The organism is Castellaniella sp. (assembly GCF_041677825.1).
GTDB lineage: Bacteria > Pseudomonadota > Gammaproteobacteria > Burkholderiales > Burkholderiaceae_B > Castellaniella.
On the sequence record NZ_JBAYPG010000027.1, the window covers coordinates 1 to 52,992 of the forward strand.

The 52,992-nt window shown below is 64.4% G+C and carries 44 protein-coding genes, 3 tRNA genes, 1 other RNA gene and 2 pseudogenes; 18 read left to right on the plus strand and 32 right to left on the minus strand.

Going from position 1 to position 52,992, the window contains the following annotated elements:
* Nucleotides 1-395 precede the first annotated feature (395 nt).
* Nucleotides 396-3,041 carry a DNA mismatch repair protein MutS gene (mutS, locus tag WCY17_RS11335; RefSeq protein ID WP_372702303.1) on the plus strand — a complete coding sequence of 882 codons (2,646 nt, stop codon included), beginning with the start codon at nucleotides 396-398 and terminating at the stop codon, nucleotides 3,039-3,041.
* Here mutS and bamC read toward each other — a convergent pair.
* The 4 genes from bamC to WCY17_RS11355 form a co-directional block, all read right to left on the minus strand.
* Nucleotides 3,031-4,158: an outer membrane protein assembly factor BamC gene (bamC, locus tag WCY17_RS11340; protein WP_372702304.1), complete on the minus strand. Its 1,128-nt coding sequence runs from the start codon at nucleotides 4,156-4,158 to the stop codon at nucleotides 3,031-3,033. The genes mutS and bamC overlap by 11 nt on opposite strands.
* Entirely contained in the window at nucleotides 4,155-5,060 is a 906-nt protein-coding gene (gene dapA, locus WCY17_RS11345; RefSeq protein ID WP_372702305.1) for a 4-hydroxy-tetrahydrodipicolinate synthase, read from the minus strand. The genes bamC and dapA overlap by 4 nt, the downstream gene beginning before the upstream one ends.
* A gap of 76 nt (nucleotides 5,061-5,136) precedes the next feature.
* Nucleotides 5,137-5,790, minus strand: a complete 654-nt coding sequence (locus WCY17_RS11350) for a site-2 protease family protein (protein ID WP_372702306.1) — start codon at nucleotides 5,788-5,790, stop codon at nucleotides 5,137-5,139.
* Between the two features lie 3 nt (nucleotides 5,791-5,793).
* Nucleotides 5,794-6,420 (minus strand): L-threonylcarbamoyladenylate synthase, encoded by a 627-nt coding sequence (locus WCY17_RS11355; protein WP_372702307.1) that lies wholly within the window; start codon nucleotides 6,418-6,420, stop codon nucleotides 5,794-5,796.
* Between the two features lie 288 nt (nucleotides 6,421-6,708).
* Between WCY17_RS11355 and WCY17_RS11360 the strand changes: the two genes are divergently transcribed.
* From WCY17_RS11360 to cls, 4 genes are all read left to right on the plus strand, one after another.
* Nucleotides 6,709-6,784 (plus strand) — tRNA-His (locus WCY17_RS11360).
* 108 nt (nucleotides 6,785-6,892) lie between these two features.
* Nucleotides 6,893-7,315, plus strand: a complete 423-nt coding sequence (locus WCY17_RS11365; protein ID WP_372702308.1) for a multidrug/biocide efflux PACE transporter — start codon at nucleotides 6,893-6,895, stop codon at nucleotides 7,313-7,315.
* The gene (locus tag WCY17_RS11370) at nucleotides 7,312-7,551 is read left to right on the plus strand and encodes a hypothetical protein (RefSeq protein ID WP_372702309.1); all 240 of its coding nucleotides are present in this window, start codon (nucleotides 7,312-7,314) and stop codon (nucleotides 7,549-7,551) included. The genes WCY17_RS11365 and WCY17_RS11370 overlap by 4 nt, the downstream gene beginning before the upstream one ends.
* 20 nt (nucleotides 7,552-7,571) lie before the next feature.
* Nucleotides 7,572-9,029, plus strand: a complete 1,458-nt coding sequence (gene cls / locus WCY17_RS11375; protein ID WP_372702310.1) for a cardiolipin synthase — start codon at nucleotides 7,572-7,574, stop codon at nucleotides 9,027-9,029.
* 184 nt (nucleotides 9,030-9,213) lie between these two features.
* On the opposite strand, the gene WCY17_RS11380 is transcribed toward cls, so the two are convergent.
* A tRNA-Arg gene (locus tag WCY17_RS11380) sits at nucleotides 9,214-9,290 on the minus strand.
* 183 nt (nucleotides 9,291-9,473) lie between these two features.
* Here WCY17_RS11380 and WCY17_RS11385 point away from each other — a divergent pair.
* Both WCY17_RS11385 and WCY17_RS11390 read left to right on the plus strand, forming a co-directional pair.
* Nucleotides 9,474-9,550: transfer RNA gene (locus WCY17_RS11385), tRNA-Pro, on the plus strand.
* A 30-nt stretch (nucleotides 9,551-9,580) separates the two neighbouring features.
* Complete coding sequence (locus tag WCY17_RS11390) at nucleotides 9,581-9,991, plus strand: DoxX family protein (RefSeq protein WP_372702311.1); 411 nt, start codon at nucleotides 9,581-9,583, stop codon at nucleotides 9,989-9,991.
* On the opposite strand, the gene WCY17_RS11395 is transcribed toward WCY17_RS11390, so the two are convergent.
* The 8 genes from WCY17_RS11395 to ppk1 form a co-directional block, all read right to left on the minus strand.
* Complete coding sequence (locus WCY17_RS11395; RefSeq protein ID WP_372702312.1) at nucleotides 9,982-11,364, minus strand: sensor histidine kinase; 1,383 nt, start codon at nucleotides 11,362-11,364, stop codon at nucleotides 9,982-9,984. The genes WCY17_RS11390 and WCY17_RS11395 overlap by 10 nt on opposite strands.
* A 17-nt stretch (nucleotides 11,365-11,381) precedes the next feature.
* Nucleotides 11,382-12,059, minus strand: coding sequence for a response regulator (locus WCY17_RS11400; protein ID WP_372702313.1), 678 nt, complete (start codon nucleotides 12,057-12,059; stop codon nucleotides 11,382-11,384).
* Nucleotides 12,059-12,433 (minus strand): PepSY domain-containing protein, encoded by a 375-nt coding sequence (locus tag WCY17_RS11405; protein ID WP_372702314.1) that lies wholly within the window; start codon nucleotides 12,431-12,433, stop codon nucleotides 12,059-12,061. The genes WCY17_RS11400 and WCY17_RS11405 overlap by 1 nt, the downstream gene beginning before the upstream one ends.
* A 152-nt stretch (nucleotides 12,434-12,585) precedes the next feature.
* Nucleotides 12,586-13,368: a phosphate ABC transporter ATP-binding protein PstB gene (gene pstB / locus WCY17_RS11410; RefSeq protein WP_372702315.1), complete on the minus strand. Its 783-nt coding sequence runs from the start codon at nucleotides 13,366-13,368 to the stop codon at nucleotides 12,586-12,588.
* Nucleotides 13,369-13,385: 17 nt separating this feature from the next.
* A complete protein-coding gene (pstA, locus tag WCY17_RS11415; protein WP_372702316.1) occupies nucleotides 13,386-14,246 on the minus strand; it encodes a phosphate ABC transporter permease PstA in 861 nt (286 codons plus the stop codon).
* A gap of 1 nt (nucleotide 14,247) precedes the next feature.
* On the minus strand, nucleotides 14,248-15,186 hold the full coding sequence (pstC, locus tag WCY17_RS11420; protein ID WP_372702317.1) for a phosphate ABC transporter permease subunit PstC: 939 nt from the start codon (nucleotides 15,184-15,186) through the stop codon (nucleotides 14,248-14,250).
* Nucleotides 15,183-16,190, minus strand: coding sequence for a phosphate ABC transporter substrate-binding protein PstS (gene pstS, locus WCY17_RS11425; RefSeq protein WP_372702318.1), 1,008 nt, complete (start codon nucleotides 16,188-16,190; stop codon nucleotides 15,183-15,185). The genes pstC and pstS overlap by 4 nt, the downstream gene beginning before the upstream one ends.
* Nucleotides 16,191-16,398: 208 nt before the next feature.
* Nucleotides 16,399-18,390, minus strand: coding sequence for a polyphosphate kinase 1 (gene ppk1 / locus WCY17_RS11430; protein ID WP_372702343.1), 1,992 nt, complete (start codon nucleotides 18,388-18,390; stop codon nucleotides 16,399-16,401).
* Nucleotides 18,391-18,539: 149 nt separating this feature from the next.
* On the opposite strand from ppk1, the gene WCY17_RS11435 reads away from it, so the two are divergent.
* Entirely contained in the window at nucleotides 18,540-20,054 is a 1,515-nt protein-coding gene (locus tag WCY17_RS11435; protein WP_372702319.1) for an exopolyphosphatase, read from the plus strand.
* On the opposite strand, the gene WCY17_RS11440 is transcribed toward WCY17_RS11435, so the two are convergent.
* The 5 genes from WCY17_RS11440 to WCY17_RS11460 all read right to left on the minus strand — a co-directional run bounded on the left by WCY17_RS11440 (nucleotide 20,036) and on the right by WCY17_RS11460 (nucleotide 25,678).
* Entirely contained in the window at nucleotides 20,036-20,785 is a 750-nt protein-coding gene (locus WCY17_RS11440; RefSeq protein WP_372702320.1) for a GNAT family N-acetyltransferase, read from the minus strand. The genes WCY17_RS11435 and WCY17_RS11440 overlap by 19 nt on opposite strands.
* Nucleotides 20,786-20,792: 7 nt before the next feature.
* Nucleotides 20,793-22,142, minus strand: coding sequence for a phosphoglucosamine mutase (gene glmM / locus WCY17_RS11445; protein ID WP_372702321.1), 1,350 nt, complete (start codon nucleotides 22,140-22,142; stop codon nucleotides 20,793-20,795).
* On the minus strand, nucleotides 22,139-22,918 hold the full coding sequence (folP, locus tag WCY17_RS11450) for a dihydropteroate synthase (protein WP_372702344.1): 780 nt from the start codon (nucleotides 22,916-22,918) through the stop codon (nucleotides 22,139-22,141). Before folP ends, glmM begins: the two co-directional genes overlap by 4 nt.
* A 74-nt stretch (nucleotides 22,919-22,992) precedes the next feature.
* Nucleotides 22,993-24,900: an ATP-dependent zinc metalloprotease FtsH gene (gene ftsH, locus WCY17_RS11455; RefSeq protein WP_372702322.1), complete on the minus strand. Its 1,908-nt coding sequence runs from the start codon at nucleotides 24,898-24,900 to the stop codon at nucleotides 22,993-22,995.
* Between the two features lie 121 nt (nucleotides 24,901-25,021).
* The gene (locus tag WCY17_RS11460; protein ID WP_372702323.1) at nucleotides 25,022-25,678 is read right to left on the minus strand and encodes an RlmE family RNA methyltransferase; all 657 of its coding nucleotides are present in this window, start codon (nucleotides 25,676-25,678) and stop codon (nucleotides 25,022-25,024) included.
* A gap of 17 nt (nucleotides 25,679-25,695) precedes the next feature.
* Between WCY17_RS11460 and WCY17_RS11465 the strand changes: the two genes are divergently transcribed.
* Nucleotides 25,696-26,226, plus strand: coding sequence for a YhbY family RNA-binding protein (locus WCY17_RS11465; protein ID WP_372702324.1), 531 nt, complete (start codon nucleotides 25,696-25,698; stop codon nucleotides 26,224-26,226).
* Here WCY17_RS11465 and greA read toward each other — a convergent pair.
* The 4 genes from greA to carA form a co-directional block, all read right to left on the minus strand.
* Nucleotides 26,213-26,689 (minus strand): transcription elongation factor GreA, encoded by a 477-nt coding sequence (greA, locus tag WCY17_RS11470; RefSeq protein ID WP_372702325.1) that lies wholly within the window; start codon nucleotides 26,687-26,689, stop codon nucleotides 26,213-26,215. The two genes, WCY17_RS11465 and greA, sit on opposite strands and share 14 nt — an antisense overlap.
* 122 nt (nucleotides 26,690-26,811) lie before the next feature.
* Nucleotides 26,812-28,122 carry a solute carrier family 23 protein gene (locus WCY17_RS11475; protein ID WP_372702326.1) on the minus strand — a complete coding sequence of 437 codons (1,311 nt, stop codon included), beginning with the start codon at nucleotides 28,120-28,122 and terminating at the stop codon, nucleotides 26,812-26,814.
* Between the two features lie 187 nt (nucleotides 28,123-28,309).
* Nucleotides 28,310-31,540 (minus strand): carbamoyl-phosphate synthase large subunit, encoded by a 3,231-nt coding sequence (carB, locus tag WCY17_RS11480; protein WP_372702327.1) that lies wholly within the window; start codon nucleotides 31,538-31,540, stop codon nucleotides 28,310-28,312.
* 64 nt (nucleotides 31,541-31,604) lie between these two features.
* Nucleotides 31,605-32,780 (minus strand): glutamine-hydrolyzing carbamoyl-phosphate synthase small subunit, encoded by a 1,176-nt coding sequence (gene carA, locus WCY17_RS11485; protein WP_372702328.1) that lies wholly within the window; start codon nucleotides 32,778-32,780, stop codon nucleotides 31,605-31,607.
* Nucleotides 32,781-32,912: 132 nt separating this feature from the next.
* Here carA and tal point away from each other — a divergent pair, with 132 nt between their 5' ends.
* Entirely contained in the window at nucleotides 32,913-33,878 is a 966-nt protein-coding gene (gene tal / locus WCY17_RS11490; RefSeq protein ID WP_372702329.1) for a transaldolase, read from the plus strand.
* A 59-nt stretch (nucleotides 33,879-33,937) separates the two neighbouring features.
* On the opposite strand, the gene recR is transcribed toward tal, so the two are convergent.
* From recR to imuA, 6 genes are all read right to left on the minus strand, one after another.
* On the minus strand, nucleotides 33,938-34,546 hold the full coding sequence (recR, locus tag WCY17_RS11495; RefSeq protein WP_372702330.1) for a recombination mediator RecR: 609 nt from the start codon (nucleotides 34,544-34,546) through the stop codon (nucleotides 33,938-33,940).
* Nucleotides 34,546-34,872, minus strand: coding sequence for a YbaB/EbfC family nucleoid-associated protein (locus WCY17_RS11500; RefSeq protein ID WP_372702331.1), 327 nt, complete (start codon nucleotides 34,870-34,872; stop codon nucleotides 34,546-34,548). Before WCY17_RS11500 ends, recR begins: the two co-directional genes overlap by 1 nt.
* Before the next feature lie 42 nt (nucleotides 34,873-34,914).
* On the minus strand, nucleotides 34,915-37,050 hold the full coding sequence (gene dnaX, locus WCY17_RS11505; protein ID WP_372702332.1) for a DNA polymerase III subunit gamma/tau: 2,136 nt from the start codon (nucleotides 37,048-37,050) through the stop codon (nucleotides 34,915-34,917).
* A gap of 25 nt (nucleotides 37,051-37,075) precedes the next feature.
* An RNA gene (gene ffs, locus WCY17_RS11510) (signal recognition particle sRNA small type) lies at nucleotides 37,076-37,173 on the minus strand.
* A 53-nt stretch (nucleotides 37,174-37,226) separates the two neighbouring features.
* Nucleotides 37,227-40,376 (minus strand): error-prone DNA polymerase, encoded by a 3,150-nt coding sequence (locus tag WCY17_RS11515; protein WP_372702333.1) that lies wholly within the window; start codon nucleotides 40,374-40,376, stop codon nucleotides 37,227-37,229.
* A gap of 7 nt (nucleotides 40,377-40,383) precedes the next feature.
* Entirely contained in the window at nucleotides 40,384-42,387 is a 2,004-nt protein-coding gene (gene imuA, locus WCY17_RS11520) for a translesion DNA synthesis-associated protein ImuA (protein ID WP_372702334.1), read from the minus strand.
* Between the two features lie 134 nt (nucleotides 42,388-42,521).
* Between imuA and WCY17_RS11525 the strand changes: the two genes are divergently transcribed.
* The 5 genes from WCY17_RS11525 (at nucleotide 42,522) to WCY17_RS11545 (ending at nucleotide 50,220) form a co-directional block, all read left to right on the plus strand.
* Nucleotides 42,522-43,997, plus strand: a complete 1,476-nt coding sequence (locus WCY17_RS11525) for a DUF3375 domain-containing protein (RefSeq protein ID WP_372702335.1) — start codon at nucleotides 42,522-42,524, stop codon at nucleotides 43,995-43,997.
* Nucleotides 43,998-44,022: 25 nt separating this feature from the next.
* Nucleotides 44,023-44,829 (plus strand): DUF4194 domain-containing protein, encoded by an 807-nt coding sequence (locus WCY17_RS11530; RefSeq protein ID WP_372702336.1) that lies wholly within the window; start codon nucleotides 44,023-44,025, stop codon nucleotides 44,827-44,829.
* Complete coding sequence (locus WCY17_RS11535) at nucleotides 44,822-48,202, plus strand: ATP-binding protein (RefSeq protein ID WP_372702337.1); 3,381 nt, start codon at nucleotides 44,822-44,824, stop codon at nucleotides 48,200-48,202. Before WCY17_RS11530 ends, WCY17_RS11535 begins: the two co-directional genes overlap by 8 nt.
* Nucleotides 48,199-49,404 (plus strand): Wadjet anti-phage system protein JetD domain-containing protein, encoded by a 1,206-nt coding sequence (locus WCY17_RS11540; RefSeq protein WP_372702338.1) that lies wholly within the window; start codon nucleotides 48,199-48,201, stop codon nucleotides 49,402-49,404. Before WCY17_RS11535 ends, WCY17_RS11540 begins: the two co-directional genes overlap by 4 nt.
* An 81-nt stretch (nucleotides 49,405-49,485) precedes the next feature.
* Nucleotides 49,486-50,220, plus strand: a complete 735-nt coding sequence (locus WCY17_RS11545; protein ID WP_372702339.1) for a methyltransferase domain-containing protein — start codon at nucleotides 49,486-49,488, stop codon at nucleotides 50,218-50,220.
* Nucleotides 50,221-50,299: 79 nt separating this feature from the next.
* Here WCY17_RS11545 and WCY17_RS11550 read toward each other — a convergent pair.
* Both WCY17_RS11550 and WCY17_RS11555 read right to left on the minus strand, forming a co-directional pair.
* Nucleotides 50,300-50,398: pseudogene (locus tag WCY17_RS11550) on the minus strand (PIN domain nuclease); the annotation flags it as partial.
* The gene (locus tag WCY17_RS11555) at nucleotides 50,398-50,592 is read right to left on the minus strand and encodes an AbrB/MazE/SpoVT family DNA-binding domain-containing protein (RefSeq protein ID WP_372702345.1); all 195 of its coding nucleotides are present in this window, start codon (nucleotides 50,590-50,592) and stop codon (nucleotides 50,398-50,400) included. The pseudogene WCY17_RS11550 and the gene WCY17_RS11555, both read right to left, overlap by 1 nt.
* 3 nt (nucleotides 50,593-50,595) lie before the next feature.
* Between WCY17_RS11555 and WCY17_RS11560 the strand changes: the two genes are divergently transcribed.
* Nucleotides 50,596-51,465 carry a Fic family protein gene (locus WCY17_RS11560; protein ID WP_372702340.1) on the plus strand — a complete coding sequence of 290 codons (870 nt, stop codon included), beginning with the start codon at nucleotides 50,596-50,598 and terminating at the stop codon, nucleotides 51,463-51,465.
* Nucleotides 51,466-51,544: 79 nt separating this feature from the next.
* On the opposite strand, the gene WCY17_RS11565 is transcribed toward WCY17_RS11560, so the two are convergent.
* Nucleotides 51,545-51,859, minus strand: coding sequence for a hypothetical protein (locus WCY17_RS11565; protein ID WP_372702341.1), 315 nt, complete (start codon nucleotides 51,857-51,859; stop codon nucleotides 51,545-51,547).
* A complete protein-coding gene (locus tag WCY17_RS11570; protein ID WP_372702342.1) occupies nucleotides 51,859-52,269 on the minus strand; it encodes a helix-turn-helix domain-containing protein in 411 nt (136 codons plus the stop codon). The genes WCY17_RS11565 and WCY17_RS11570 overlap by 1 nt, the downstream gene beginning before the upstream one ends.
* A 125-nt stretch (nucleotides 52,270-52,394) precedes the next feature.
* On the opposite strand from WCY17_RS11570, the pseudogene WCY17_RS11575 reads away from it, so the two are divergent.
* Nucleotides 52,395-52,547: pseudogene (locus WCY17_RS11575) on the plus strand (IS21 family transposase); the annotation flags it as partial.
* 183 nt (nucleotides 52,548-52,730) lie between these two features.
* On the plus strand, nucleotides 52,731-52,992 hold a 262-nt coding region (locus WCY17_RS11580; protein WP_372702346.1), incomplete at its 3' end, for a hypothetical protein.

Here is a 52,992-nt window from a genome sequence, read left to right on the forward strand (position 1 = left end):
CGTCGCGATGCTCTTGCACTAGCCGCACCGCACGTTCACGAACTTCAGGGGAAAAAGATGATTGATTTGCCATAACTCCATTCTCTCAAAGTTTGGAGCCTCCTCAAAACCCGGGCGGATTCAATTTTGGGATCGCACCGGATTTTGCGTCTGAGCCAAGCGTCTGAAGCAGGGACACATCATCTCCAACTGGGCCCAGGCCAACACCCATCAGACGGACTGGAGCAGATTGAAGATCACGCCGGAAACATAACTGAAGACGAAGCTCTCCACCTGTGAGTCACAGCGCAATCTTTTTCGTCCGGATTGCGCAGTCATTACAATGACGGCACCATCCCGGCTTCACTCGACCTGCGACACTGATGACCCAGCCCGATCTCTCCAGCCACACTCCCATGATGCAGCAATACCTGCAATTGAAGGCACAGGCGGGCGAGCACCTGCTGCTGTACCGCATGGGCGATTTCTACGAGATGTTCTACTCCGATGCCGAACGCGGTGCGCGGGCGCTCGGCCTGACGCTGACGCAGCGCGGCCAGTCCAGGGGGGCGCCCATCCCCATGGCAGGCATACCCTTTCACGCGCTTGAAGGGTATCTGGCGCGCCTGGTGGGCCAGGGCATTTCAGTGGCCATCTGCGAACAGATCGGTGACCCCGCCCAGAGCAAGGGGCCGGTGGAGCGCAAGATCGTGCGTCTGGTGACGCCCGGTACCCTCACGGACGACGCCCTGCTGCCGGCCGCCGAAGACCGCAACATCGCTGCCGTGGTCCAGGCCCGCCAGGGGGGGCGCGAGCAGATCGGGCTGGCCTGGATGAATCTGGCCAATGGCCAGTTCCGCGCCTGCCAATGCGCCCCGGCCCTGCTCGAAGCCGAGCTGGCGCGCCTGGCGCCTGCCGAGCTGGTCTGTGCCGAAGGCAGCGCCGCCCCTGCAACCCAGGCAGCCATCACCCACGTGCCCGACTGGCATTTCGAACGGCACGGCGCGCGGGACACCTTGCTGCAGCACTTCGCAGTCACCGACACCGGCGCCTTCGGCCTCGATGACCAGCCGCTGGCCCTGCGTGCCGCTGGGGCACTGCTGCGTTACGTGCAGACCACACAGCGCCAGGCGCTGGCCCATGTACAGGGTCTGGCACAGGATGGCACGAGCGACTATGTCGTGCTGGACCCCATCACCCGACATAATCTTGAGCTCACCGAACCCTTGGGGCACGGTGCCGGGCCCACGCTTTTCAGTACCCTGAATCACGCCCAGAGCCCCATGGGCAGCCGCCAGTTGCGACGCTGGATTCAGGCGCCGCTGCGTCACAATCCGCAGGCGCAGGCCCGCCAGGATGCCATCACGCAACTGCGCAATGGTACCGCGCGCGGTGGTCTGGACCGGTTGCGCGAGGCCTTGCGCGGCCTCCCGGATCTCGAACGGCTATCGACCCGGCTGTCCATGCAGACCATACGCCCCCGCGAATTGGCCAGCCTGCGCGATGCGCTTGCGGCATTGCCCGGGCTCACGGCCCGATCGCAGGATGACTTTGCCGATCCTGCACTCTGGAGCGACGGCGCACCAGCCACCGATGGCCTGCTGGCCAGCTGCCTGGCCGACATTCCGGTGGATCCGGCCCTGCAGGCCATGCTGATACAGGCACTGGCTGAAGAGCCGGCGGTGATGGTACGCGAAGGCGGCGTGATCGCCGCGAGCCACGATGCTGAACTGGACGAGTTGCGTCAGCTGGCCAGCGACAGCGGCGCCTTTCTCCTGCAGGTCGAGGCGCGCGAGCGGGAACGTACAGGGATCGCGAACCTCAAGGTCGAATACAACCGTGTGCATGGCTTTTTCATCGAGGTCAGCCGCGGCCAGGCCGACAAGGTGCCGGACGATTACCGACGGCGTCAGACGCTCAAGAATGTCGAACGCTACATCACGCCCGAGCTCAAGACCTGGGAAGACAAGGTATTGTCAGCGCGCGAGCGCAGCCTGGCGCGTGAAAAGCTGCTGTACGAGCAACTGGTGGCGCAGGCGGCGGAATACGCCATGGCGGTGGCGCGCAGCGCCGCTGCCCTGGCCTGCCTGGATGCCCTTGCAGCACTAGCATGGCATGCCCAGCAGCACGGCTGGACCGCCCCGGTACTGGTCGAGGACAGCGGGTTCGACATCCGCTCAGGCCGGCACCCCGTCGTCGAACGCAGCATAGAAACCTATACCCCCAACGACTGCCTGCTGAACGCCACGCAACGCCTGCTGCTCATCACCGGGCCCAATATGGGTGGCAAATCCACCTACATGCGCCAGGTGGCCCTGATCGCCCTGCTGGCCCGGATGGGCAGCCACGTGCCGGCAGACCAGGCACGCATCGGACCCATCGACCGGATCTTCACGCGCATCGGCGCTGCGGATGATCTGGCGGGTGGACGCTCGACGTTCATGATGGAAATGATGGAAGCCAGCGTGATTCTGGGGGCTGCAACACCACGCAGCCTGGTGCTCATGGATGAGATCGGGCGCGGCACCTCGACCTACGATGGGCTTGCGCTGGCCTGGGCCATCGCCCGCCGGCTCCTGGGCCACAACCGCGCCCTGACGCTGTTTGCCACCCATTACTTCGAGCTGACCCAGCTGCCCAATGAAGATCCGGCCGCAGTGAACATACACCTGGCTGCTGCAGACTCAAGCCAGGGCGTGGTGTTTCTGCATCAGGTGCGGTCAGGGCCCGCCAGCCAGAGCTATGGCCTGCACGTGGCGCAGCGCGCCGGCATCCCTGCGCCTGTCATACGCCAGGCCCGCAAACTGTTGGCCGAACTGGAATCCCGCAACCGGATGCCGGCGCAGCTGAACCTGTTTGATGCGCCCTCCGATCCGGTCGATGACGCCGCCACGGACGACCTCGCCATGCCCATCGAAGCGGACCCTGCCGAAGACACGCCCGCGGCGTACGACCAGCACGCGCTGCACGAGGCGCTGCAGGCGCTGGACCCGGACAGCCTGAGCCCGCGAGAGGCTCTGGCTGCCCTGTACCAGCTGCGCGAACAATTTCTCAGCGCGTAGTCTTCAGGTTGTCGGCCAGTACGGCCAGAATGCGCTTGGCCGTGTCATCGGTGAGTGTCTGGCCGGCTTCATCCAGCACCGTGATCACGCTGGACCCGCCCTGGTCGGCCAGGTGGATGCGCAAGCGCAGGGGCTCTGCCGTGTTGCGCGAACCAAACAGGCGCCCGAACATGGTCTGCTGCTCGATTTCTTCGCCCGTATCGGTATCCAGATAGCGGATGTAGTAATCACCCGCAGACCGGTTGCGGTCTTCGACCGTGAAGCGCGCCGAATCGATGGCCACCCCGACGCGCCGCCAGGCCCGATCGAAGGGCTCATCGAGCATCAGGGCGGTCCGATCGGCGCTGATCTGCGCGGCACCCCCCTGCACCGTGCTCTCGCTGGCCGCGCGCACTTGTTCGGCCGCCTGCGTCTGTTCAGCCCCCAGATAGACCATGAGGCGGGCCAGCATGGCCGCGTTCAGGCCCGGGTCTTCCTTGGCGAACACCCACTTGAAGGCGGTGCCATCTGCCGTGGGGGTTTCTTCCATGTGCTGATGGCTGATATAGATCTCGGTGCGCGAACCATCGCGCTCGAGCCGGGTCGTGAAACGATCGCGCTCGCCGCTGTCGAAGACCTGGTCGAGCACCTTGCCCAGCGCGCTGCGCAGCCAGCCTTCGGGGATCTTGGCCCGATTCTCGGCCCAGTCGGTTTCGATCAGGCCGGCTTCGGGATTCTGCGTGTGAATGGTAAAGCCCTGCTCATTCCAGAATTCGATGATCTGCGGAAAGAGGATATGCGGCGATTCGTCGACCGAAAGCCAGCGCAGCGTGCCATCACGCAGAACCTGCATGCCGGCATTGCGAGGCAGGACGCGATCGGCCGGATCCAGACTCTGGCTGTGCTGGCGTGCCGCGTAGTCGCTCAGGCGGGCCACCCCTTCGGGGGCCACATAACGGGTGTTCTTGTTGGCTTGGGTGAGATCGGGCGGAATGGAGAGCGGATCACCCGACACCGCGCTTTTGTACTCCACGGACTCGGTGGTACCGGTGAGTTCCTCGAGTGAGGAACATGCGGCAAGCGACAGGACACTGAGCATGATCAGTGCCGGACGGGCAAAGGGCATGGAGATAGTCATGAAAGGCAACCGGCTTCGGACAGGGCGTCGCGCACAGTGGCGCGCAGGGAGTCGGACAATGGGGTGAGCGGCAAGCGATAGCCCAGGCGGATCAGGCCCATTTCGGCCAGCGCCCACTTCACCGGGATCGGATTGGCCTCGAGAAACAGTACATGATTGAGCGTGCACAGGCTGGCATTGAGGCGCTGCACTTCGGGTACGTTGCCCGCGAGTGCCGCCATGCAGAGTTCGTGCATGAGGCGCGGTGCCACATTGGCCGTCACCGAGATGTTGCCCTGCCCCCCCAGCAGGATCAGCGCCGCAGCAGTGGCGTCATCGCCACTGAGCACATGGAACCCTTCTGGCACCGCGGCAATCAGCCGACCCACGCGGGCAATGTTGCCGCTGGCCTCTTTCACGCCGATGATGCCGGGCACCTGCGCCAGGCGCAGAATGGTTTCGTTGGACAGATCGGCCACCGTGCGCCCGGGTACGTTATACAGAATGCTGGGCAGTTCCGATGATTCTGCGATGGCCCGGAAATGCTGATAGAGGCCTTCTTGTGTGGGGCGATTGTAATAGGGCACTACCGTGAGGCCTGCTGCCGCACCGGCTGCACAGGCGTGCCGTTGCAGTTCGATGGCTTCGGCCGTGGAGTTGCCCCCGGTACCGGCAATGATGGGCACCCGCCCATCGGCATGGCGCACGGCCAGTTCGATGAGTTCAGCCTGCTCTTGCACGGTGACCGTGGGCGATTCACCCGACGTGCCCACCACGCAGACGGCGTCGGTGCCTTGTTGCACATGCCAGTCGATCAGCCCGCGAAAGGCCTCGAGATCGAGCTGACCATCAGGATGCATGGGAGTGACGAGCGCCACCATGCTGCCCCGAAAGACGGGAAAATTGGAATCCGAGCCGGCCATGATGCGCTGTGCCTCCTGGGTACCGGGGTGCCCCGATGAGATAAAACCACAAGTTTACCGGATTCATGCCGGTGTTTTACATGAACCCGCCGACGAACCATTCGCCCAGGCGCAACAGGGGCATCATCAGGGGCCACAACCACCCGAGCAGCATGAGACCGATGAGGATGGGCAGGCCATAGGGTTCTATCTTCCCGTACTGCCAGGCCAGACGCCGGGGCAAGAGGCTGTACACGATGCGCCCGCCATCCAGAGGAGGCAACGGCAGCAGGTTGAGGGCCATCAGGATCAGGTTGATCTGTACCCCCGCCTGGGCCATGAGGGCCCAGAAATCATGCCCGCTGCGAACCAGGCCGGTTTCGATCCCGGCGCGCAGGAACAGCACCCAGAATATGGCCATGAACAGATTGGACGCCGGCCCGGCCAGCGCAACCCACAGCATGTCCTGCTTGGGGCGGCGCAGCCGGCCAAAATCCACCGGTACGGGCTTGGCCCAGCCGAACAGCAACCCGCCGCCCATCATCCGGGTCACGAACAGCAGCACCAGTGGCACCAGGATGGTGCCCACCGGATCGATGTGCTTCAGTGGATTGAGGGTGATGCGTCCGGCCAGCGCTGCGGTAGGGTCACCGAAATATCGCGCCACGTAGCCGTGCGCGGCCTCGTGCAGGGTGATCGCAAACAGCACAGGCAAGGCGTAGACCGCCAATGTCTGGATGAGCTGATCCATGCCTTATGACAGACCCAGGGCAGCCGGATCACCACGCCCGCGCCGCATCACCTGCGGGGCCGGGCCCGTGAGATCGATGACGGTCGTGGATTCGAACGGGCAGGCACCGCCATCGATGATGGCATCGAGCTCATGCGCATAGCGTTCGATGATGTCCTGGGCATCGTTCAGGGGCAGATCGTCGCCCACGGGAATCAGCGTGGTGGACAGCAACGGCGAGCCCGCCGCATCGATCAGGGCGCGCGCGACGCGATGATCGGGCACACGGATGCCGATCGTCTTGCGCGAGGGATGCGAGACACGCCGCGGAACGACCCGCGTGGCTTCGAGAATGAATGTATAGGGACCCGGTGTAGCCGACTTGAGCAGGCGGTACTGGGCATTTTCGACGCGCGCGAAATGGCTGATCTCGGCCAGATCGCGGCACAGCAGCGTCAGGTGGTGGCGTTCATCGAGACCGCGCAGGCGCCGCAGGCGCTGGGCAGCGTCTTTGTCGTCCAGCCGGGCCACCACCGCATAGCTGGAATCAGTGGGCACGGCGACCAGCCCCCCTTCGGCAAGCAGTTCACCGGCCTGCTGCAACAGGCGGGATTGAGGATTGTCCGGATGCACAACGAATATTTGAGCCATGTACGTATCCCTGAAAGCATGGGGCGGCACCCTGAAATGATGACAAGTCGGCCCCAGCGACACATTAACATGACGCAAACCGCAGCCACAATCCGTCAGACCAGGCCACGAACCTCTCCTGGCGACCGACGGCCGGCCGCCCCGGTATGCCGGACTCGACTGATGTCGGAATCCCGGCGCCTCGCGCGGACGCATTCGGCCTCGGGCCGGGCGCGTACCAGCAGAATTGGACGCGGCATATGGCTGCAAAAGAAATTGAAGCATGGTAGAATCGCCCTTCTTTCGGTGGTGACCGTAGCTCAGTTGGTAGAGTCCCGGATTGTGATTCCGGTTGTCGTGGGTTCGAGTCCCATCGGTCACCCCAGCATTTCCAGGGCAAGGCCCCCTTTCCGGGACGACCCGGTCTGCGATCCACCGACGGGTGACGGCACCCTGCCCTGCGCGCGCGCCAAGCCGCGCGCACCAGAACACCATGCAGATCCATCAGCGTTCGGGCGCGGAACGCCTGTTCCATGCGCTGGCCTTCGAAATCCTGGCCATCGGCCTGTCGGCCCCTCTTGCAGCCTGGATCACCGGGCACAGCATTTTCAGCATGGGCGTGCTCACCGCAGTCATCGCCACCATCGCCGTGCTCTGGAACATACTGTACAACTGGCTGTTCGACCATGCCCAGGCGCGCTGGCGCTTCGATCGCGACACCAGGGTGCGCATCCTGCACAGTTGCGGTTTTGAAGGCGGCCTGATCCTGATTGCCATCCCTTTCGTCGCCTGGTGGCTGGGCATCTCGGTCTGGCAGGCACTGGTGCTCGACATCGGTCTTGTGCTCTTCTACCTGCCCTATGGCTTTCTTTTCAATCTGGGCTATGACAAAATCCGTGCGAGGATGATGTCATGACCGAGGCCACCCCCCGTTTCGCTTCCCAGTGTCCCGACTGGTCTCTGGCGCCTGCCGGTTTCAACTGGTGCGCGCAGGATGCCGACGGGCGCTGGTTCTGGTACCGCACCGAGCCCGTTCCCGGTATCGGCGGCGGGGTGTGGCGCGCCAATTCGCGCAACCAGCAAATGGCGGGCCAGGGCCGCCCGAACCCCGACTGGCTGGACACGCTCGTGCAGCGTCCGGTCCAAGGCTGAGCCCATGCCTGAGTTCAGCCATGGTTGATCTGCTCTGGACGTTTTTGCAGCAGTACTGGCCCCACCTGATCGCGCTGCTGTCGCTGATTTTCGGCGTGGTCGGCTCGGTGCATGCCGCCATGCACAAGGACGATGTGCGGGCGGCCATCGCCTGGGTGGGCGTGATCCTGCTCTCCCCCCTGTTTGGCGCACTGCTGTATGCGGCGGCAGGCATCAACCGCATCCGCCATGATCAGATCTCGGGGCAGCGCAGCCGGCTGATCAAGGACTACGTACACCATGCCCGACCCTTGTTTGGCGATGTCGGCCCGATCTCGGCACCCCAGTTTTCCGCCCTGCGCATCCTGTGCGACAAGGTCAGCCGCTTCCCGCTGCACGATGGCAACCACATCACGCTGCTCGACAGCGGCGACGAGGCCTACCCCGCAATGCTCGCAGCCATCGAGCAGGCGCATCATTGCATTGCGCTGCAAAGCTATATCTTCGACCATGATCGCATCGGCCTGCAGTTTGCAGAGGCATTGCGCCGCGCCCACGAAAGAGGTGTACAGGTTCGCGTACTGATCGATGCCATCGGTTCGAAATATTCGCATCCGCCCATCATCGATCTGCTGCGCCGCGATGGCATCCCGGCCGAACTCTTCATCACCAGCCTGCTGGGTCTGCGCACGGCCTACGCCAACATGCGCAGCCACCGCAAGGTCCTGTTCATCGATGGCCACCTGGGTTTCATGGGCGGCATGAATATCCGTGAAAGCTTCATGAAGTCCCTGGTGGGGCCCCACGCATCGCAAGACACGCATTTTCGCATCGAAGGCCCGCTGGCCGCACAGCTGTTTGCCGCCTTCGCCAATGACTGGGAATTCTCCACGCGCGAGCGCCTGCGCATCGAAGACTGGTGCCGCATCGTGCCCCTGGCCCCCGAGCCTCAGGTGCCGGCCCGCTGCGTGCGCTCGAGCCCGGATCGCTTCATCGCCGCCACGCACAACGTACTGCTTGGCGCGCTATCAGTCGCCCGGCACCACGTACGCATCCAGTCACCCTATTTCCTGCCCGACCAGACCCTGATGGGCGCACTGAACACGGCTGCACGCCGTGGGGTGACCGTGGATATCGTCATCCCGGGCCACAACAACCTGCGCCTGATCAACTGGGCCATGATGGCGCAGCTGGATCAGGTCATCGAGGGCGGCTGCCGCGTGTGGCGTTGCCTGGCGCCCTTCAACCATTCGAAGCTGCTCACCGTCGACGACGCCTGGTCGTACGTCGGCTCGTCCAACCTCGACCCACGCAGCCTGCGCCTGAACTTCGAACTCGACATGGAAATCTACGACCGTGCGATGGCCCAACAACTGGCGGCCCGCATCGATGCGCAGATTGCGCAATCCGAGCGCGTCACCGTCGAGGCCCTGCACGCCCAGCCGTACTGGGCCCGGCTGCGCAACCGGGTCATCTGGTTGGCCAGCCCTTATCTTTGATTCGTGCCCGGCCCTTGAATCATGCCTGGCCCTTGAATCATGCCTGGCCCTTGGACCGTGCCTGGCTTTGAACCTGAAACAGGCCAGACGCCCGAATCACGGGGCCCGCGCATCACACCCCATGCGGGCGCAACCATGGGGCCTGCCGGCAGCTGCCCGAAAAGCCCTGACGAAGGCCCTGAAATGGCCCGCCCTGCAGGACTCGAACCTGCGACCTGCCGCTTAGAAGGCGGCTGCTCTATCCAGCTGAGCCAAGGGCGGACGGCCGGCATGCCGCAACATGCCCGGCCCGCGCATTTTAACCTGATCTGTCCGGATGCCTGCTGCCGCTGTGCCTGCTGCCGCTGTGCCTGCCGCCACTGTGCCCGGGCCGCCTTGATTTGGCGCAGCGCTCTTCGATGCAGAGAAAACCCTGTGCTTCGTGGTAGAATTTGCGACTTGCATCGGGGCGTAGCGCAGCCTGGTAGCGCATCTGCTTTGGGAGCAGAGGGTCGTAGGTTCGAATCCTATCGCCCCGACCACCATTCGGGTCACCGTCATAGGAACCTTTCATGTCTTGTTCAACTTGCGACGACCTGGGCAAACTCGTCCTGCGCCTGAGTCTGGGCATCTTTCTGCTGCTGCATGGCGTGGCCAAGCTGGGCGCAGACCTCACCTGGCTGGGCAATACCCTGGCGGCCAAGGGTCTGCCCGGGTTCTTCGCCTACGGCGTTTATCTGGGCGAAGTCGTGGCCCCGGTTCTGATCATTCTCGGCCTTTTCACCCGCGTGGGCGCCGCCATCGCGATCATCAACATGCTGTTCGTGATCGGTCTGGTGCACGCCGCCGACCTCTTCACCCTGGGCCAGTCAGGGGGCCATGCGCTCGAGTTGCAAGGGCTGTTCCTGTTCGGCAGCGTGGCCATCCTCTTGCTGGGGGCCGGCACCTATAGTGTGGGCGGGCGCAACGGGCGCTACAACTGAGCCGGCGCGGCCTCGGGTGCCGGGCCGCCGCCCGGCAACTCGAGGATCACGCAGGCACCGCCCAGCCGCTCGCTGCGCTCGAAGCGCACCGCGCCACCGTACAATTCGGCCAGATCCCGCACGATCCCCAGGCCCAGCCCTGATCCAGGGGTTTTTTCATCGGCCCTGAGGCCACGCTCGAACACCCGTTCAAACTGACTCGGCGCAAGCCCGGGGCCATCGTCCTCCACCCGGATGTCCAGGCCATGGGCACCCGGACAGGCCGTCACCTGTACGCTGTGCCGGGCCCATTTGCCCGCATTGTCCAGAAGATTGCCCAGCATTTCCTGGAAATCCTGCGCTTCACCGCGAAATGCCAGGCCATCAGGCACCCCGCTGAGATCGTATGTCAGGCCACGCTCGGCATGAACCCGTTCCATTACCCGCACCAAGCCCTGCAGCAAGGGCCGAACCGGGCTGCGCGCCCCAGGCTGCTGCACGGCGGCCGCGGCGCGCGCACGCTTCAGGTGGTAATCCACCTGGCGCCGGGCCCGTTCGACCTGCTCAGTCACGAGATGGGGCAGATCGGCGTCCTGTACGGCGGCCGCATTGGCCATGACCGTCAGGGGCGTCTTCAGGGCATGCGCCAGATTGCCGGCCTGCATGCGGGCGCGCTCGAGCCCCTGGGCATTCTGCGCCAGTACCTGATTCAGATCATCGACCAGAGGCTGGACCTCCGATGGGAAGGCCCCATCGACATGCGCGGCCTGCCCCGAGCGCAAGGCCGTCAGGCGTGCACGCAACAGCCTCAGGGGATGCAGGCCGAACCAGACCTGCATCCACACGGCGGCCATCAAACCCAGCAGCAGGATACCCAGCGCCAGGGCCAGTTCGCGGTTGAACCGGGCCACGGGTTCCGCCCACAGGGCCTGGTCGGCAGCCGCCGAAAGCACCACCTCGCTGCGCGGGCCCTCGGCCGGGTATACCTTGCGCGCCCGCATCTGCAAGGGCTCATCGTATCCCGACAGCGACGTCGTGGTCTGCAGATCCCGACCCGGCTGCAGTTCGGGCCGTTCATCAGCCAGACGCGTATCCCACAACGAACGCGAGCGCAGCAACTGCGCCCGCAAACCCGCCTGGGCCGGTGCGGAAACCTGCCAGTACAGCCCTGAAAACGGGTTGTCGAAGCGTGGGTCGGCGGGCCGGGTCACCAGAGACACGGTACCGTCTGCACCCACTTGCATGGCGGCCGTCAGGTGATCGAGATAAATACCCAGTTCTGTTTGCAGCTGCGCCCGGATGTGCTGGCGAAACAGGGTCTGGATTCCCCAGCCTGCGGCCGCCACGCTCAGCACCACCCAGATGAGAGAGCCCGCAAGCAAACGCCAGCGCAAGGACGGATGGCCGGCACTCACCTTGCAGCAGCCGTGCCCGGACACGCCAGGCGATAGCCCAGACCCCGCACGGTCTGGATGAGATCGGCCGGGATCTTGCGACGCAATCGGGCGATGAAGACTTCGATGGTGTTCGAATCACGGTCGAAGTCCTGGGCATAGATGTGCTCGGTGAGTTCTGTGCGTGACACCGTTTCATCGCGATGCATGAGCAGATAGGCCAGAACCCGGTATTCATGGCTGGTCAGTTCGAGCGGCGCATCATCCAGCCAGATGCGCGCCTGGCGCGTATCCAGGCGCAACGGCCCACAGCAGATATCGGCCGAGGCATGCCCCGCTGCCCGGCGCAACAGCGCGCGCACACGGGCCAGCAATTCTTCGGCATGGAACGGCTTGGCAAGGTAGTCGTCCGCGCCGGCATCGATGCCCACCACCTTGTCATGCCAGTTGTCGCGCGCCGTCAGTATCAGCACCGGCATCGACTGGCCCGCCTGACGCCAATTGCGCAGCACGGTCAGGCCATCGCGCCCGGGCAGCCCCAGATCGAGCACGACGAGATCATAGGGCTCATTCAGGCCCTGATACTCGGCCTCGAGGCCATCCTGTGCCCCATCGACCACGTAGCCGGCACCAGTCAGGGCATCCCTGAGCTGGGCAGCCAACAGGGGCTCGTCTTCGACCAGGAGCAGCCTCATCAGTCTTTTCCCCGGTCTTTGCGGGCGCTCTTGCGGGACACCTTGACCACTTTGCCCGTGCGCGCATCGGCCTTGAGCTTGATCAGTTGCCCATCCTCTTGAAGGATCTTGAATTCATAGATCCAGCGCGTGTCGCAATCGCGGCCTTTCTTGCGCTCATGCCTGCAGTGGTCGTCTTCTTCGAATTCGACCTTCAGTACCTGGCCTGGGTAGGCCCGCTGCACGCTGGCCAGAACCTGCTGCAGCGGCAGCACTTCGCCCATGGCCTGCAGCTGCTCGGCCCGGTCACGATCATGGTCGCCGGCACGCGTACTGGCTGCGTACAGCCCGACAGGGCTTGCCAGGGCTGCGATCAGGATATGTCTGCGATTCATCTCGGTGTCCTTCGGGATTCTGGATATCGCCACGATACGCGTACTGTCCTGAACGGCAGATGAATGGCGCGCGCCCGAACGACCAGCCAGAGCACCCGGCCAGCTCGGCCACCGGGCTGATGGACGATGAATGACGCACGTCCGCCGAATGACTAGCCAAAGCGCCCGGTGATGTAGTCTTCGGTCTCTTTGCGCCGCGGCTTGACGAAGATCTGGTCGGTGGGGCCATATTCCATGAGCTCGCCCAGGTACATGTATGCAGTGTAATCCGAGCAGCGGGCCGCCTGCTGCATGTTGTGCGTCACGATGACCACGGTGTAATCCCACTTCAGCTCGGCGATCAATTCCTCGACCTTGGCCGTGGAGATGGGATCCAGGGCCGAACAGGGTTCGTCGAGCAGGATGACTTCGGGTTTGATGGCCACCCCGCGCGCGATGCACAGACGCTGCTGCTGGCCGCCCGACAGGCCATTGCCATTCTGGCCGAGCTTGTCCTTGACCTCGTTCCACAACGCCGCCTTGGTCAGGGCCCACTCGACCCGTTCATCCATCTCGCCCTTGCTCAGGCGCTCGAACAGACGCACCCCGAATGCGATGTTGTCGTAGATGCTCATGGGAAATGGAGTGGGCTTCTGGAACACCATGCCCACCTTGGCGCGTATCAAAGAGATGTCGCGCTTCGAATTGAGCAGGTCTTCGCCATCGAGTGCGATCGTGCCTTCGGCCCGCTGCCCCGGGTAGAGCTCGAACATGCGGTTGAACGTGCGCAACAGCGTGGATTTCCCGCAGCCCGAGGGGCCGATGAAGGCGGTGACCTTGTGCTCGAAGATATCCATGTTGATATCGTGCAGCGCATGGAAGTTGCCGTAATAGAAGTTCAGGTTGCGCACCGCCAGCTTGGTGCGCTCGTCGGGCAGGGGCGATAGAGGTGTCATGGCTTGGGCTGCGGGCATCATTTGCGAAACAGGCTGCGGGCGGCAATATTGATGGCCAGCACCAGCAGGGTGATCAGGGCGGCTCCGGCCCAGGCAAGATGGTTCCAGTCTTCGAACGGGCTGGCGGCATACTGGAAGATCACCACCGGCAGATTGGCCATGGGCGCGTTCATGTTCATGGACAGAAACTGGTTGTTGAGCGCGGTGAACAGCAGAGGCGCCGTTTCACCGGCAATGCGGGCAACGGCCAGCAGGACGCCAGTGATGATGCCCGAGCGCGCCGCCCGATAGGAAATGAACAGCACGATGCGCCACTGGGGGCAACCGAGTGCGGCTGCCGCCTCGCGCAAGCTATTGGGCACCAGACCGAGCATGTTGTCGGTGGCCCGCACCACCACTGGAATGACCAGAATGGCCAGCGCGAACGCACCGGCCCAGCCGGAATAATGTCCAACTTGCGCAACATACACCGCGTAGATGAACAGGCCGATCACGATCGAAGGGGCCGACAGCAGAACATCATTCAGGAACCGGGTCACCGGCGCCAACCAGCCACGCTGGCCATATTCGGCGAGATAGGTGCCCGCGAGAATGCCGATCGGGGTGCCGATCAGCGTTCCCACGCCGGAAATCAGCACGCTGCCGACGATGGCGTTCAGAAGACCGCCTGCTTCACCCGGAGGCGGCGTACTCTCGAGCAGCAAGGCGGGTGACAGCGCGGCGCCCCCCTTGATCAGCAGGGTCACGATGATCCAGGCCAGCCAGAACAGGCCCGAACCCAGCGCCAGACCCGAGAGGCCGAGCATGACCCGGTTGATGAGGCGTCGTCGCCGATAGAGCGGATTGCCCGACAGGGCGGAAGCAGGTGTGGCAGCCATGTCAGCGTGTCCCTTCCTTGCGCGCCAGGCGCAGCAGCATGAGCTTGGACAACGCCAGCACCACGGTCGTGATCAGAAAGAGGATCAGCCCCAGTTCGAGCAGGGCCGACTTCTGCAGACCACCCGCCTCGTTGAATTCATTGGCCAATGCCGACGCAATCGAATTGGAGGGTGAAAAAATCGAGGACGGCAACCGGAACGCATTGCCGATCACGAACGTGACCGCCATGGTTTCACCCAACGCCCGCCCCAGACCCAGCATGATGCCACCGATGACGCCCTGCCGGGTGTAGGGCAACATCACCTTCCAGACCACCTCCCAGGTGGTGCTGCCCAGCCCATAGGCCGACTCCTTGAGCATCGCCGGCACCTGTTCGAAGACATCACGCATCACCGCCGCGATGAACGGCACGATCATGATGGACAGGATCAGGCCCGCCGTGAACAGCCCGATGCCCATGGGAGGCCCGGCAAACAGGTGCTCGAGCACCGGCACCCCGGCGAACAGGTTGACGATGGCGGGCTGGATATGCGCCTGGAAAATCGGCACGAAAACGAACAGACCCCACATGCCATAGATGATGGACGGGATGGCGGCCAGCATCTCGATGGCAATGCCCAAAGGACGCCGCATCCACATCGGGGCCAGCTCGGTCAGGAACCAGGCGATGCCAAAGGATACCGGCACGGCAATCAACAGGGCGAGAAAAGAACTGATCAAGGTACCGGCGACCGTCACCAGTGCGCCGAAATCCTGTTGCACGGGATCCCATTCGCCCCCCCACAGGAACGCGGGCCCAAAAGCCGTGATTGAGTCCCAGCTGCCATGCACCAGTGAACCCAGTATGCCCAGCAGCAGAACGAAAACCAGAAAGGCAAACAGGCGTGTCAGCTGCCTGAACCCGGCATCGGCCCACTGCTGGTGGTGAACACGTTTCATGAAGCCCCCCAGAGCGCCCGGATGCGCTCGACGAGCGGCTCGGGCAATGGCACGTAATCGAGGCTGCGCGCCATGCCGGCCCCCTGGCTGAAGGCCCAGTCGAAAAATGCAAAGACCTGCTGGTTGTGTTCCGACCGGTTCGGGTGCCTGCGCACCAGGATGAAACTGGCCGAGGTAATGGGCCAGGCCTGCGCGCCCGGCTGATTGTCCAGCATCAGCGCCATGCCCGGCGTCTGGTCGTCGCTGGCGGCCAGCGCCGCCGCCGCAAAGGTGTCCTGGGAGGGCTGCACGAAGTGCCCTGCCCGGTTTTCCAGTTGCGTCCACGACAGGCCATTCTGATGGGCATACGCAAACTCGACATAACCGATGGAATTGCGGATCTGGCGCACGTAGGCCGCCACCCCCTCATTGCCCTTGCCGCCGTGGCCAGTGGGCCACTTGATCGCCTTGCCCCGCCCCACCCCCGCAGCCCAGAGCGGCGAGACCTGGGACAGGTAATGCGTCCAGACATAGGTGGTGCCCGAGCCATCCGCACGATGCACGACAACGATGTCGCGCGCCGGCAGCGCGAGCCCCGGGTTCAGCGCAGCAATGGCCGGATCATCCCAGCGCTCGATCCGCCCCAGGAAAATATCCGCCAGAACCGGCCCCGTCAGCCGCAGCTCGCCAGGTGCCACACCCTGCAGATTGACGATGGGCACGATGGCGCCAATCACGGCCGGGAACTGCAGCAATTCATGTTTCTGCAACTGATCCTGCGGCATGGGGTCATCCGTGGCGCCAAAATCGACCGTACCGGCAATGATTTGCTGCTGTCCACCCCCGGAGCCGATCGACTGGTAATTGACCCGATGCCCGGTGTCCTTGTGATACTGTGCGGCCCATCGGGCATAGATGGGGTAGGGGAACGATGCCCCGGCACCGGTCAGGTCGACGGCATGCGCCACCGGACAGGCCAGCAGAAACAGGCTGATCTGGATGCTCGACAGCCAGCGCAGACGCATGCTCACTCCGTACAGGAGGTGCCCTCGGGCACCGGTTCAGGCCAAACTCGAATGATAGGACATCAACATGACAAATTGATGACAATTTCTGCTGCGGTGCACACGCCCGATCCCGGTGGGCCCGCGTGCAGGCCATGACCACCCGGGCCAGGCGCGTCATCCGGTGCGGGTGCGCTCAGGCCGGGCCCGCCATCAGATGCAGACACGCTCACGCCAGGCGCGCCATCAGGTGCTGGTGCAGATTGAAGGGCGCGCGGCGGTTGCGCACCCGCAGGTAGCGGCCATCGGCCTGCACGGCCCAGGCGAGCTGATTGTCGCGCCAGGCGAAGGTGAAGGCCTCGTCGATCACGCGCCTGCGCAAGGCCTTGTCCAGAACCGGGAAGGCCAGTTCGACCCGGCGCAGGAAATTGCGGTCCATCCAGTCTGCCGATGACAGGTACAGAGGTTCGGCGCCATCCTGATAGAAATAGAAAACCCGCGAATGTTCGAGAAAGCGCCCGATGATGGAGCGCACGCGGATGCGCTCGGACAGCCCGGGCACCCCGGCTTGCAGGGCGCAGGCACCGCGCACGATGAGATCCACGCGCACGCCCGCCTGGCTGGCCTCGTAGAGTGCCTGGATGACGGTGGGCTCGAGCAGTGAATTCATTTTCGCGCGGATCCGGGCGCGCTTGCCCGCGCGCGCAAATTCGGTTTCACTCTGGATGAGGCGCAATACGGTCTCGTGCAAGGTGAAAGGCGATTGCAGCAGCAGCTTGAGCTCACGGCGCGCGCCCAGGCCCGTCAGCAAGGAAAAGATCTGGTCCATGTCCTCGCAGATCTGCTGATTCGCCGTGAGCAGGCCAAAGTCCGTATAGACGCGCGCCGTGCGCGAATGATAATTGCCCGTGCTCAAATGGCCATACCGGCGCAGACGGCCTTCTTCGCGGCGCAACACCAGAGCCATCTTGGCGTGCGTCTTGTGGCCGACCACCCCGTAGCTGACGTGCGCACCGACTTCTTCGAGACGGGCCGCCCAGTTGATGTTGGTCTGCTCGTCGAAGCGCGCCATGAGTTCGACCACCACGGTGACTTCCTTGCCCGCCCGGGCGGCCGACAGCAGCAACCCCATGAGTTCGGAATCCTCGCCGGTACGGTAGATGGTCTGCTTGATGGCCACCACCTGGTTGTCGAGTGCCGCGCTGCGCAGAAACATGAGCACCGGCTGAAACGACTGGTATGGATGGTGCAGGAGGTGGTCGCGCGCAGCAATGGCGGCGAACATGGCCTCGGGCCGCTGGACTTCGGCATCGAACGGTTCGGGCACCCGGGGCCGGAACACCGGATATTCCAGGTCGGGGCAGTTGACGCGATTGCACAGCTGCATCAGGCGCCCCAGGTTCACCGGGCCATTGACGCGGTAGGTATCGGCTGGCCCCAGGTTGAATTCACGCTGCAGGAAGACTTCGAGCTCGGGGGGCATCGCGTGGGCAATCTCGAGGCGCACCGATGCTCCGAAATTGCGTTGCGAAAGTTCGCCCTGCAGGGCCTGGCGCAAGTTGGTGATCTCTTCTTCGTCCACATACAGGTCGCTGTTGCGCGTCACGCGCCACTGGTAACAGCCCAGCACCTCCATGCCCGGGAAGAGTTCACCCACGAATGCATTGATGACCGTGGTCAGCAGCATGTAGCCGTCGGGGATCCCGGCAATTTCCGCCGGCACCTTGATCATGCGCGGCAGGGCCCGGGGCGCCTGGACGATGGCAATATGGCCCTCGCGCCCGAATGCGTCTTCGCCGGTGAGCGAGATGATGAAGTTGAGGCTCTTGTTGTAGACACGTGGAAAGGGATGCGCCGGATCCAGGCCAATCGGCGTGAGCAGCGGCATCACGTCGCGCTGGAACAGGCCATGAGCCCATTCGCGCTGCAGATCGGCCCAGCCCGTGGAGTAGATCAGGCCCACCCCCTGTTCGAGCAGCCTGGGCATGACCTCACCCGTGAGCAGCCGGTTCTGCCGATCGACCAGCACGTGGGCGGCACGTTGTACCCGGTCGAAGGCCTCGTCGGGCGTCAGGCCGTCGACACCGCGCAGTTCGGGTGTCTGCCGCTGCTGTTCCTTGAGGCTGGCCATGCGGATCTCGAAGAATTCATCGAGGTTCGACCCCACGATGCACAGATAGCGCAAACGTTCGAGTGGCGGCACATCGTTGCGCTCTGCCATGGACAGGACGCGTTCATTGAACTTGAGGACAGAAAGCTCGCGATTGAGCAAAGGTGGCCATTCTGCTGCGCCCACGGGAAGGCTCCATAATCTGGGGGATCCTGAGTGAACCACTATAATCGCACAGTGTGGCACTTTCAGGTATGCACATGAGCGAGCGGCTGGCCTCGATCGACCTCGGATCGAACACTTTTCGCCTTTCGATCGGCCGGGTCGTTCGTCAGGGCAATTGCGCCCAGGTCTATACCGAAGACCATCTGCGCGAACTGGTGGCCATGGCCGACGGCCTGGATGAACACCAGCGCCTGCGGCCGGCCGCGGTGGAACAGGCATTGGCGACCCTGCACCGCTTTGGCGAGCGCCTGCGCGACTTCCCGCCCAGCCATGTACGCTGCGTAGCCACCAACACCTTTCGCGTGGCACGCAATGCGGCCGAAATCCTGCCGGCCGCCGAACGCGCACTGGGCTTTCCGATCGAGATCATTTCGGGGCTCGAAGAAGCACGCCTGATCTACCTGGGGGTCATACACGATTTGCCGCCCACCAACCGGCACCGGCTGGTCATCGACATCGGCGGGGGATCGACGGAATTCATCATCGGCCGGGGCAAGACACCCGTGCAACTGGCCTCGCTCGAATTGGGCTGCACGACCCTGACACGGCGTTTCTTTCCCCAGGGCCGGATCACCGAGGCGCGCATGCAGCAGGCCATCCTGGCGGCACGCATGGCCATCGTGGGGATCGCCAGCCGTTACCGCCACACCGGCTGGCAGGACGCCTACGGCTCGTCCGGTACGGCCAAGGGCCTGCTGGCCATCCTGCGCGGCAACGGCCTGAGCCAGACCGGCATTACAGCCTCGGGCATGCAACAGTTGCGTGCGGGCCTGGTGCGCAAGGGCCGGGTACGCCTGGAAGACTGGGACGGCCTGAAGCCCGAACGCGTCTCGGTTCTGCCGGGCGGTCTGGCCATCATGATCGCAGCCTTCCATGAATTGGGCATCGACCGCATGCAAACGGGCGATGGCGCCTTGCGCACCGGCGTACTCCAGGATCTGCTCGGACGCGACCAGCACCAGGACCAACGAGACGAAACCGTACGCCAGTTCATCCGGCGCTACGCGCTGGACGAGACGCAGGCCGGGAATGTCTGCCGGTTGGCGCTGGCCTTGTTCGACCAGCAGGCTGCGAATGCCGACGCCATCCAGCGGCTCGAATTGCGCCGCGCGCTGGCCTGGGCAGCGCGCCTGCACGAGGTCGGCCTCGCGATTTCACGGCACGACTATCACAAACATACCGCCTATATCCTCGAACATGCCGACATGCCGGGGTTTTCACACGACGACCAGAAACTGCTGGCATTCCTTGCACTCGGCCATCAGGGGCGTCTGGCCAAGGTACGCACTTACCGGCCCGATGCAGCGCGCTGGCTGGCCCTGCTGTGCCTGCGCCTGGCCGTACTGTTTCTGCGCAGACGCAATGCGACCGACATTCCAGCCGTGAGCCTGCAGGCCGTCTACCCCCAGGTGTCCATGACCCTGGATGCACAATGGCTGGCCGAACGGCCACTCACCCGTTTCCAGCTGGCGGCCGAAACCCGGATCTGGCACAAGGTGGGCATCACCCTCGATATCCGCGAGGCCGGCGCTCAGAGCATGCCGAAATGACGCTTGTAGCGGATGTCCAGCCACTCGAGATCCAACAGGATGGGGAAATCCGCCGTATGAAAGTCCCGATCCCAGGCCGGCTCCCCGCAGATGGTGGCCCCCAGATGCAAGTAGCCCTTGATCAGCGGCGGCACGCGGGCCGGCTCGTGCCGGTTCAGGCGCTCGAGCGGCCAGGGCAGCAGCGGCTGGATGCGCGGCACATCCGGATGGCGCTCGAACAGCACACGCGCGCGGCGCCAGACCTCGGACGCGGTCACACCGTCATCGCGCAGGCTGACGCTGGCACAACCCAGCATATAGCGATAACCGCCTTGCATCATGATCTGCGCCAGGCCCGACCAGAGCAACATGATCGCCGTACCGTGACGATACCCGGCATCGATGCACGAGCGCCCGACTTCGACCAGCAGCGGCCGGAACGCCTGCATGGGCGCCAGGTTGAACTCGGACTCTGAATAATAGCCACCCGCCTCTACGGCAGATTCTGGCGTGAGCAGGCGATAGGTGCCGACCACCCGACCTGTCCGGGTATCACGTACCATGAAATGCAGGCACCAGGGATCGAAGCGGTCGACATCCCGGTCGCCCTGGGCGTCCGGGAAATGGGCACCCAGTTCTTCGGTAAAAATACGCAGGCGCAGGCGCTGCAACTCGGCCAGTTCGGCCTCGGTGCGCGCCAGACTCAGGGCCAGGCCACCGACCTCGAGCCCTTTCCAGTCGAACTGCTTCATGATCACGTCACACCAGGCGAACCGCCAGCAGCTGGCGCACGCCTTCATCGGCCTGGACGGGATCGGATGCTTCGACCATCAGGCGCAACTTGGGTTCGGTACCCGAGGCCCGTACCAGGACCCTGCCCTGATCGGACAAGGCGTGTTCCACCGCCCGTATCGCAGCCTGCAAGCCATCGTGCGCCTGCCAGTCGAGCCCCGGGACCAGCGGGACATTGACCATCTTCTGCGTGTACATGGACAGATCGGCGGTCAGATCCGCCAGTTGCCAGGTTCCGGCATGGCGCAGTGCGGCCAGTACCTGCAATGCGGCAACGATGCCATCGCCAGTGGAATGACGGTCGAGGCACAGCAGGTGCCCGGAGCTCTCGCCCCCGTACAGCCAGCCACGCTGATGCAGACGCTCGAGCACATAGCGGTCACCCACCTGGGCGCGCTCGAAGGGGATGCCCAACTCGCGCATCCGGTGCTCGAAGCCGAAGTTGGTCATCAGGGTGCCCGCCACCCCGGCGACCGCGTGATCACGGGCCCGGTCACGCACGATGGCATACAGCAGTTCATCGCCGTTGAACAGGCGCCCGCCTGCATCGACCATCTGCAGACGATCGGCATCCCCATCGAGCGCAATGCCCAGATCGGCCTGCTGCTCGGCCACGGCCTGCTGCAGGGCTTCAGGATGCGTGGCCCCGACCCCTTCATTGATGTTGAAGCCATCGGGCTGGCAGCCGATGGCGATCACCTCGGCGCCGAGTTCGCGAAACACATGGGGCGCGATGTGGTACGCCGCCCCGTGCGCCGCATCGACCACCAGCTTCAGCCCCTGGAGGTCGAGCTCATTGGGAAAGGTGCTCTTGCAGAATTCGATGTAGCGCCCGGCTGCATCATTGATGCGCCGGACGCGCCCGAGGCCGGCTGAACTGGCACAACCGGGAGGCTGCTCGAGACAGGCTTCGATCGCCGCTTCGGTGGCATCGGGCAGTTTGGTGCCCGCGGCCGAGAAAAACTTGATGCCGTTGTCGTAATGGGGATTGTGCGACGCACTGATCACGATGCCGGCGGCCAGACGCCAGGCGCGCGTCAGGTAAGCCACGGCCGGCGTGGGAATGGGCCCCGCCAGCAGGACATCCACGCCGGCCGCCGACAGCCCCGCCTCGAGTGCGGACTCGAGCATATAGCCCGAAATACGCGTGTCCTTGCCAATCACCACCGTCGGGCGGCCAGCGACCGCATTGGCCGCCTCGCCAGCGAGCACCCGGCCGGCGGCATAGCCCAGCCGCAGGGCGAACTCGGCATTGATGCAGTCGCCCCCCACAATGCCTCGCACCCCATCGGTGCCAAAATACTTGCGCCTGCTCATGGGATGGCCCCCAGGGTTGCCGCCCTGACCTTCAGGGCATCCACAGTATCGGCCACGTCGTGCACCCGCACGATGCCGGCACCCCGCTCGACCGCCAGCAAGGCGGCCGCGATGCTGCCGCCCAGGCGCTCGGTCACCGGCCGCCCGGTGACGGCGCCGATCATGGACTTGCGCGACAGCCCCACCAGAACTGGATAGCTGGGGTCGATGACCTGGCGCAAGCCGTGCAGCAAAGTGTAATTATGCGCGACTGTCTTGCCAAAACCAAAACCAGGATCGAGCACGATGCGGTCGGCCGCCACCCCGGCCCCCTGCAGACGCCTGGCGCCGCTCGCAAGAAAATCATGCACCTCACGCACCACATCCTGATAGTCTGGCGCATCCTGCATGCTGCGCGGCTGACCCTGCATGTGCATGATGCAGACCGCGCATGAGCTGGCCACAACGGCCTCGACCGCCCCTTCTGCCATGAAGCCGCTGATGTCGTTGATCATGTCGGCCCCCGCCTGCAGCACCACCTGCATGACTTCGGGCTTGCAGGTATCGACCGACAAGGGCAGGCCACAACCCTGAAGCGCCTCGAGCACCGGCAGGATACGACGCAGTTCTTCTGCAGCCGGGACACCCAGCGAGCCGGGCCGGGTGGACTCGCCACCGATATCCAGCAGATCGGCGCCTTCTTCGCACAGGCGCCAGGCATGCGCGATGGCCTGGTCAGCCTGAAAATGGGCATTGCCATCGGAAAACGAGTCGGGTGTGACGTTCACCACACCCATGACCAGCGGGCGCTGCAGGGATAGCCTGTAACGCCCGCACAGCAGGGTGCCCGGAAGGTCGCCACCAGACACGATCAGACGGGTGTGGTGGCCGGGTCTTGATCGCTCTTGGCACCCGCCTGGCCCGCTGCGGGTGGCGTACTGTGCGGCGGGGTGCCGCCCCCGCCGGACGCCTGTGGCGGGCGGGGCGGGCGGCCTTCCATGATGTCGTTGATCTGTTCGGCGTCTATGGTTTCCCACTCGAGCAGGGCCTTGGCCATGGCATGCATTTTGTCCTGGTTGCTTTCGATGAGTTCGCGGGCCACGCGATATTGCTCATCGATGATGCTGCGGATTTCGGCATCGACCTTCTGCATGGTGGCTTCGGAGACATGCGTGGTCTTGGTGACGCTGCGCCCCAGGAAGACTTCGCCCTCGTTTTCGGCATAGACCACCGGGCCCAGCGTGTCTGTCATCCCGTAGCGGGTGACGATGTCGCGTGCGATCTGTGTGGCCCGCTCGAAGTCGTTGGAGGCGCCGGTGGTCATTTGGTGCATGAAGACTTCTTCAGCGATACGCCCACCGAACAGGACCGCGATCATGTTGAGCAGGCGTTCCTTGTCCATGCTGTAGCGGTCGGTTTCCGGCAACTGCATGGTGACCCCGAGTGCCCGCCCGCGCGGAATGATGGTGACCTTGTGCACCGGGTCGGTCTTGGGCAGCAGGCGCGCCACCAGGGCATGCCCTGATTCATGGTAGGCCGTGTTGCGGCGTTCTTCTTCGGGCATGATCATGGAACGCCGTTCGGCCCCCATGATGATCTTGTCCTTGGCCTTTTCGAGATCGGCCATGTCGACCGTACGGCCATTGCGGCGTGCGGCAAACAGCGCGGCCTCGTTGATGAGGTTGGCCAGGTCGGCACCGGAGAACCCCGGGGTGCCGCGCGCCAGCACGTTGGGATCGACATCAGGTGCGATGGGCACCTTGCGCATGTGCACTTTGAGGATCTGCTCGCGCCCGCGGATATCGGGCAACGAAACAACCACCTGCCGGTCGAAGCGCCCCGGGCGCAGCAGCGCAGGATCGAGTACGTCAGGCCGGTTGGTGGCCGCGATCACCAGCACCCCCTGGCCGGTTTCGAAGCCGTCCATTTCGACCAGCAGCTGGTTGAGGGTCTGCTCGCGTTCGTCGTTGCCACCGCCCAGGCCTGCGCCCCGCTGGCGCCCGACCGCGTCGATTTCATCGATGAAGATGATGCACGGGGATTGCTTCTTGGCGTTCTCGAACATGTCGCGCACGCGCGCCGCACCGACACCGACGAACATTTCGACGAAGTCGGACCCTGAAATGCTGAAGAACGGCACCTTGGCCTCGCCCGCGATGGCCTTGGCCAGCAGGGTCTTGCCGGTACCCGGAGGCCCCACCATGAGCACGCCACGCGGAATGCGCCCGCCCAGGCGCTGGAACTTGGTGGGGTCGCGCAGGAAATCGACCAGTTCCTGGACGTCTTCCTTGGCCTCGTCGCAGCCGGCCACATCGGCGAAGGTGACATTGTTGTTGTTTTCATCGAGCATGCGGGCCCGCGACTTGCCAAAGCTGAATGCGCCCCCCTTGCCGCCGCCCTGCATCTGCCGCATGAAGAAGATCCACACGCCGATCAGCAGAAGCATGGGGAACCATGAGATGAACAGGCTGGTCAGGAACGAAGGCTCTTCGCGGGCCTTGCCGGAGACCTGGACGCCATTCTTGACCAGTTCGGGCACCATCCAGAGGTCGCCCGGCGACGTCAGGCTGTAGGAACGCCCGGCATCGGGGGTGACGTAAAGCGTGTCGCCCTGGATGTCGACCTTGCTGATGCGCCCGGCACGGGCATCATCCATGAACTGGGTGTAGCTGACTGCATCCCCGCTGCCTGCAGGCCGGCCATCGAACTGCTTGAACACCGTGAAGAGCACAAGCGCAATCACCAGCCAGACTGCGACCTTGGAAAACGAGTTGTTCAATGCGAAATCTCCGTGGTTTTACGCTGCGCGCCCTGCCCTGGTGCCAGACAGGAATGCTTCAGGCGTATCTGGATGTCATTTTACCTGATATGGGCGTCGACCAACCCGCCCCCTGACAGGGTTACCCGCCATGCGGCCGGGTGGCCGGTTTCAGGCCGATGCCGATCAGGTAGGTCTCGGCCGATTCGCTGCGCGACGCGGCTGGCTTGCGCTCGAGTACCCGCACGAAATGCTGCTTGAACGCCTGCACGATCTGCGAGAAGCCGCTGCCATGAAACGCCTTCATGATCAGCGCACCCCGTGGGTGCAGGTGCTGGCAGGCAAACTCGAGCGCCAATTCACACACGTGCTCCATACGCGCTGCATCGGCCGAAGCCACACCTGACAAGTTGGGGGCCATGTCTGAAATCACAAGATCCACAGGCTGCCCGGCCAGCCGGTCGCGGAGCTGTTGCAGAACGGCTTCGTCGCGGAAATCACCCTGGATGAACTCGACACCGGCCACCGGCTCCATGGGCAGCAGATCCAGCGCCAGAATGCGCCCCTGAATCTGGCCCTGCGCGCCCGTCAGGCGTTCACGCACCACTTGCGACCAACTGCCCGGCGTCGCGCCAAGATCGACCACAAGCGCCCCTGGACGCAACAGGGACTCGCCCTCGAGCAGCTGGATCAGCTTGAAGGCCGCACGTGCCCTGTACCCCTTCTGTTGCGCCATTTTGACGTATGGATCCTGAATGTGGCGCTGTACCCAGGCTTTGGAGAATTTTTTCTTGGCCATGCGATTACAATTGATGAATGACAAGACTGGACATCACACCGGCCCAGCGCCGTGCACTGCGCGCGCAGGCCCATGCCCTGAATCCCGTGGTCCTGGTGGGCGACCGGGGCTTGGCACCCTCTGTGCTGGGCGAAATCGAACGCAGCCTGCAGGCCCATGAACTCATCAAGATCCGCATCCCGGGGGCCGAGCGAGATCTGCGCGAGACCATGCTGGCGCACGTCTGCGACGCCCTTGGGTGTGCACCAGTGGGCCATCTGGGCAAGGTCCTGATCGTATACAGGCCCCGCCCCGTGGCCGCACACGAACCCGTCGAACCCTTGCCGCCAGCAGCCCGGCGCAACGCCCAGCGGCTCAGGGCAGCACCTGCCGGCAGCAGCGCGCAGCCCCGTGCTTCAGGGCGCACTGCATCGCGGCCCGGCGAACCCGCGCGTGCTGCACGCCGGCCCGTGCGCGGCACCACCGCAGCCCCTCGCGCCAGACGCGTGGTGGGCAGCGCGCTGTCATTGCGGGCCGGCCGTCGCAGCAGCCGGCCTAAGCGTAGCTGACCGCACGGATTTCGTATTCGCGCAGCCCGGCCGGCGCACGCACTTCGACCACATCACCCGCACTCTTGCCGATCAGGGCTCGTGCGACAGGGCTGGACACCGATATGCGATTGGCCCGGATATCGGCTTCCATGTCGCCCACGATCTGGTACACAAGGCGTTCGCCCGAGCCCAGATCTTCGATTTCAACGGTGGCGCCAAACACCACCTGGCCATCGGCATCGAGTTCGGCCGGATCGATGATCTGCGCGTTCGAAAGCGTGCCTTCGAGTTCTTTGATGCGCCCTTCGATGAAGCCCTGACGTTCGCGGGCGGCATCGTACTCGGCATTTTCGGACAGATCACCCTGAGCCCGCGCTTCGGCAATGGCATTGATGACATCAGGACGTTCAACCGTCTTGAGACGTTGCAGTTCGGCTTGCAGGCGCTCAGCCCCGCGAGCGGTCAGGGGGATCGCAGACATGGTGTGGACTCGAAAATGAAAACGCCCCATGCGCGGGACGCCTTGCTTTTATGGATACATGCGAAAAACCCCGGCAGAACCCGGGGTGCTGTGATGTATTGTGGGCATTCCGTTTGAAAAAATCAAGCCCTGCCGCGCAATATGGCATGCAGAAAAATGGCCCCGAAGGTGGCGGTGCCAATGCCATCGAGGCGAAACCCGCCCAGTTCGAGCGCAAAGTTGCCAGCCCCGAGGATCAAGGTGACGGCGGCCACGATCAGGTTGCGATTGTCGCTGAAGTCGACCTGGTTGACAACCCAGATGCGCGCCCCGGCAATCGCGATCAGGCCAAAGACCACGATGGACATGCCACCCAGCACCGGCCCCGGAATGGCCTGTATGACCGCCCCGAACTTGGGCGAGAACCCCAGCAGGAGCGCCACCAGCGCCGCCACCACGAACACCAGGGTCGAATAGATCCGGGTGACGGTCATGACGCCGATGTTCTCGGCATACGTGGTGACCCCGGTGCCCCCGAAGGAGCCGGAAATCATGGTCGCCACCCCGTCACCCAGGAAGGCCCGGCCCAGATAACGGTCGAGATTCTGTCCGGTCATCGCACTGACCGCCTTGATATGGCCGAGGTTCTCGGCCACGAGGATGATGGCCACCGGCGCAATCACGCCTATGGCGTGCCATTCGAACACGGGCGCGGTCACCTGGGGCAGGCCCAGCCAGGGCGCGGCGCCGATCGCCGAAAAATCGATGGGCGCGCCCAGACCCATGACGTTGGCCAGCACGGCATAGAGCACACAGGCCACCAGCAGCCCTACCAGAATCAGCAGCCGTTGCACCAGGCCGCGCGTATACACCGCCACGCCGCCGACGCACAGAATGGTCAACAAGGCCATGAGGGCCTCGAACAGGCTGCCGCCCATGGCACCCTTGGCGGCAATCGGCGCCAGGTTCAGGCCGATGACGGCCACCACCGCGCCCGTCACCACGGGGGGCATCCAGCGGTCGATCCACTCGGCGGCACCCCCCTGGCGGGCATTCACCCACATCACCAGCAGCCCGATGAGCGCATACAGGAAGCCGCAGACCACGATCGCCCCCAGCGCCACGCCCATGTTGACGTTGGGGCCGCTGCCGGCGTAGCCCGTAACCGCCAGCACCCCCCCGATGAAGGCGAAGCTGGAGCCCAGGTAACTGGGCACCCGCCCACCCACGAACAGAAAGAAGACGAGCGTCCCCACGCCGGACATGAGGATCGCCATGTTGGGGTCAAAGCCCATGATGAGCGGCGCGAGAATCGTGGAGCCGAACATGGCCACGACATGCTGGGCCCCCATGGCCACGGTTTGCGGCAAGGGCATGGTCTCATCGGGCTGGACCACTGCCCCCCGGGCCGTACCGGAGACCAGGCGCCAGCGGGGAAAATAGTTCTGTGACATAGGGACGTGCTCCACCGGGATCGATTCAAAAAGCCCCGCCACAATGAGCGGGGCCGATGCCATGGGAATGGTACGGTATATCGGCTGCCAGTAGGGATATTTCTGGCAGGGCGGCTGGCCTTCGGGGCGGACTGGCAGACGCTGCCCTCGGATGGCCGGCGCTGCCTTCGGGTGGCAGATGCAGCCCTCAGCCCGCGTGCATGGCCTGCAGCGCATACACGGTCAGGCCATCACCGTGGCGCAGGTACTGCAGGCCCTCGACCGCCGCGCAAGCCCCCGCAATGGTGGTGAAAAACGTGACCCTGTTGGCCAGTGACTGGATGCGTATGGTGCGCGAGTCGGCGATTGCATTGCGGCGCTCTTCGACCGTATTGATCACCATGGCGATCTCGCCATTCTTGAGCATGTCGGCAATATTGGGGCGGCCTTCAGTGACCTTGTTGACACGTTTCACCGCCAGGCCAACCGCTTCGATGACATCGGCCGTACCGCGCGTGGCCACCAGATCGAACCCCATGTCGGCCAGGCCGCGGGCCACCTCGACGGCGCGCGGCTTGTCCTGGTCGCGCACGCTGATGAACACCTGGCCGGCTTCGGGCAGCCAGGCGCCGGCTGCGATCTGCGACTTGACGAAGGCCTCGCCGAAGGATTCGCCCACCCCCATGACTTCGCCCGTGGATTTCATCTCGGGCCCCAGAATCGTATCCACCCCTGGAAACTTGATGAAGGGGAAGACGGCTTCCTTGACGCAGTAGTAGCGGGGCTCGGGCACCGCATGCACCCCTTGCGCCGCGAGGCTGCGGCCCGCCATGACCCGCGCGGCAATCTTTGCCAGCGCGCTGCCAGTGGCCTTGGAGACAAACGGTACTGTGCGCGAGGCCCGCGGGTTGACCTCAAGGACATACACTTCGCCCTCCTGGATGGCGAACTGCACGTTCATCAGCCCCTTGACGTTCAGCGCACGCGCCATGAGGGTGGTCTGGCGCCTGATTTCCTGCACCGTGTCGGGCGACAGCGAATAGGGTGGCAGGCTGCAGGCCGAATCGCCCGAATGTACGCCAGCCTGCTCGATGTGCTCCATCACCCCGCCGATGATGACATGCTCGCCATCGGCCAGGCAGTCGACATCGACTTCGGTGGCATTGTTCAGAAAATGATCCAGCAGGACAGGCGAGTCATTGCTGACCTTGACGGCCTCGCGCATGTAGCGTTCGAGATCCTGGGGTTCGTGCACGATTTCCATGGCGCGCCCGCCCAGCACGTAGCTGGGGCGCACCACCAGCGGATAGCCGATCTCTGCAGCCAGCGCCAGGGCCTCGCCTTCGGTGCGGGCTGTGCGGTTGGCCGGCTGGCGCAACCCCAGCTTGTTGAGCAGCTTCTGGAAGCGTTCGCGATCTTCGGCCACGTCGATCGAATCGGGGCTGGTGCCGATGATGGGCACCCCGTTGGCCTCGAGCGCACGAGCCAGCTTGAGGGGCGTCTGGCCCCCGTACTGAACGATGACCCCCAGCGGGTTTTCCTTGTGCACGATTTCGAGCACGTCTTCCAGCGTCAGCGGCTCGAAATACAGGCGATCGGAGGTATCGTAGTCCGTGGAGACCGTTTCCGGGTTGCAGTTGACCATGATGGTTTCGAAGCCATCTTCGCGCAGGGCGATGGCCGCATGCACGCAGCAGTAGTCGAATTCGATGCCCTGGCCGATCCGGTTGGGCCCGCCCCCCAGGACGATGATTTTCTGGCGGTCGCTGGGGCGGGATTCGTCTTCGTCTTCGTAGGTGGAGTACAGGTACGCGGTGGTCGTGGGAAACTCGGCCGCGCAGGTATCGACCCGCTTGTAGACCGGGCGCACGTTCATCTGGTGCCGCTGCTTGCGAACTTCGGCCTCGGTCGTATCGAGCAGCCAGGCCAGACGCCGGTCGGAGAAACCACGACGCTTGAGCTCGCGCATGGTGGCTTCGTCGATTTCCGACAGGGTGCGCGGCTCGAGCGCCAGTTCGATGTCGACGATTTCCTTGATCTGTGCCAGAAACCAGGGGTCGATACGCGTGAGCTGGTGGACTTCGTCGAGGCTGAAGCCCTGCGCGAAGGCATCGCCCACGTACCAGATGCGTTCGGGCCCGGGCTCGCCCAGTTCGATCTGCAGGCGCTCGCGATCGGTGGTCATCTGGTTCAGGCCATCCACCCCGACCTCAAGCCCGCGCAGTGCCTTCTGGAAGGATTCCTGGAAGGTCCGGCCGATGGCCATGACCTCGCCCACCGATTTCATCTGTGTGGTCAGGCGAGAATCGGCCTGCGGGAATTTCTCGAAGGCGAAACGCGGCACCTTGACCACCACGTAATCCACGGCAGGCTCGAACGAGGCCGGCGTGGCCCCGCCCGTGATCTCGTTGTCCAGTTCATCGAGCGTGTAGCCCACGGCCAGACGGGCCGCCACCTTGGCAATGGGAAATCCGGTTGCCTTGGAGGCCAGGGCCGACGAGCGCGAGACCCGTGGATTCATCTCGATCACGATCAGCCGGCCGTTGTCGGGGTTGACCGCGAACTGCACGTTCGAGCCACCCGTATCGACACCGATCTCGCGCAGGATGGCGATCGAGGCATCGCGCATCACCTGGTATTCCTTGTCGGTCAGCGTCTGGGCAGGCGCCACGGTGATCGAATCGCCCGTATGCACCCCCATGGGATCGAGGTTCTCGATCGAGCAGACAATGATGCAATTGTCAACACAATCGCGAATCACCTCCATCTCGAATTCTTTCCAGCCCAGCAGCGATTCTTCGATCAGCAGCTCGTGCGTGGGAGACGCTTCGAGCCCCCTGCGGCAGATGGTCTCGAACTCTTCGGCGTTATAGGCGATGCCGCCGCCCGTGCCGCCCAGGGTGAAGCTGGGGCGCACCACCATGGGAAAGCCGGAATTGCCCAGCTCGGCTGCAATCCGCTTCTGTACGGCCCAGGCGTCATCCATGCTGTGCGCAATGCCCGACTTGGCCGACTCGAGCCCGATGGCCGTCATGGCATCCTTGAACTTGAGGCGATCTTCGGCTTTTTCGATGGCCTCGGCATTGGCGCCGATCAGCTCGACCCCATGGCGCTCGAGCACCCCGTGACGGGCCAGATCCAGGGCGCAGTTCAGGGCCGTCTGGCCACCCATGGTGGGCAGCACCGCGTCGGGCTTCTCGATGGCAATGATTTTTTCGAGCGCCTGCCAGGTGATGGGTTCGATATAGGTGACGTCGGCCGTATCGGGGTCGGTCATGATGGTGGCCGGATTGCTGTTCACCAGAATGGTGCGAAAACCGTCGGCCTTCAGGGCCTTGCAGGCCTGAGCGCCTGAATAATCGAATTCGCAAGCCTGGCCGATGATGATGGGGCCGGCCCCGATGATGAGGATGCTTTGGATGTCTGAACGTTTGGGCATGTGGGATGGCCGGGATGCTTGATCGGGATGCTTGTGCTTGATCGGGATGCTTTGATCGGGATGCTTATGCTTGATGCGCCGCCTGGGCCTTGTACTGCGTCATGAGTTCGATGAATTTGTCGAACAGCACATTGATGTCGTGCGGCCCGGGGCTGGCTTCAGGGTGCCCCTGGAAGCAGAACACGGGTTTGTCGGTGAGTTCGAAGCCCTGCAGGCTGCCGTCGAACAGCGACACATGGGTGACGCGCGCATTGGCGGGCAGGCTGTCGCCATCGACGGTGAAACCATGATTCTGGCTGGTGATGAACACGCGCCCGGTGGCCAGTTCCTGTACGGGGTGGTTGGCCCCATGATGGCCCGATTTCATCTTGACCGTGCGCCCGCCCAGGGTCAACCCGAGCACCTGCTGACCCAGGCAGATGCCGAACAGCGGAATACCGCGCTCGATGATGGCCTTGCTGGCCTGTGCCGCGTAGTCGCAGGCCGCCGGATCACCGGGCCCATTGGACAGGAATACGCCATCGGGCTGGCGGGCCAGGACCTCTGCCACCGGCGTGGTGGCCGGCACCAGCGTAATGCGGCAGCCCCGGTCGGCCAGCAGGCGCAGGATGTTGGCCTTGATGCCATAATCGTAGGCAATGACTTCGTAGAGCGGCTGGCCCGATGCCTGATAACCACCGCCCAGTTGCCAGGTGCCCTGTTCCCAGGTGGCTGCGCTGGGGGTGCTGACCTTCAGGGCGAGATCCTGGCCTTCCATGCCACCGAAACTGCGTGCCAGTTCGACAGCCCGCTCGATATCATCACCAACGAACAGGCAGGCCCCCTGGGCCCCGCGATCGCGCAAAATGCGCGTGAGCTTGCGCGTGTCGATACCTGAAATGGCGACGATGCCTTCGGCCTGCAGATATTCGGGCAGACTGCGCACCGCCCGAAAATTCGACATCCGGGCCGGGCAATCGCGCACCACCAGCCCGGCTGCGTGGACGCGATCGGATTCCACGTCTTCGTCATTCACACCGGTGTTGCCGATATGCGGATAGGTGAATGTGACGATCTGGCCACTGTAGCTGGGATCGGTGAGGATCTCCTGGTAGCCCGTCATGGCCGTGTTGAAGACGACCTCGGCAACGGCATAACCTTGCGCACCTATGGATACGCCCCGGAATATGGTACCGTCAGCCAAGGCAAGAATTGCTGGTGAGTGACCGGCAGGCCCCTCGGGAAAGATTGACGGCAGCAAGATATGACCCCGGATGCGAAACGGATGTTAAACCTTCGCATTATACAGTGCGCCCGATGCACTCCATCGGTTGCCCCGCGTAGTCCGGCGCTTGCCCATTGAACAGTTTTCAAATCACAGGTTTATTGCAACATGCCCCATCAACTGGATGCGCTGCGCGCACTGACCACCGTGGTCGCCGACACGGGCGACTTCGACGCCATGCAGGCCTGGCAGCCCACCGACGCCACCACCAACCCGACGCTGATCCTGAAGGCCGTGCAGCAGGAACGGTACCGTCCCCTGCTCGACCAGGTCCTGCGCGATCACCACACGGCCAGTCTGTCCGAACAACTCGATCACCTGCTGGTGGCGTTCGGGCGTGAAATCCTGGCCATCGTGCCCGGCCGGGTCTCGACCGAGGTTGACGCCCGGCTGTCCTTCGACAGCCAGACCAGCATCGAGCGGGCGCGCCACATCATCGCGCTCTACGAGGCAGCCGGCATCACCCGCGATCGGGTATTGATCAAGCTGGCCTCGACCTGGGAAGGCATACAGGCGGCACGGGTACTTGAAACCGAAGGCATACACTGCAACCTGACCCTGCTGTTTTCATTGCCACAGGCCATTGCCTGTGCCCAGGCTGGCGTCACGCTGATTTCGCCGTTCGTGGGCCGCATCTACGACTGGCACAAAAAGGCAGCCGGGGCCACCTGGGATGAAGCCGCGCATGCCGGCGCGAACGACCCCGGCGTACAGTCCGTCACCCGCATCTACCATTATTTCAAGGCCTACAACCTGGGCACCCAGATCATGGGGGCCAGTTTCCGCAACATCGGCCAGATCCGCGCGCTGGCAGGCTGCGATCTGCTCACCATCAGCCCGGCGCTGATGGCCGAACTGGCGGCCAGCACCGATCCACTGCCCGCACGGCTCGGTGCCGATCAGGCCAAGACGCAGGCGCCCGAGTGGCAGGCCAGCAACGAAGTGGCTTTTCGCACGCAACTCAACCAGGATGCCATGGCCACCGAAAAACTGGCCGAGGGCATCCGCCTGTTCACGGCCGACGCCCTGCAGCTGGATGCTCTGCTGGGCGCAGGGCGCGCAACAGGCCCTTGAACCCGCCCGCCCGCCACCCACCTGGGTTTCGCGCTATACCAACGAACCCTTGAGCCCGTTCAGGTTCCGCGCCGCTCCATCAGGGCCCAGGCCAGGGTCCCGGCATCCACGTATTCGAGCTCGCTGCCGCTGGGTACGCCACGCGCCAGGCGGCTGACCTTCAGCCCCTGGGCGCGCAGCATGTCGGCCAGGTAATAGGCGGTAGTTTCGCCCTCGGCCGTGAAGCTGGTGGCCAGAATGACTTCCCGCACGACACCATCGGTCGCCCGGGCACGCAGTTCGGCAAAACGGACCTGTTCGGGGCCCACCCCTTCGAGCGGCGCCAGCCGCCCCATCAAGACGTAGTACAGGCCGTCATAGCCATGGCTGGATTCGATCACCTGCTGGTCAGCCGGGCTTTCGACCACGCACAGCAATGAGGCATCCCGTTCGGCATCGCGACAGACCGGGCACACCGGCTCCTGCGAAAACGAGTGGCATTGCTGACAGTGCTGCAGGCCTTCGACCGCCCCCTGCAAGGCAGCACCCAACTGGACCGCAGCCTGTGGATTGTGCTGCAGCAGGTGGTAGGCCATGCGCCTTGCGGTGCGCACCCCGACGCCGGGCAAGGCACGCAGGGCCTCGACCAGTACCCGCAGGGGTTCGGGTTCGGACAGCGGAGCGGGCATCAGAAGGGCAGCTTCATGCCTGCGGGCAAGGACATGCCGGCGGTCACGGAGGCCATCTTTTCCTGGGCCGTGGCTTCTGCCTTGCGCTGGGCATCATTGAATGCGGCGGCCACCAGGTCTTCGATCATGTCGCGGTCGTCATCGAACAGCGTGGGGTCGATGGTGACCCGCTTGACGTCATACTTGCAGTTCATGCTCACCTTGACCAGCCCACCGCCTGCTGCGCCTTCGACCAGGACATCAGCCAGGGCATCCTGGGCCTTCTTCATGTTTTCCTGCATTTGCTGCGCCTGGCGCATCAGGCCGGCAATCTGGTTCTTCATCATTTCAGGGTTCTCGTGTCGTTCGACTAAAAATGGGCCATGGCTTCAGGCCGGGCGTACCGAGCCAGGAATGATCCGGGCGCCAAACTGCTTGCCCAGAGCCTGTACCAGGGGGTGGCCTTCGGCGGCACGCTCGGCATCATCCTGGCGGCGGGCCTGTTCCGCCTCGCTGACCGCATGCGCCGTATCCTCGCCCGTTTCACCGTATTCGATGGCGAGGCGCAGGACGCGCGCGTAGTGTTCGGAGAGGACCGTACGCAGGCGTTCCTGCCCGCCCCCGCCCGATAGCGTGCGAATCGCCACCCGCAGACGGATCTGCGTGTCATCGGCCGCCACCCATTCACTGTTCAGGGCGAGCGCGCGGGCGGCACCGGTCACGGGCAGGCGCGCAGCCAGTTCGGGCCAGGCCTGCGGGGTCATGGCAGCGGGGTCTGGAGCCGGTTTCTTCGACCGTACCCGGCTGCGCCGGCCCCCTGCAAGTTCGGCAGACAGCTCGGCAGACCGGATCGGCAGATCCACCGGGTCATCCGGCATGGCTGCAGCAAAATCGGCATCCGGGATCGGGTCGTCATCCAGATCCCAGGGCGGGCCATCGATTTCTGTGGGGGCGTGCTGGGCTGGAGCATGGCCTGGAATGGGCTCGACGGTGATGCCCTGAACTGCAACAGCGCGCTCGGGCGGTTCGACGGCGATGTCCCGAACTGGAGCAGCATGCTCGCGGGGCGCTATCCGGACGGGGTCCGGGCCTGCAGAATCCGGGCCCAGAGAATGCCCGGTATCAGCGGCGTCTTTCGACGCTTCCTTTTCGGCTGTAGCCTGCTCTGACGGCGGGATCTGCGCTGACCGTGGGGTCTGCCTGGCCCGGGATGGCCCGGGCAAGGGCGGCTCGGGCAAAGCTCGACCTGGAGGCATTTCAGCCGTATCGGCGCCTTTTGTGGACGCCACTGTAGAACCGTCAGGCTTACCGGACGAGATGGGCGATTCAGACGATTCAGACGATTCAGACGATTCAGACGATTCAGACGATTCAGACGGTTCAGACGGTTCGGATGACCCGGGATGCTGCCCCGCATTGGCCATATCCGCGGTGGCGGCTTCTGGTGCCGGCACCAGGGCCAGCATGCGCAGGCAGGCCATGACAAAGCCGGCATATTCGTCGGGCGCCAGGGCGAGCTCGGCCCGGCTGTGCACGGCAACCGTGTAGAACAGTTGCAGGACATCCGGCGAGAGGCGCCCGGCCAAAGCCATGAGATCATCGGCCTGCGGGTCGTCTGCGGGCGCCTGGCCCAGTTGCCGGGTCATGGCCACCCGCGACAGCAAGGTGGCCAGATCGCCCAGTGCAGCCCGAAAGGACAGACCGCGCGCCAGGAGATCATCGGCCACGGCCAGCACACCGGCCGCATCATGTGCCGCCAGTGCCTGCGCCAGCCGCACCAGCTGATGCTGATCGAGCGTGCCCAGCATCTCGCCCACCACAGCGGCCGTGAGCGGGCCCGCCGCATATGAAATTGCCTGGTCGGCCAGCGACAGGGCGTCGCGCATGGAGCCTGCCGCCGCCTGCGCCAGCAGGCGCAGGGCCTGGGGTTCGGCCTCGATGGATTCGTCTTCGAGCACATGGGCCAGGTGCTCGGCCATGGCCGGCACCGTCATCTGCTTGAGGTTGAACTGCAGGCAGCGTGACAGTACCGTGACAGGAATCCTCTGGGGATCCGTGGTGGCCAGGATGAACTTGACGTGCCCGGGCGGCTCTTCGAGCGTCTTGAGCATGGCGTTGAAGGCATGGCCGGTCAGCATGTGGACTTCGTCGATCATGTAGACCTTGTAGCGCCCCGCTGAAGGCGCATAAATGGCCTGCTCGAGCAACTGGGTCATTTCATCGACCCCCCGATTGGAGGCGGCATCCAGTTCGATGTAATCGACATAGCGCCCGGCATCGATTTCGGTGCACGCCTGGCAATGGCCACAGGGCTGTGCGGTGACCCCCTGTTCGCAATTGAGCGACTTGGCCAGAATGCGCGACAGCGTGGTCTTGCCCACACCCCGGGTGCCCGTGAACAGCCACGCATGGTGCAGCCGACCGGACGACAGCGCATGGGTGAGCGCACGGACCACGTGTTCCTGGCCAACCAGGGTCTCGAAAGTGCGGGGGCGCCATTTGCGCGCCAGAACGAGATAGCTCACAGGCGCCTTGCCAGAAGGAAAACAAAGAGGCGAGCCTGACTTCGGCACTGGTTCTGCACGGCTGTGGCTGCTTCGTTCCCGACCTGACCAGGTTGACCGCCGAACCATGCGAAGGGGCCCGCCAAACTGATTTTAACAGGGATATGCCGGCGGGTTCGGGGCGCCTGCCAGACGGCTCAATGAAAATCGCGACTCTTGCTGGCCCCGTCGGCCAGCCGCCCGAGCAGCGGGGTGAGATCGGCGAGACGCGTCGCCACCACATTGCACACCCCATCCTGACGCTGCCAGCGGCCATGCACCGCCAGCAGCCTGGATTGCAGCAGTTCGGCGCGCTGGCGTTCGCGCAGCGTCTGCCAGACGATGACCTGCACCACCCCGGTTTCATCTTCGAGCGAAATGAAGACTACGCCCTTGGCCGTGCGCGGCTGCTGGCGCAGCGTGACGATACCGCAGCAGCGTACCCGACTGCCGTTGGCCAGGCCCTGGAGTTCGTGTGCGCTTTGCAGGCGACGCTTGCGCAACAGCGGCCGCAGCAGCTCGAGCGGATGACGGCGCAGCGTCAGGCCCGTGCTCGCGTAATCGAACACAATTTCTTCGCCCTCTGGGGCGGGCGGCAATTCGAGGCCTTCTTCGACGATGGGCGCATCGCGCAAGAGCCGGGGGATGGCACTGGGCACCGAAGCGTCCCAGACCTGCTGGCGCCGATGGCCTGACAGGCTGGCCAGGGCGTCCGCCCCCGCCAGCCGGCGCATCTCGTGGGTGGCCAGCGCCGCGCGCCGGGCCAGATCTTCGGCGTCCACGAACAAGGCCTGGGCGCGCGCGGCCATGATGCGCCCCACGGCGGCCTGCGGCAGCCCGGAAACCATGCGCAAGCCCAGCCGCACCACCGGCGGATCCCCTGCCCCTTCGAGGGTGCAGTCCCAATCGCTTGCCAGCACATCGGCCGCACGCACCTGCACGCCATGCCGACGTGCGTCCTGCACGAGCTGATCGGGGCTGTAGAAACCCAGCGGCTGGCTGTTGAGCATGGCGGCCAGGAACTCGGCCGGGTGGTGCCGCTTGATCCAGCATGACGCATAAACCAGCAACGCAAAGCTGGCCGCGTGGCTTTCCGGAAAGCCGTATTCTGAAAAACCCCGGATCTGCTCGAAGATCGACTCGGCAAAAGCGCGTTCATAGCCACGGGCCAGCATGCCATCGACCAGCCGGGCATGATATGCATCGAGGTTGCCGCTGTGCCGCCATGCCGCCATGGAACGACGCAACTGGTCGGCCTCGCCGGGGGTGAACCCGGCCGCGAGCACGGCAACCTGCATCACCTGTTCCTGAAAAATGGGGACCCCGAGGGTACGGCCCAGCGCCTCGCGCAGGGCTTCGCCGGGATAGCGCACGGGCGCCCTGCCCTGGCGCCTGTTGAGATAAGGATGGACCATGTTGCCCTGGATCGGCCCCGGGCGGATGATGGCCACTTCGATGACCAGATCGTAGTAGCACCGCGGCCGCAGGCGCGGCAGCATGCTCATCTGCGCGCGGCTTTCGATCTGGAACACGCCGATGGTGTCCGCACGGCAGATCATATCGTAGGTTTCGGGGTCTTCGGCCGGGATGTCCTGCAACTCGAACACGCCACCCTTGCGCTCGCCGATCAGGGCCAGGGCCTTGCGGATGGCCGTGAGCATGCCCAGAGCAAGCACATCCACCTTGAGCAGGCCCATCTCATCGAGATCGTTCTTGTCCCATTCGATCACGGTGCGGCCTTCCATGGCGGCATTCTCGATCGGCACCATGCGCGCCAACGGCCCGCGCGTGAGCACGAAGCCCCCCACATGCTGGCCCAGATGACGGGGGAAACCCACCAGTTGCCCGGCAAAGCGCAATAGCTGGCGTACCCCGAGGCTATCGGGTGACAGACCTGCCTCGAGCAGCCGCTCGGGCGCGATCTCGCGACCATCCCACCAGCGCTGCCCGCGCGCCAGCACATCCAGAACGGCCGCATCGAAACCCAGCGCCTTGCCCACGTCACGGATGGCACTTTTAGGCCGGTAGCGGATCACCACGGCGGTCAGGGCCGCGCGCGTGCGGCCATACTTGCGATACAGGTACTGGATGACCTCTTCGCGCCGCTCGTGCTCGAAATCCACATCGATGTCGGGAGGCTCATTGCGCTCGCGACTGATGAAGCGCTCGAACAGCACGGCCATGCGGGCGGGATCCACTTCGGTGATGCCAAGGCAATAGCAGACCACCGAGTTGGCCGCACTGCCGCGCCCCTGGCAGAGGATCTGGCGCGAGCGCGCAAAGGCCACGATATCGGCCACGGTGAGAAAATAGGGCTCATAGCCGAGTTCGGTGATCAACGCCAGTTCGTGCTCGATCTGCCCCTGTACTTTGGCGGCAATGCCATCTGGCCAGCGCCGCCCTGCGCCTTCGTAGGTGAGGCGACGCAAATGGCTGGCCGGGGTGTCCCCTGACGGCACGACCTCGTCGGGATACTGGTAACGCAGTTCATCGAGATTGAAATCACAGCGTGCGGCCACCCTCAGGGTCTCGGCCAGCAGTTCGGCCGGATAGATCCGGGCCAGGCGCAGGCGCGAACGCAGGTGCCGCTCGGCATTCGGCTGCAGGCCGTATCCGCAGCGCGCAAGCGGCTTGCCCAGGCGAATCGCGGCAAGAATGTCCTGCAGCATCTTGCGCGAGCGCACATGCATGTGGACATCACCACAGGCCACCAGCGGAATGGCCGTCAGTGCACTGACTTCGTGCAGACGGTGCAGCCACATTTCGTCATCGAGGCTGCACAACAGCTCTGCCGCCAGCCAGCAGCGCCCCATGAAACGATCCAGCAGCCAGCGCGCCACCGCCAGAAGCTGTTCGGTCGAGGCCGTTCGATGGGCCGCAACGAGCACGACGCAATCTGCCAGGGCCTGCGGATCGACATCGTCGGCCCGCAACTGATATTGCCCCTTGGTTGGTGAGGCACGCCGCAGGCGGGTGATGAATTCGCACAGATTGCCGTACCCATTGCCGTTGCAGGCCATCACAACCAGCGTGAACGGACCGGGCGGCACGCTGGCACAGACCTCGAACTGGCTGCCCACCAGCAGTTTCAGACCATGGGCCCGGGCAGCCACATGGGCACGCACCATGCCGGCCAGCGAGCATTCGTCGGTCAGGGCCAGCGCGCTGTAGCCCAGTTGCCAGGCGCGTTCGACCAGTTCTTCAGGGTGGCTTGCACCGCGCAGGAACGAGAAGTTGCTCAGGCACCTGAGCTCGGCATAGCCTGGCAGGGCCGAGGACGCCGGCAGGAAGGACGATGCAGTGACCATGGGATCCTCAGGCAAATATCCCATGCAGGTACCAGGCGGTGGCATCCCCGGCCAGGCGCACCTGATAGATCCAGAGCACCCCCGCATACTGACTGAATGCCACCCAGTAATCGCGCTCGACATGGTGGTTGGTGGCCTCATCGACCCGATGCCACCAGCCGCCTTCGATGCGATGGGGCCCCGCCAGCAGCCTGAGCGGCCCCTGGTAGATGGGGCGGTTGCCGTGCACCGCGAGTTGCAGGGGCTCGGACAGGATGAAACCTGGCTGTGGTATCCGGGGAGGGGCAGCCTGGGGCCCGGGCACCGGCTGCGGTGCCGGCTGCCAGTGCTGCATCCATTCGAGACGATGGTCTTCGCACAGCACCGGCTGCCACACCCGCCCGGGGCCCAGACGGGCCGCAATACGCTCGAGCACCCGGGCCAGTGATCCGCCAGCCGCCTGCCCGTCGGGCAGCAGCGAGGCGCTGTGCGCCGGCAACGGCACGACCTCGAGCGCCTCGAGGGCCAGTTCACCCACCGGGGCCTGCAGCCTGACACGGGCCAGATGTTCGGCCAGCAGCCGGCACAGGTGTTCGACCTCGCGCATCGGCTGCGCCGTGCGGATGGTCAGTTCACCGGCTTCGCCTGCCTGATGTGCGCGCGCGACATCATGCGCCCAGTGCAGCGTGAACGCCGCAATGCCCGCATGCCGTGCCGCCAGCCAGCCGCACAGCTGCACCAGCAGGCGGCGCGCACCGAACAGCAATACCGGGGCGGCGTCTACGCGTGTGACCAGTTCGAGCCGAGCATGGAAGGTGTCCGGGAGTTCGACCCAGTGATGAACCTCGGGGCGCAGACCGTAGGCCTGGTCGAGCGCATCGAGAAGCACCCGGCCAAAACGCCGGTTGAGACCACCGCGTGGCAGACCGTGCACATCGCCCAGGGTATGACACCCCAGCTGCGCCAGGGTGAGCCGGTGCGGCCGGACGGCCGTCAATACATCCATGGGCAGGGGATCCAGAACCTGCTGCAGCGGCTGGCGTACCCCGTTGAGCACCCCGGCACGGACACAGGCCAGTGCAGCCAGGCTGTTGGGCGCCCAGGCAAGTGCCGCCATGCCCATCTCGCGGCCTTCGGCAGCGATGCGCTCGTGCAGCGCGCGGCGCCCGCCAAACAGGCGCGTGCTGGCCTCGGCTTCGAGGACCACGGCCTCATCGGCGATGGCAACCCGAGGGGTGAACTGCAAGGCCCAGATCGCCAGCGCATGCAGGGCCTCATTGGGCGGTGGGGTTGCGCCGGGCGTGCAGGGCAAGGACAGGGCAGCCCACAGCATGGACAGGTACCTCGCGGGAAAACGGCTGGCCGGGATGCAGCAGGCGGGGTGTGAGGACCGAGGCCAGGGCGCCGGGTATGGACGGCAAGGCAATCGGCTGGTGGAGCGTGGGGCCACGGCGCTTGAGAATGTGCAGCTGAAGCACCCAATCGGGCAGCAGGCCGGCCTGCACAGGAACACCAGCCCCTGATTGGACTGCGCACAGACCTGCAGGCGCCGGATGTGTTCGGGCCGCGCCTGTGGCAACCAGGCAATGATGGCGCCACAGGCATTGGCCCGGATCAGCTGCTCGGTGACCCAGAGCCGCTCGGCGGGCGTCTGTGCCTGGACCCAGACGAAACGGCGTGTCTCGAGCCCGATCTGTTGCAACCCCGGCAGGCCGGGCTGGTGAGGCGGCCCGACCACGACCACCTGCCCGCCCTGCGCGGCACGCTGGCGCAGCGCAGGACCCAGCAGGCGCCATTCGAGGATGGCAGGTTGCGCAGCCAGGACTTCGACGAGCGACTGGCAGGGCCAGCCGCCCCCTGGCAGTTCGCAATCCAGTTGCGCCCAGCCCGTAGGCACCACGGCGGCAGGCGCACGACTGATTTCGGTGCCACGCCACACCCCCTGGATGGCGGACACCGACTGCATGGCCCCTGCCACAGTGGCCGGGCGCGGTGCCGGCGCAGCAGAAAATGAAAAGGCAGCTTGATTCATGGTGGCCCGAATGGTGACGAATACTGTATGTATGAACAGTATTTTGCCACAGAATCACGAGGCGGGGCTATGCACCAGAAACCGGGCCAGCGGGTCTTCATGCGATAATCCGGGCATGCGGACGGCAGACTCTGATGGCGCTCGATCATTCCACCCTCACGGCTTTCCGGGATCACAACCCCGCCTGGCGCTTGCTGGCCTCGCCCCACGCCCCCCTGGTGGCCAGTTTTCTGCATCGGGTCTTCATCGTCCCCAACGTGCGCACCATGAGCGAAGCCGATCTGGCCGAAATGCTCGAAGATGAATTGTTCGCCCTGCGCGAACAGCTCGGCGCCGAGGCTTACCCAAAAAGTGCAACCGATTATCTGAATGACTGGTGCGCCCCGGACAAGGGGTGGCTGCGCAAGTTCTACAGACCGGGCACGGACGAAGCGCAGTTCGACCTGACGCCCGCCACTGAAAAAGCCATCGCCTGGCTGGTCTCGCTGACCGAACGGCCTTTCGTGGGAACAGAATCCCGCCTGCTGACGCTGTTTGCGCTGCTCGAACAGATCAGCACGGGCACCGAAACCGACCCTGCCCGGCGGCTGGCCGACCTGCGCCGCAAGCGCAGCGAGATCGACGGCGACATCGCCCGGGTACTGGCGGGCGATGTCCCCCTGCTGGATGACACGGCCATCAAGGACCGTTTCCTGCAGTTCCAGCAACTGGCGCGTGAACTCCTGAGCGATTTCCGGCAGGTCGAACACAATTTTCGCCAACTGGATCGCAGCGTCCGGGAAAAGATCGCGCTCTGGGAAGGCAGCAAGGGGGCCCTGCTCGATGACATCATGGGTAAGCGCGATGCCATCGGCGATTCCGACCAGGGCCGCAGCTTCCACGCCTTCTGGGATTTCCTGATGTCCAGCCGCCGCCAGGAAGAACTGTCCGAGCGGCTCGACCACATCCTCGGCCTGCCTTCAGTGCAGGCGCTGGAGCCCGAACCGCGTCTGCGCCGGGTTCACCACGACTGGCTCGAAGCCGGCGAGCACACCCAGCGCACCGTTGCCCAGTTGTCACAGCAATTGCGCCGGTTCCTGGATGACCGTGCCTTCCACGAAAACCGCCGCATTCTCGATCTGCTGCGCAACATCGAGGCCAGGGCACTGGCCCTGCGCACCACCCCGCCCAAAGGCAACGTGATGCAGATCGATCGCATGGGTGTGGACATCACCCTGCCGCTCGAGCGCCCCCTGTACACGCCCGGCATCCGCCCCCGGCTGGCAGAAATCGTGCTGCAGGCCGGCGATGCCAGCGAAATCGACACCACACGCCTGTTCGATCAGCACGTCATCGACAGGGCACGTCTGTACCAGACGGTACGGCACGCCTTGCGCCAGGAGCGCCAGATCACCCTGCGCGCCCTGCTCGAGACACAGCCCCTGCAACAAGGGCTGGCAGAACTGGTCGCCTGGCTCGAACTGGCCCATGGCCACCCGACCCGAACCGAAGGCCTCAGGGCCACCATAGATGAAAGCACGCAGGACACGATCGAATGGGTCACGCAGGATGCTGCAGGGTCAGACATCCTGCGCCGGGCCCGCATGCCGCGTGTGATCTTCACCCGCTGAAAGCCGTTTGCTGCACAATGAACCCATGAAAACCACGATGCCTTCCTCGCCCGACGACTTCCCCGACGGCCTCGATGCGCCCGATGACAGCGGCGCACTCGAGCGCAATGCGCCTTCTTCGGCAGTACCCGAGTTGTCGCGGCTGATGGTGCACCTGCTCAAGGGCGTGCTCTATCGTCAAGACGACCCGTTGCTGTGGTCCAGCCTGATGGGTCTGCAGGCCCGTGTGCGCGAACAGGCGGCCGTGCTGCTGCTCGACCTGGTGCTCGATGAAGCCGAAGGGTACGCCTATTTCAGGGGCCGCGCGACACCGGAAGAGGGCGATGCCCGGGCGCCACTGCCGCGCCTGGTTGCGCGGCGAGCCCTGTCATACCCTGTCAGCCTCATGCTGGCCCTGCTGCGCAAGCGCATGGCGGAGTCCGACGCTGGTGGCGGCGATACCCGGCTGGTGCTGTCCCGCGAGGACATCGTCGAGCTGATACGGGTCTTCCTGCCTGATGGCAGCAATGAAGCCCGCCTGATCGATCAGGTCGACGCCACCATAGGCAAGGTGGTCGAGCTTGGCTTCCTGCGCCGGCTCAAGCCCACGGCAAGCCCGGGCCAGCAGGCACGGCATTACGAAGTCAGGCGCATCATCAAGGCCTTTGTCGACGCCCAGTGGCTGGCGGGCCTGGACGCACACCTGGCAAGCTACCAGAACCTCGTGGCCGGCCATGACGGCCAGTCCGACGTATCCGAGGCATCCGAGGCACCCGACGAGTTCGGCGAGCCCGGCGCGCAAGGCGATGCAGGCCGTGTCCCCCAGACCGGCAGCGTGCAGACCGATGAATAGTCCCCTGCTGCCGGAACTGGATTTCGTGGCCGATGACAGTCGCGTCGGATTTCGCCTGCAGCGGCTGGAAGTCTTCAATTGGGGGACTTTCGACCAGCAGGTCTGGAGCCATGAGCTCGATGGCCGCAACGGTCTGCTCACCGGTGACATCGGCTCGGGCAAATCCACGCTGGTGGACGCGCTCACGACCCTGCTGGTGCCGCCGCAGCGCATTGCCTACAACAAGGCCGCCGGCGCCGAGACCCGCGAGCGCTCGTTGCGCTCCTATGTGCTGGGCCACTACAAGAGCGAGCGCAGTGAAACCACCGGCAGCACGCGCCCCGTCGCCCTGCGCGATGCCTCCAGCTACAGCGTGGTCCTCGGGGTGTTTCGCAACGAAGGCTACGATCAGGTGGTGACCCTGGCCCAGGTCTTCTGGTTTCGCGAACCACAGGGCCAGCCGGCACGCCTGTTCGTGGCCACCGAAAAAAGCCTGTCGATTGCCAGGGATTTTTCCGGATTCGGCACCGACATCAGTGGCCTGCGCACCCGGTTGCGGGCCCTGGGCTGCGAGCTCAGCGACAGCTTTCCGCCCTACGGCGCCTGGTTTCGACGGCGCTTCGGCATCGACCACGAACAGGCGCTGGAACTCTTTCACCAGACGGTATCGATGAAGTCCGTCGGCAACCTGACGGACTTCGTGCGCCACCACATGCTCGAACCCTTCGAGGTGGCCGGGCGCATCCAGGCGCTACTGGGGCATTTTGAAGACCTCGACCGCGCTCACCAGGCGGTGCTCAAGGCCAGGCACCAGATCGACCTGCTGAACCCCCTGGTGGAAGACGGCCAGCACCATCTGGCCATCGCAACGGAAGTCGAGCACCTGCGCACCGGGCGTGAGGCCCTGCGTCCTTATTTTGCAGGCCTCAAGGCTGCGCTGCTCGAGCGCCGCCTGGAAATCCTGGACCAGGATGCCGCACGGCTCAATGCCCAGATCGATGGCCTGGGTACGCAGCGCGACCAGGCGCGGGCCACCCAGGCAAGCCTCGAACGGGCCCTGCGCGAGAACGGTGGAGACCGGCTGGAGCAACTGGCCGCCGAATTGCAGCGCCTCGACGCCGTCAAGACGCAGCGCGAGCGCAAGGCACAGGCCCACGCCGAACTGCTGGCCCGCATCAGCGAGACACCGCCGGCGGATGAAGCGGCCTTCATGACCCAGCAACACGCCATCGTCACGCGCGCCGAACACCTGCGCTCGGACCTTGCCGAACATGAAAACAGCGAACGGGAAGACGAATTCATTCTGCGCAAAGGGCGCGAGGAACACGCCGCCCTGACCACCGAGATCGACAGCCTGGCACGCCGCAAGAGCAATATCGATACCGTACAGATCCGGATCCGCCAGGCGCTGTGCGATGCGCTGGCCATCCAGGAAGATGAACTGCCCTTTGCCGGCGAGCTGATCCAGGTGCGCGATGATGAGCGCGACTGGGAAGGCGCGGCCGAACGCCTGCTGCGTGGTTTTGGCCTGTCACTGCTGGTGCCCGACCTCCATTACCGTGCCGTGGCCGATTGGGTGGAACGCCAGCATCTGGGCGCACGCCTGGTGTATTTTCATGTGCGTCGGCCCAAGACGCTGCCACAAGCCGGCCAGATGCATCCATACTCGCTGGTGCGCAAGCTGCTCATCAAACCCGACACGCCCCACTACGAGTGGCTGGAACACGAGTTGCAGCGCCGCTTCGACGTCGCCTGCTGCGACGACCTCGACCAGTTCCGCCGCGAGGCGCGGGCCGTGACCCGGGCCGGCCAGATCAAGGACCCAGGCGGGCGTCACGAGAAAGACGACCGACGCCGCATCGACGATCGCAGCCGCTACGTGCTGGGCTGGAGCAACGCCGACAAATTGCGCACGCTGCGCGACGAACGCACGCATCTGGAGCAGCATCTGGGCGACACAGGCCAGCGCATCGCACACGCACAACAGCAGCGCCGGCAGTGCCAGAATCAGCTGGAGGCCCTGGCCAAACTCGAAGTGTTCACCCACTACAGCGAGATCGACTGGCAGGGTCCGGCGCATGAAATCGCCCGGCTCACCGAGGAACGCGACCGCCTCAAGGCCGCTTCCGATACCCTGAGGGAACTGGAAAACCAGCTGGCACAGGCCCGGCGTGATCTGCAGACACTCGAGGACGATCTCGCCCAGGCACAGGGCAGGCGTGGAGAGATCCGCAGCAAACGCGAAACGGCCCACGCACTGCATGTCCAGGCCACCGAACTGCGCGCCCAGGCGCCACTGGACGAAGCCTTGCTGGCCCGCCTGGATGGCTGGCGCGCCGAGGCACTGGGCGAGCACCAGCTCAGCGTCGAGTCCAGCGAAAATCGCGAGCAGGACGTGCGCAGCTGGCTGCAGGGGCGCATCGACGCCGGAGACCGGCGCCTGGCGCGCCTGACCGAACGCATCATCAACGCCATGCGCGGCTTCAAGGAAGCCTTCAGGGCGGAAACCACCGAAATCGACGTCAGTCTGGCGGCATTGCCCGAATTCGAGCGCTTGATGGCAGATCTGCAGCGCGATGACCTGCCGCGCTTCGAAGCCCGCTTCAAGGAACTGCTCAACGTCAATACCATCAATGAAATCGCCAATTTCAATGCCCAGCTTGCACGTGAGCGTGAAACCATCAAAGAGCGGGTCGACCTCATCAACCAGTCGCTGCAGGCCATCGACTACAACCCGGGGCGCTACATCCGGCTGATGGCCCAGACCAGCCCCGATGCCGAAATCCGCGACTTCCAGCAAGACCTGAGGGCCTGCACCGAAGGCGCCCTGAGCGGCTCGGAAGACGAGCAGTATTCGGAAGCAAAGTTTCTTCTGGTGAAAGCCATCATCGACCGCTTTCGGGGCCGCGAAGGCATGGCCGAGATCGACCGGCGCTGGATGCAGAAAGTCACCGACGTGCGTAACTGGTTCCTGTTTTCCGCCAGTGAACGCTGGCGCGCAGACGATGCCGAATACGAGCATTATTCCGATTCTGGTGGCAAGTCGGGGGGCCAGAAGGAAAAACTGGCCTACACGGTGCTGGCCGCCAGCCTGGCCTACCAATTCGGGCTCGAATGGGGGGCCGTGCGTTCACGCTCATTCCGTTTCGTGGTGATCGATGAGGCCTTCGGGCGCGGCTCGGATGAATCCGCGCAATACGGGCTCGAGCTCTTCCGGCAGCTCAATCTGCAATTGCTCATCGTCACCCCGTTGCAGAAAATCCACATCATCGAACCGTACGTGGCCAGCGTGGGCTTCGTGCACAACGAGGGCGGGCGTGAATCGCGGCTGCGCAGCCTGAGCATCGAGGAATACCACCGCCAGAAAAGCGCCGCCCGGGCAGGCACCCCATGAACTGGAGCCGTCCCGCTGATTTCCACACGCAACTGCAGCGCCTGTGGCAGCGCGGTGAGCTGCTGCGCGCCACGGTGTCCGACGACGCTATCGACTGGCCACTGCGCCTGTCGCTGAAGTCACCCTCGGCGGCCGACCTGCGGGATCGATTCGAGGCCGTGCGCACCTGGGTGCAGGACATCACCACCCAGCCGCGCCTGCGCATCGCCTGGCGCGAATCGATACACAGGGTGCAAGGCCGGCAACGCCTGCCCGAAGCCATCTGGGTCGATTCACTGGACGATGCCCTGGCCTTGCTGGGCAAGGCGAGCGAAGCCCGGCGGTTCCAGGCACTCTGGCAGCAGACCGCCGGCACGCAACCGGATGTGCTGCCGTGGCTGCAGCGCCACCCGCTGCAGGCGCTGGCCCTGGCCGGACAATGGTCGCGCCTGCTGGCCGTCATCGCCTGGATCCAGGCTCACCCGCGCCCCGGGGTCTACCTGCGCCAGGTCGACGCCCCGGGGATCGACAGCAAGTTCATCGAAGCCCATCGCAGCACCCTGGCCCAGTGGCTGGACCTGAGCCTGCCTGCCGAAGCCATCGATCAGGATGCCCGGGGCGTGGCCCAGTTTGCCCGCCGCTACGGGTTTCGCGACAAGCCCGTGCGCATCCGCCTGCGCCTGCTCGATGCCCGGCTCCCCAATCTGCCCGGCTGCACGGGCCTGTCCGACATCACGCTGGACGCCGACAGCTTCGCCGCCCTCGACCTGCCCATCGAGCACGCTTTCATCACCGAGAATGAGGTGAACTTTCTGGCTTTCCCCCCGATTGGGCACGCCATCGTGATCTTTGGCGCCGGCTATGGCTGGGAAGCGCTCGCCCAGGCCCGCTGGCTGAACCAGTGCCGCATGCACTACTGGGGTGATATCGACACGCACGGCTTTGCCATCCTGGACAGCCTGCGCAGCCGTTTCCCGCACGCCGCATCGTTGCTCATGGACCGGCCGACCTTGCTGGCCCATCAGGCACAGTGGGGCGAAGAGCCACCCGCGGCGCGCCACGACCAGGCCCTCTTGCACCTGACCCCGGATGAAGGCAGGCTATACGACGACTTGCGCCAGGATCGGCTGCAAGCACGCCTGCGCCTGGAACAGGAGCGCATCGGCTATGGCTGGCTGCGTGCGCGCCTGGCGACAATGGTCGGGCAGGCCCGAACTTCGTGACCATGAGCCCGCACCACCGCAGCGCGCAGGCAGCCCATTTCTTTTTTATTTTCTATCGGGTATTGATCTTTGTTCAGCGATTTGATTGATGATCTGGATGACCATTCGAGCGGGCCGGATCTGTTTCTCGATGTACCGTTCGTGCCCACCGATGAGGCCTTGATCGAGGCCATACTGGAATTTGCCGACGTGGGGCGCAAGGACGTACTCTACGACCTGGGCTCGGGCGATGGCCGTATCCCGGTGGCCGCCGCACTGAGCCGTGGCGCGCGCGGCGTTGGCGTAGACATCGACCCGCGCCGGGTTGCCGAGGCCATGGAGTACGCAGGGGATTCCAGGGCAGAATATCTCGTCGATTTCATTGAAGAGGACTTCTTCACGACGGATTTCAGCGAAGCCACCGTCGTGACCCTGTATCTGCTGGACTCGATCAATGTCCAGTTGCGGCCCCGGCTGCTCGATGAACTGCGCCCCGGTGCACGTGTGATCTCCCATGCGTTCGACATGGGAGACTGGAAACCCGACGAACGGCTCGAACTGGGCGGCACCAAACTCTACAAATGGATCATCCCCGCCCGCGTAGCGGGCCCCTGGGAATGGGAAGGGCCAGACGGGCGCCTGTACCAGATCGACCTGCAGCAAAAATACCAGGACGTCAGCGGCAGCGCATGGGTCGCGGGCAAAGAAGCCCATCTGCGTCACGCAACATTGCGGGGCGCCTGCCTGGCACTCGAGATCAAGACAGATGACGAGACATCATCGAGCCATTTCGTGCTCGACTTCGAAGACCACACGCTGGAGGCCGTGTCGTGCTGAGCACCCAACAGGCCACCCTGGATACCTCGCAGCAGACCCTGGAACTGCTACGCGGGCGCATACCAACACCGCAGTGCGACTGGTCGTGCTGCCAGGCATAGCGTATCCAAGTCAAGCGTCCGGCACCAAAGAGCAGTGCCGACAGCACGACGTGAGTATCGAGGACGACCCTGTGCATTACTGCCGTGCCCAGGCCACGGCATCCTCGACATCCTGCTCGGTGATTCCGAGCTTCTCCAGCTTCTCACGCACAGCCTGGGCTTTCAGGACCCGCACAGGTGTGAGGATGATCCGGCCGCCCTCGACGGTCACGTCGAAGTACTCTGTCGCATCGACGCCGGACACGGCCGCCTTGGGGCCCAGGGTTTCCAGAGCTTGCTGCGCACATCTCCTGACGCAGGGGATCGAAGGCGCTGCGGGCTACCCGATTTTCGAGCATTCCGCCTGGTCCAGGAGCAGCTGCGCGACCCGAAGGGGCTACCCATCAGCGTGCGGCTGCTGTGCGAGGCGCACCGGCTACTACTCGATGGCGCACGCGGTGCAGGCAAACAGCCCGGCGAACTGCGGCATTCGCAGAACTGGATCGGCGGCACGCGGCCCGGCAATGCAGCGTTCGTGCCACCGCCACCCGAGCGCGTACCGGAACTGCTGTCCAACCTGGAGCGGTTCATCCACGAAACCAAGGACGGCCTGCCACCTCTGGTCAAGATTGCACTGGTCCATGCGCAATTCGAGACCATCCACCCGTTTCTGGACGGCAACGGCCGCATCGGTCGCCTGCTGATTGCGGCCTTGCTGGAGCATTGGAAGCTGCTGGCCGAACCGTTGATGTACCTCAGCGGCTACCTGAAACAGCACCAGGCCGAGTATTACCGCCGCCTGTCGATCATCCGCACTGAAGGCGATTGGGAGTCGTGGATAGCGTTCTTCCTGGAGGGCGTGGCGGTTGCAGCCGCCGATGCCGAGCGGAACACCATCGCCGTCGCCAGTCTGATCGCCACCGACCGTCGCGAGCTGCTGCAATCGCCCAAGGCGAGCCCAGCCAGCTACCGGCTGTTCGAGTTGCTGCCGATGATGCCGCGCTTCACCATCGAGCGGGCTCGTCAGCAGTTGGATACTACCTTCCCCACAGCCAACGCAGCTGTGCAGATGCTGGAGCAATTGGACATCGTTGTCGAAGTGACCGGCCGAAAGAAAAACCGCAGCTACAGCTATCAAGCCTACGTTGATCTGCTGACGCGCTGACAGCGGTTGCGCATGATGCGCACCCTACGATGAGTTTGATCAGGAGTTTATTCCGTTGGCGCTACGGAATCAGGCCAGATCATGTATCAGCCCCGCCCTCTTGGGCAAAGGCCGGCTCGAAGTCCTGCAGGTCGGTGCCGCGCATGCCCAATCCCCAGACGTCGGGCGCGGTGTCCTCCAGCGCGAGGAAGAACGCCTGACGGGGATGCTGCACGCCCGCCACCGGCTGGAGATCCGGCGACAGCGTGAAGAAACGGGCATCCTGCAGCCAGCCTTCGTCGTAGCTGAACGCGCTGCGCCGGCCGCTGCCAAGATGCAGGCGCCCCACGACCAAGCCGCCCGCCCCCAGGTGGACTTCGAGGTTCGGACGTCGTGTGGGCCGAGGCGTTGCCATCAGAAGCCCTCCAGGTCATCGGCCGGCGCGGGCGCATCGCCTTTGGCAACGACGGGGGCTGCCTGCCGCTTCCTGCCGGCGGAGGTGCGTACCCGCTGCGGCAGTTGCTCCCGCATCAATTCCATGCCGAGCGCATCGTTCTCCAGGGTCATCGCCTGGGCCAGGTCATCGAGCCGGCCCAGCACGTGCAGCGCGCGCAGGAAGGTGTGCAGCGCGGTGCCGGGATAGCCACCTTCCATGCGCCTGACGGTGCTCAAGGACGTGCCGATGCGCTGAGCAAGGTCTTCCTGGCTCAGGCGGCGCATGCGCCGCGCCGCCGAGATATCCTGCCCCAGGCGGCGCAGCGCACGCGCGACAGGCTGCGGCATCGCCACCTGCGCATCAGAGCGCTTTTGCTCGGAAGAAGACATCTTTTATAGCCTCAAATATGATCTTATTTTGTAAATAATCGTTCATATTTGAACATATAAATGGAAAACAGCCAACCCAGCCAGGCCTGCCTCTTGCAGTGCTGGTGACCGCGTTGCGCCATTGCCAGCAGTCCCGTTCGGCAGACAAGACAGGGCTGATCTCGTGGCAGTCCAACAAATACTCTGTCCCGCTGGCTTGGCAGCGGGCCTGCGTGGGGGTGGCTGAGCAAGACGGTGCGCTGGCCATTACGGATCTGGAATCCGGGGCGGTGATCGCCACACTGGTTTGTCGCCCCAGCCTGACGGCTACGCAGCTGGAGCGTTATCTGCAGGCAAGCGCCTTGGCGCGCGCCCGCGGACGCACCGGTGCACCTCTTGGCAGGCCAGGCCACAGACGGCTGAGCGGCTGGATCTGGCCGTCTACACCCGGGTTGGCCAGCCGGATGGCCAGGAGGTGGACCGTGAGTGCGCTTGAGATGGCTTGCACCCAGTATCGCGCCTTGCGCTTGAATGCAATTGGCCATGACCTGGTGGATCTGGTTGCCCGGGCCGAGGCGGGTGAGCTGTCCTATCTGGACTTTGCCCACCTGTTGGCCGAAAGTAACCGGTCAGCCAGAGGCGTCATTCCCTGGCCTTGTTTCACGAGCGAGACTACTCGTCATGATCAACAGGGCGGGAGGTCCGGGCGATGGACAGACAGAGAACAGACAAGCAGCGGCGCAG

Coding starts and splice junctions, on each gene's coding strand:
- mutS (WP_372702303.1), top strand. CDS start 396: ATGATGCAGCAATACCTGCAATTGAAGGCACAGGCGGGCGAGCACCTG.
- bamC (WP_372702304.1), bottom strand. CDS start 4,158: ATGACTATCTCCATGCCCTTTGCCCGTCCGGCACTGATCATGCTCAGT.
- dapA (WP_372702305.1), bottom strand. CDS start 5,060: ATGGCCGGCTCGGATTCCAATTTTCCCGTCTTTCGGGGCAGCATGGTG.
- WCY17_RS11350 (WP_372702306.1), bottom strand. CDS start 5,790: ATGGATCAGCTCATCCAGACATTGGCGGTCTACGCCTTGCCTGTGCTG.
- WCY17_RS11355 (WP_372702307.1), bottom strand. CDS start 6,420: ATGGCTCAAATATTCGTTGTGCATCCGGACAATCCTCAATCCCGCCTG.
- WCY17_RS11365 (WP_372702308.1), top strand. CDS start 6,893: ATGCAGATCCATCAGCGTTCGGGCGCGGAACGCCTGTTCCATGCGCTG.
- WCY17_RS11370 (WP_372702309.1), top strand. CDS start 7,312: ATGACCGAGGCCACCCCCCGTTTCGCTTCCCAGTGTCCCGACTGGTCT.
- cls (WP_372702310.1), top strand. CDS start 7,572: ATGGTTGATCTGCTCTGGACGTTTTTGCAGCAGTACTGGCCCCACCTG.
- WCY17_RS11390 (WP_372702311.1), top strand. CDS start 9,581: ATGTCTTGTTCAACTTGCGACGACCTGGGCAAACTCGTCCTGCGCCTG.
- WCY17_RS11400 (WP_372702313.1), bottom strand. CDS start 12,059: ATGAGGCTGCTCCTGGTCGAAGACGAGCCCCTGTTGGCTGCCCAGCTC.
- WCY17_RS11405 (WP_372702314.1), bottom strand. CDS start 12,433: ATGAATCGCAGACATATCCTGATCGCAGCCCTGGCAAGCCCTGTCGGG.
- pstB (WP_372702315.1), bottom strand. CDS start 13,368: ATGACACCTCTATCGCCCCTGCCCGACGAGCGCACCAAGCTGGCGGTG.
- pstA (WP_372702316.1), bottom strand. CDS start 14,246: ATGGCTGCCACACCTGCTTCCGCCCTGTCGGGCAATCCGCTCTATCGG.
- pstC (WP_372702317.1), bottom strand. CDS start 15,186: ATGAAACGTGTTCACCACCAGCAGTGGGCCGATGCCGGGTTCAGGCAG.
- pstS (WP_372702318.1), bottom strand. CDS start 16,190: ATGCGTCTGCGCTGGCTGTCGAGCATCCAGATCAGCCTGTTTCTGCTG.
- ppk1 (WP_372702343.1), bottom strand. CDS start 18,390: ATGGCAGAGCGCAACGATGTGCCGCCACTCGAACGTTTGCGCTATCTG.
- WCY17_RS11435 (WP_372702319.1), top strand. CDS start 18,540: ATGAGCGAGCGGCTGGCCTCGATCGACCTCGGATCGAACACTTTTCGC.
- WCY17_RS11440 (WP_372702320.1), bottom strand. CDS start 20,785: ATGAAGCAGTTCGACTGGAAAGGGCTCGAGGTCGGTGGCCTGGCCCTG.
- glmM (WP_372702321.1), bottom strand. CDS start 22,142: ATGAGCAGGCGCAAGTATTTTGGCACCGATGGGGTGCGAGGCATTGTG.
- folP (WP_372702344.1), bottom strand. CDS start 22,918: ATGGGTGTGGTGAACGTCACACCCGACTCGTTTTCCGATGGCAATGCC.
- WCY17_RS11460 (WP_372702323.1), bottom strand. CDS start 25,678: ATGGCCAAGAAAAAATTCTCCAAAGCCTGGGTACAGCGCCACATTCAG.
- WCY17_RS11465 (WP_372702324.1), top strand. CDS start 25,696: ATGACAAGACTGGACATCACACCGGCCCAGCGCCGTGCACTGCGCGCG.
- greA (WP_372702325.1), bottom strand. CDS start 26,689: ATGTCTGCGATCCCCCTGACCGCTCGCGGGGCTGAGCGCCTGCAAGCC.
- WCY17_RS11475 (WP_372702326.1), bottom strand. CDS start 28,122: ATGTCACAGAACTATTTTCCCCGCTGGCGCCTGGTCTCCGGTACGGCC.
- carB (WP_372702327.1), bottom strand. CDS start 31,540: ATGCCCAAACGTTCAGACATCCAAAGCATCCTCATCATCGGGGCCGGC.
- tal (WP_372702329.1), top strand. CDS start 32,913: ATGCCCCATCAACTGGATGCGCTGCGCGCACTGACCACCGTGGTCGCC.
- recR (WP_372702330.1), bottom strand. CDS start 34,546: ATGCCCGCTCCGCTGTCCGAACCCGAACCCCTGCGGGTACTGGTCGAG.
- WCY17_RS11500 (WP_372702331.1), bottom strand. CDS start 34,872: ATGATGAAGAACCAGATTGCCGGCCTGATGCGCCAGGCGCAGCAAATG.
- WCY17_RS11515 (WP_372702333.1), bottom strand. CDS start 40,376: ATGGTCACTGCATCGTCCTTCCTGCCGGCGTCCTCGGCCCTGCCAGGC.
- imuA (WP_372702334.1), bottom strand. CDS start 42,387: ATGAATCAAGCTGCCTTTTCATTTTCTGCTGCGCCGGCACCGCGCCCG.
- WCY17_RS11525 (WP_372702335.1), top strand. CDS start 42,522: ATGGCGCTCGATCATTCCACCCTCACGGCTTTCCGGGATCACAACCCC.
- WCY17_RS11530 (WP_372702336.1), top strand. CDS start 44,023: ATGAAAACCACGATGCCTTCCTCGCCCGACGACTTCCCCGACGGCCTC.
- WCY17_RS11535 (WP_372702337.1), top strand. CDS start 44,822: ATGAATAGTCCCCTGCTGCCGGAACTGGATTTCGTGGCCGATGACAGT.
- WCY17_RS11540 (WP_372702338.1), top strand. CDS start 48,199: ATGAACTGGAGCCGTCCCGCTGATTTCCACACGCAACTGCAGCGCCTG.
- WCY17_RS11565 (WP_372702341.1), bottom strand. CDS start 51,859: ATGGCAACGCCTCGGCCCACACGACGTCCGAACCTCGAAGTCCACCTG.
- WCY17_RS11570 (WP_372702342.1), bottom strand. CDS start 52,269: ATGTCTTCTTCCGAGCAAAAGCGCTCTGATGCGCAGGTGGCGATGCCG.